At 45.3% G+C, this 57,671-nt stretch carries 59 protein-coding genes (2 of these 59 running past the window's edge); 19 read left to right on the top strand and 40 right to left on the bottom strand.

All coding sequences use genetic code 11. The features are described from left to right. The 5 genes from ICN47_RS05500 to ICN47_RS05480 form a co-directional block, all read right to left on the bottom strand. Positions 1–211 carry the 5' portion of an integrase family protein gene (locus tag ICN47_RS05500; protein ID WP_216218879.1) on the bottom strand. It extends 1,238 nt beyond the left edge of the window, so the window shows 211 of its 1,449 coding nt (coding positions 1–211); the start codon lies at positions 209–211; its stop codon lies off the left edge, out of view. Between the two features lie 227 nt (positions 212–438). Next, a complete protein-coding gene (locus ICN47_RS05495; protein ID WP_216218878.1) occupies positions 439–2,952 on the bottom strand; it encodes a DNA internalization-related competence protein ComEC/Rec2 in 2,514 nt (837 codons plus the stop codon). A gap of 4 nt (positions 2,953–2,956) precedes the next feature. Beyond that, complete coding sequence (locus ICN47_RS05490; RefSeq protein WP_216218896.1) at positions 2,957–3,793, bottom strand: TatD family hydrolase; 837 nt, start codon at positions 3,791–3,793, stop codon at positions 2,957–2,959. Between the two features lie 19 nt (positions 3,794–3,812). Continuing rightward, positions 3,813–4,502: an ABC transporter ATP-binding protein gene (locus ICN47_RS05485; protein ID WP_216218877.1), complete on the bottom strand. Its 690-nt coding sequence runs from the start codon at positions 4,500–4,502 to the stop codon at positions 3,813–3,815. Next, entirely contained in the window at positions 4,495–5,757 is a 1,263-nt protein-coding gene (locus tag ICN47_RS05480; RefSeq protein ID WP_216218876.1) for a lipoprotein-releasing ABC transporter permease subunit, read from the bottom strand. The genes ICN47_RS05485 and ICN47_RS05480 overlap by 8 nt, the downstream gene beginning before the upstream one ends. Positions 5,758–5,824: 67 nt before the next feature. On the opposite strand from ICN47_RS05480, the gene ICN47_RS05475 reads away from it, so the two are divergent. The 4 genes from ICN47_RS05475 (at position 5,825) to lysS (ending at position 11,285) form a co-directional block, all read left to right on the top strand. Then, positions 5,825–6,790: a hypothetical protein gene (locus ICN47_RS05475; protein WP_255538931.1), complete on the top strand. Its 966-nt coding sequence runs from the start codon at positions 5,825–5,827 to the stop codon at positions 6,788–6,790. 8 nt (positions 6,791–6,798) lie between these two features. Further along, the gene (gene recJ, locus ICN47_RS05470; RefSeq protein WP_216218874.1) at positions 6,799–8,553 is read left to right on the top strand and encodes a single-stranded-DNA-specific exonuclease RecJ; all 1,755 of its coding nucleotides are present in this window, start codon (positions 6,799–6,801) and stop codon (positions 8,551–8,553) included. A 35-nt stretch (positions 8,554–8,588) separates the two neighbouring features. Further along, a protein-coding gene (gene prfB / locus ICN47_RS05465) for a peptide chain release factor 2 (RefSeq protein ID WP_216218873.1) occupies positions 8,589–9,693 on the top strand; the annotation gives its coding sequence in 2 pieces (ribosomal slippage) (positions 8,589–8,660 and positions 8,662–9,693; 1,104 coding nt in all). Between the two features lie 41 nt (positions 9,694–9,734). Continuing rightward, positions 9,735–11,285 carry a lysine--tRNA ligase gene (gene lysS / locus ICN47_RS05460; RefSeq protein WP_216218872.1) on the top strand — a complete coding sequence of 517 codons (1,551 nt, stop codon included), beginning with the start codon at positions 9,735–9,737 and terminating at the stop codon, positions 11,283–11,285. A 68-nt stretch (positions 11,286–11,353) separates the two neighbouring features. Here lysS and ICN47_RS05455 read toward each other — a convergent pair whose 3' ends face one another. Together ICN47_RS05455 and ICN47_RS05450 are read right to left on the bottom strand one after the other, a co-directional pair. Beyond that, positions 11,354–11,614, bottom strand: coding sequence for a hypothetical protein (locus tag ICN47_RS05455; RefSeq protein ID WP_216218871.1), 261 nt, complete (start codon positions 11,612–11,614; stop codon positions 11,354–11,356). A 117-nt stretch (positions 11,615–11,731) separates the two neighbouring features. Beyond that, entirely contained in the window at positions 11,732–12,232 is a 501-nt protein-coding gene (locus tag ICN47_RS05450) for a disulfide bond formation protein B (RefSeq protein ID WP_255538930.1), read from the bottom strand. A gap of 143 nt (positions 12,233–12,375) precedes the next feature. On the opposite strand from ICN47_RS05450, the gene ICN47_RS05445 reads away from it, so the two are divergent. From ICN47_RS05445 to ICN47_RS05395, 11 genes are all read left to right on the top strand, one after another. Continuing rightward, positions 12,376–13,152 carry a ferredoxin--NADP reductase gene (locus tag ICN47_RS05445; RefSeq protein ID WP_216218870.1) on the top strand — a complete coding sequence of 259 codons (777 nt, stop codon included), beginning with the start codon at positions 12,376–12,378 and terminating at the stop codon, positions 13,150–13,152. Between the two features lie 9 nt (positions 13,153–13,161). After that, positions 13,162–13,956, top strand: coding sequence for a sulfite exporter TauE/SafE family protein (locus ICN47_RS05440; RefSeq protein ID WP_216218869.1), 795 nt, complete (start codon positions 13,162–13,164; stop codon positions 13,954–13,956). A 108-nt stretch (positions 13,957–14,064) separates the two neighbouring features. Beyond that, positions 14,065–14,229 carry a hypothetical protein gene (locus tag ICN47_RS05435; RefSeq protein ID WP_216122241.1) on the top strand — a complete coding sequence of 55 codons (165 nt, stop codon included), beginning with the start codon at positions 14,065–14,067 and terminating at the stop codon, positions 14,227–14,229. 151 nt (positions 14,230–14,380) lie between these two features. Beyond that, positions 14,381–15,385 (top strand): sulfate ABC transporter substrate-binding protein, encoded by a 1,005-nt coding sequence (locus ICN47_RS05430; protein ID WP_216218868.1) that lies wholly within the window; start codon positions 14,381–14,383, stop codon positions 15,383–15,385. Positions 15,386–15,539: 154 nt separating this feature from the next. Continuing rightward, positions 15,540–16,376, top strand: coding sequence for a sulfate ABC transporter permease subunit CysT (cysT, locus tag ICN47_RS05425; protein ID WP_216218867.1), 837 nt, complete (start codon positions 15,540–15,542; stop codon positions 16,374–16,376). Then, on the top strand, positions 16,376–17,248 hold the full coding sequence (gene cysW / locus ICN47_RS05420) for a sulfate ABC transporter permease subunit CysW (protein WP_216218866.1): 873 nt from the start codon (positions 16,376–16,378) through the stop codon (positions 17,246–17,248). Before cysT ends, cysW begins: the two co-directional genes overlap by 1 nt. Then, the gene (locus tag ICN47_RS05415; RefSeq protein ID WP_216218865.1) at positions 17,245–18,330 is read left to right on the top strand and encodes a sulfate/molybdate ABC transporter ATP-binding protein; all 1,086 of its coding nucleotides are present in this window, start codon (positions 17,245–17,247) and stop codon (positions 18,328–18,330) included. The genes cysW and ICN47_RS05415 overlap by 4 nt, the downstream gene beginning before the upstream one ends. A gap of 40 nt (positions 18,331–18,370) precedes the next feature. Then, positions 18,371–19,312 carry a CysB family HTH-type transcriptional regulator gene (locus tag ICN47_RS05410; RefSeq protein ID WP_216218864.1) on the top strand — a complete coding sequence of 314 codons (942 nt, stop codon included), beginning with the start codon at positions 18,371–18,373 and terminating at the stop codon, positions 19,310–19,312. 159 nt (positions 19,313–19,471) lie between these two features. Then, positions 19,472–20,227 (top strand): phosphoadenylyl-sulfate reductase, encoded by a 756-nt coding sequence (locus ICN47_RS05405; RefSeq protein ID WP_216218863.1) that lies wholly within the window; start codon positions 19,472–19,474, stop codon positions 20,225–20,227. A 41-nt stretch (positions 20,228–20,268) separates the two neighbouring features. Next, positions 20,269–21,192, top strand: coding sequence for a sulfate adenylyltransferase subunit CysD (gene cysD / locus ICN47_RS05400; RefSeq protein WP_216218862.1), 924 nt, complete (start codon positions 20,269–20,271; stop codon positions 21,190–21,192). Further along, positions 21,192–22,532, top strand: coding sequence for a sulfate adenylyltransferase subunit 1 (locus tag ICN47_RS05395; RefSeq protein WP_216218861.1), 1,341 nt, complete (start codon positions 21,192–21,194; stop codon positions 22,530–22,532). The genes cysD and ICN47_RS05395 overlap by 1 nt, the downstream gene beginning before the upstream one ends. Before the next feature lie 536 nt (positions 22,533–23,068). On the opposite strand, the gene ICN47_RS05390 is transcribed toward ICN47_RS05395, so the two are convergent. Together ICN47_RS05390 and ICN47_RS05385 are read right to left on the bottom strand one after the other, a co-directional pair. Continuing rightward, positions 23,069–23,539, bottom strand: coding sequence for a chemotaxis protein CheW (locus tag ICN47_RS05390; RefSeq protein ID WP_216218860.1), 471 nt, complete (start codon positions 23,537–23,539; stop codon positions 23,069–23,071). A 2-nt stretch (positions 23,540–23,541) separates the two neighbouring features. Next, complete coding sequence (locus tag ICN47_RS05385; RefSeq protein ID WP_216218859.1) at positions 23,542–25,749, bottom strand: chemotaxis protein CheA; 2,208 nt, start codon at positions 25,747–25,749, stop codon at positions 23,542–23,544. Positions 25,750–25,878: 129 nt separating this feature from the next. On the opposite strand from ICN47_RS05385, the gene ICN47_RS05380 reads away from it, so the two are divergent. Further along, a complete protein-coding gene (locus tag ICN47_RS05380; protein ID WP_216218858.1) occupies positions 25,879–27,507 on the top strand; it encodes a methyl-accepting chemotaxis protein in 1,629 nt (542 codons plus the stop codon). On the opposite strand, the gene ICN47_RS05375 is transcribed toward ICN47_RS05380, so the two are convergent. Genes ICN47_RS05375 through ICN47_RS05350 form a run of 6 tightly spaced genes read right to left on the bottom strand, consistent with a single transcriptional unit; the run spans position 27,504 to position 32,696 of the window. Further along, on the bottom strand, positions 27,504–28,493 hold the full coding sequence (locus tag ICN47_RS05375) for a YeiH family protein (protein ID WP_255538929.1): 990 nt from the start codon (positions 28,491–28,493) through the stop codon (positions 27,504–27,506). The genes ICN47_RS05380 and ICN47_RS05375 overlap by 4 nt on opposite strands. A gap of 5 nt (positions 28,494–28,498) precedes the next feature. Further along, a complete protein-coding gene (locus ICN47_RS05370) occupies positions 28,499–29,218 on the bottom strand; it encodes a GntR family transcriptional regulator (RefSeq protein WP_216218857.1) in 720 nt (239 codons plus the stop codon). Between the two features lie 10 nt (positions 29,219–29,228). Beyond that, positions 29,229–30,401: a UxaA family hydrolase gene (locus tag ICN47_RS05365; protein WP_216862614.1), complete on the bottom strand. Its 1,173-nt coding sequence runs from the start codon at positions 30,399–30,401 to the stop codon at positions 29,229–29,231. A gap of 41 nt (positions 30,402–30,442) precedes the next feature. Then, the gene (locus ICN47_RS05360) at positions 30,443–30,724 is read right to left on the bottom strand and encodes a flagellar biosynthesis protein FlgA (RefSeq protein ID WP_216218856.1); all 282 of its coding nucleotides are present in this window, start codon (positions 30,722–30,724) and stop codon (positions 30,443–30,445) included. Positions 30,725–30,751: 27 nt separating this feature from the next. After that, complete coding sequence (locus ICN47_RS05355) at positions 30,752–31,765, bottom strand: Ldh family oxidoreductase (protein ID WP_370626264.1); 1,014 nt, start codon at positions 31,763–31,765, stop codon at positions 30,752–30,754. A 1-nt stretch (position 31,766) separates the two neighbouring features. Next, the gene (locus tag ICN47_RS05350) at positions 31,767–32,696 is read right to left on the bottom strand and encodes a hydroxyacid dehydrogenase (RefSeq protein ID WP_216218855.1); all 930 of its coding nucleotides are present in this window, start codon (positions 32,694–32,696) and stop codon (positions 31,767–31,769) included. Between the two features lie 203 nt (positions 32,697–32,899). Between ICN47_RS05350 and ICN47_RS05345 the strand changes: the two genes are divergently transcribed. Then, the gene (locus tag ICN47_RS05345) at positions 32,900–33,886 is read left to right on the top strand and encodes a tripartite tricarboxylate transporter substrate binding protein (protein ID WP_216218854.1); all 987 of its coding nucleotides are present in this window, start codon (positions 32,900–32,902) and stop codon (positions 33,884–33,886) included. Positions 33,887–33,935: 49 nt separating this feature from the next. Here ICN47_RS05345 and ICN47_RS05340 read toward each other — a convergent pair whose 3' ends face one another. From ICN47_RS05340 to soxC, 9 genes are all read right to left on the bottom strand, one after another. Further along, entirely contained in the window at positions 33,936–34,676 is a 741-nt protein-coding gene (locus tag ICN47_RS05340) for a sulfite exporter TauE/SafE family protein (protein WP_216218853.1), read from the bottom strand. Between the two features lie 11 nt (positions 34,677–34,687). Further along, complete coding sequence (locus ICN47_RS05335; RefSeq protein ID WP_216218852.1) at positions 34,688–36,409, bottom strand: L-aspartate oxidase; 1,722 nt, start codon at positions 36,407–36,409, stop codon at positions 34,688–34,690. After that, positions 36,406–37,017: a fumarate hydratase C-terminal domain-containing protein gene (locus ICN47_RS05330; RefSeq protein WP_216218851.1), complete on the bottom strand. Its 612-nt coding sequence runs from the start codon at positions 37,015–37,017 to the stop codon at positions 36,406–36,408. Before ICN47_RS05330 ends, ICN47_RS05335 begins: the two co-directional genes overlap by 4 nt. Positions 37,018–37,027: 10 nt before the next feature. Further along, the gene (locus ICN47_RS05325; protein WP_216218850.1) at positions 37,028–37,903 is read right to left on the bottom strand and encodes a fumarate hydratase; all 876 of its coding nucleotides are present in this window, start codon (positions 37,901–37,903) and stop codon (positions 37,028–37,030) included. 11 nt (positions 37,904–37,914) lie between these two features. Further along, positions 37,915–38,274 carry a succinate dehydrogenase, cytochrome b556 subunit gene (gene sdhC / locus ICN47_RS05320; RefSeq protein WP_255538928.1) on the bottom strand — a complete coding sequence of 120 codons (360 nt, stop codon included), beginning with the start codon at positions 38,272–38,274 and terminating at the stop codon, positions 37,915–37,917. After that, on the bottom strand, positions 38,271–38,621 hold the full coding sequence (locus ICN47_RS05315) for a succinate dehydrogenase (RefSeq protein WP_216218849.1): 351 nt from the start codon (positions 38,619–38,621) through the stop codon (positions 38,271–38,273). Before ICN47_RS05315 ends, sdhC begins: the two co-directional genes overlap by 4 nt. Next, positions 38,618–39,349: a succinate dehydrogenase/fumarate reductase iron-sulfur subunit gene (locus ICN47_RS05310; protein ID WP_216218848.1), complete on the bottom strand. Its 732-nt coding sequence runs from the start codon at positions 39,347–39,349 to the stop codon at positions 38,618–38,620. The genes ICN47_RS05315 and ICN47_RS05310 overlap by 4 nt, the downstream gene beginning before the upstream one ends. 108 nt (positions 39,350–39,457) lie before the next feature. Continuing rightward, on the bottom strand, positions 39,458–39,997 hold the full coding sequence (locus ICN47_RS05305; RefSeq protein ID WP_255538927.1) for a c-type cytochrome: 540 nt from the start codon (positions 39,995–39,997) through the stop codon (positions 39,458–39,460). Then, a complete protein-coding gene (gene soxC / locus ICN47_RS05300; protein ID WP_216218847.1) occupies positions 39,987–41,246 on the bottom strand; it encodes a sulfite dehydrogenase in 1,260 nt (419 codons plus the stop codon). The genes ICN47_RS05305 and soxC overlap by 11 nt, the downstream gene beginning before the upstream one ends. A gap of 145 nt (positions 41,247–41,391) precedes the next feature. Here soxC and ICN47_RS05295 point away from each other — a divergent pair, with 145 nt between their 5' ends. Continuing rightward, positions 41,392–42,264: a LysR family transcriptional regulator gene (locus ICN47_RS05295; protein WP_216218846.1), complete on the top strand. Its 873-nt coding sequence runs from the start codon at positions 41,392–41,394 to the stop codon at positions 42,262–42,264. Here ICN47_RS05295 and ICN47_RS05290 read toward each other — a convergent pair. The 8 genes from ICN47_RS05290 to ICN47_RS05255 form a co-directional block, all read right to left on the bottom strand. Beyond that, on the bottom strand, positions 42,259–43,407 hold the full coding sequence (locus ICN47_RS05290; RefSeq protein ID WP_216218845.1) for an iron-containing alcohol dehydrogenase: 1,149 nt from the start codon (positions 43,405–43,407) through the stop codon (positions 42,259–42,261). The two genes, ICN47_RS05295 and ICN47_RS05290, sit on opposite strands and share 6 nt — an antisense overlap. Positions 43,408–43,427: 20 nt before the next feature. Further along, positions 43,428–44,432 carry a galactitol-1-phosphate 5-dehydrogenase gene (locus tag ICN47_RS05285; RefSeq protein WP_216218844.1) on the bottom strand — a complete coding sequence of 335 codons (1,005 nt, stop codon included), beginning with the start codon at positions 44,430–44,432 and terminating at the stop codon, positions 43,428–43,430. An 11-nt stretch (positions 44,433–44,443) separates the two neighbouring features. Continuing rightward, positions 44,444–45,217, bottom strand: a complete 774-nt coding sequence (locus ICN47_RS05280; protein WP_216218843.1) for an SDR family NAD(P)-dependent oxidoreductase — start codon at positions 45,215–45,217, stop codon at positions 44,444–44,446. Continuing rightward, a complete protein-coding gene (gene hisD, locus ICN47_RS05275; RefSeq protein WP_216218842.1) occupies positions 45,214–46,527 on the bottom strand; it encodes a histidinol dehydrogenase in 1,314 nt (437 codons plus the stop codon). Before hisD ends, ICN47_RS05280 begins: the two co-directional genes overlap by 4 nt. A gap of 82 nt (positions 46,528–46,609) precedes the next feature. Next, the gene (locus tag ICN47_RS05270; RefSeq protein WP_216218841.1) at positions 46,610–47,674 is read right to left on the bottom strand and encodes an ABC transporter substrate-binding protein; all 1,065 of its coding nucleotides are present in this window, start codon (positions 47,672–47,674) and stop codon (positions 46,610–46,612) included. Positions 47,675–47,705: 31 nt separating this feature from the next. After that, a complete protein-coding gene (locus tag ICN47_RS05265) occupies positions 47,706–48,503 on the bottom strand; it encodes an ABC transporter ATP-binding protein (RefSeq protein WP_216218840.1) in 798 nt (265 codons plus the stop codon). A gap of 3 nt (positions 48,504–48,506) precedes the next feature. After that, complete coding sequence (locus ICN47_RS05260; protein WP_216218839.1) at positions 48,507–49,292, bottom strand: ABC transporter permease; 786 nt, start codon at positions 49,290–49,292, stop codon at positions 48,507–48,509. After that, positions 49,292–50,059, bottom strand: coding sequence for an ABC transporter permease (locus tag ICN47_RS05255; RefSeq protein ID WP_255538926.1), 768 nt, complete (start codon positions 50,057–50,059; stop codon positions 49,292–49,294). The genes ICN47_RS05260 and ICN47_RS05255 overlap by 1 nt, the downstream gene beginning before the upstream one ends. Positions 50,060–50,165: 106 nt before the next feature. Between ICN47_RS05255 and ICN47_RS05250 the strand changes: the two genes are divergently transcribed. Continuing rightward, positions 50,166–51,194 (top strand): LacI family DNA-binding transcriptional regulator, encoded by a 1,029-nt coding sequence (locus ICN47_RS05250; protein ID WP_216218837.1) that lies wholly within the window; start codon positions 50,166–50,168, stop codon positions 51,192–51,194. A gap of 18 nt (positions 51,195–51,212) precedes the next feature. Here ICN47_RS05250 and fdx read toward each other — a convergent pair whose 3' ends face one another. From fdx to uvrB, 8 genes are all read right to left on the bottom strand, one after another. Then, a complete protein-coding gene (gene fdx, locus ICN47_RS05245; protein ID WP_216218836.1) occupies positions 51,213–51,551 on the bottom strand; it encodes an ISC system 2Fe-2S type ferredoxin in 339 nt (112 codons plus the stop codon). Positions 51,552–51,584: 33 nt separating this feature from the next. Further along, a complete protein-coding gene (gene hscA / locus ICN47_RS05240) occupies positions 51,585–53,450 on the bottom strand; it encodes a Fe-S protein assembly chaperone HscA (protein ID WP_216218835.1) in 1,866 nt (621 codons plus the stop codon). 18 nt (positions 53,451–53,468) lie between these two features. Further along, on the bottom strand, positions 53,469–54,008 hold the full coding sequence (hscB, locus tag ICN47_RS05235) for a Fe-S protein assembly co-chaperone HscB (protein WP_216218834.1): 540 nt from the start codon (positions 54,006–54,008) through the stop codon (positions 53,469–53,471). Then, complete coding sequence (gene iscA, locus ICN47_RS05230) at positions 53,974–54,297, bottom strand: iron-sulfur cluster assembly protein IscA (RefSeq protein ID WP_216218833.1); 324 nt, start codon at positions 54,295–54,297, stop codon at positions 53,974–53,976. The genes hscB and iscA overlap by 35 nt, the downstream gene beginning before the upstream one ends. A gap of 18 nt (positions 54,298–54,315) precedes the next feature. Then, the gene (iscU, locus tag ICN47_RS05225; RefSeq protein ID WP_072583083.1) at positions 54,316–54,702 is read right to left on the bottom strand and encodes a Fe-S cluster assembly scaffold IscU; all 387 of its coding nucleotides are present in this window, start codon (positions 54,700–54,702) and stop codon (positions 54,316–54,318) included. 28 nt (positions 54,703–54,730) lie between these two features. Continuing rightward, on the bottom strand, positions 54,731–55,990 hold the full coding sequence (locus tag ICN47_RS05220; protein ID WP_370626263.1) for an IscS subfamily cysteine desulfurase: 1,260 nt from the start codon (positions 55,988–55,990) through the stop codon (positions 54,731–54,733). Positions 55,991–56,019: 29 nt separating this feature from the next. Then, on the bottom strand, positions 56,020–56,589 hold the full coding sequence (locus ICN47_RS05215; protein ID WP_216218832.1) for a Fe-S cluster assembly transcription factor: 570 nt from the start codon (positions 56,587–56,589) through the stop codon (positions 56,020–56,022). Positions 56,590–56,725: 136 nt separating this feature from the next. Then, a protein-coding gene (gene uvrB, locus ICN47_RS05210; protein WP_255538925.1) for an excinuclease ABC subunit UvrB crosses the window boundary here: on the bottom strand, positions 56,726–57,671 show its end. Its footprint extends 1,214 nt past the window's final position; only the last 946 of its 2,160 coding nucleotides appear in the window; its start codon lies beyond the right edge, outside the window — the gene reads right to left on this strand; its stop codon occupies positions 56,726–56,728.

Genomic DNA, 57,671 nt, shown 5'->3' with positions numbered 1-57,671 from the left:
TACCGATCGGCCAGACTCGAACATCCCCAATAGTTATGCGGATAGTTCTGCCTGAAACTTTGGTTTGAAAGATGAATGACTTCCGACCCGAGGCATAAACCTTCACTCCCAGTGATGGAACCTTCCCATCCCAATAAAAACAATCAGCCCTCCCTTCAGGGCAGGCAAAGGCTGCTACTCGTCCTGCAGTGAAATTTTCCCAATTAGCCATGCTAAACTCCAAAAAGTAACCCTATAGTAACCTTATATTGGAGTAACTTAGGAATTGATGGGAATACAAATATTCCAGTTATTTCAAAAATAATCAAATAAATCATTTATTTATGGAATTACAGAGTTGATTTCTATTGATTTGAATTTCATTTATAACAGGTCTCATAACCCGAAGGTCGTAGGTTCAAATCCTGCCCCCGCAACCAAAATTTACGCTCTAAGCCCTTAATTGTTAAGGGCTTTTTGCTTTTTTGACCCAATCGAGTCCCTATGCCATAGGCGCCGCTGCCCTAATCTCCAACTCTCAAGGGTCGCCTTACCGATCCCATTAAAGCGCCAAACCTGGGCTCCAGTTTCTGGGGTTTGACTAAATGGGATAGCCAAAGACCCATAACGCACTACAACGGTTGGATGGGGATGCCCATAACGATTACGGTAACCATTTTGGGCAAAAGCCTGGTCTGGTTGAAGTCGCTTCAATAAATCTTCTGATGAGGAGGTTTTGCTTCCATGATGTGGGGCCATGAAGATCAATTCACGGTCGCCCAATTCTTTCAGCATCTCATCATCTAAGCGCTCAACAATTTCAGCCTCGCCTTGTCTCTCGACATCCCCTGTTAGCCAAAAGGAGGTGTGTTTGTTGCGCACCTCCAATACACAACTCATTTCATTGGGTTTGCTTGAGTATTGCATTTGGAAATTTGTATCCTCGCGAGGATGCCAAATAAAAAATTCCACCTCATCCCAAATCCAATGCTGACCAAAACGACAAGGAATGCTGGGGATATTTTTAGATTGAAGATTTTTAAGTAGTGGATTGCTTGATGGCAAGGAGCCCATCATGGCCTGAAATTCAATATGCTTTAACAGTGTGGCTGCTCCACCAACATGATCGCTATCACTGTGACTGATCACTAGACGATCGATCTGATCAATTCCCCTGCCTCGAAAATAGGGGAGCAGTATTCGTTGCCCAGCATCATCACTCTTACCCTGAATAGGTCCTGTGTCATAGAGCAATGTTTTGTTTGCAGTCTCGATAAATACTGCAGTGCCCTGGCCAATATCAAAAACAGTTGCCTTAAATTCTCCGGCAGAGATTAATGGTCTATAAGCAACATCACTGAATGGGGTCAGTAGTGCGATAGAGGTGCTTAAGACAAACGCCCTTGAACACCAACTGTCGCAAACAAAGCCCGGCCTGATGACATAGACAATGCCAGCACTAGAGAGCAAGAGAATCCACCACTCTGGCTGGCGTGACAAGACTACTGACCACTTCCACCCTGCCATCCAATGGAGTAATTGCGCAAGGTAGTCCATTGATGCATGGGCTGGCAGTAAAAGCCAAGACCCTATAGATTCAGGCAATAAAGCTCCTGCAATAGCTAAGGGAGTAACCACATAACTTACCAAGGGAATTGCAAGCGCATTTGCCAGTGGTGATACCACTGATGCTTGATAGAACCAATACAAAGTGAGCGGTAGTAAAGCGAGCGTCACTATTGCTTGAACACGACATGCTTCACGCAGAGCCTCTGCTAGCCTCTGCACCCAATGCACTTCTAATTCCTTACCTGTTGGTATTCCCAATAAACCTGCTGAATTTCCCATGCCATACAAGATGGCAGCTACAGCACCAAAGGATAACCAGAAACCAGGCGTATAGGGCGCCATCGGATCAATCACCAACACAATGAATAGTGCCCACCACCAAATATCAAAAGACCTTGGATTTCTGCCCGTCCATAACGCGAAGGCAACCACACCAACCATATACATAGTTCGTTGCGCTGGTATCTGGAAACCGGCTAACCAGGCGTAGAAAAATGCCGTTAGAAATCCTGAGATGGCCGCAAGCTTACCCACTGGAATAAATAAAGGCAGAGAACGTCTACGCCAAATCCAGGCGGCAAGCGTGGCACCTACACCGGCCAGCATAGTGACGTGTAAACCTGATATTGAGATGAGATGGCCAATTCCAGTGGCATTAAAGACGCGCCAATCATCCTGATCAATAGCATTTTGATCACCCATGACTAAAGCAATCAGCACCCCAGAATATGGAGCATCTCCTGGGAGCATTCTCAGAATCTTCTGACGTAAGCCCCAGCGAGCTAACTCCATACGCAACTCAAACTCTGTAAGTCCAATATCAGTGGTAAGTAATAATTGCCCACTCTTTACTGAACCACTAGCGCCAAAGTCTTGATGAAATGACCAGCGCTCAAAATCAAAGGTATAGGGATTCAGAGATCCATAGGGACGCTTGAGTTTGACCTTAAAACGCCACCGCTGTCCTGGAATAATTTCTGGAATCTCATCTGGGTTTCTCCAGGCAGGCTGCCAACTAAGATAAATTTTTTGAGGAAATCGCTCTAAGTCTTCCTGCCCTATGAATGCCTTATCTACAGTAAAGGCAAACTTCGCCCCATCTGACTTACTTTGTGGCAAGGCAGCTACCCTGCCCTCTACCACCAGGTCCCTAGCCTCAAGCTCTTCGGCAAGAATATTGTCCAGACGATTTTCTGCATAGCGCGCATTCCAAGCAAAACCCAAAGTAAATGCTAAAACAATCATTGCTGCTTGAAAAAATCTTGCGCTTCTCTGTGTTACGAATAAGACGGTGATGACAACAATAGCGACGCCTACGAAAATAGGAAACCAATAGAGAGGTACTTGCGGCAAAAAGAGAAGGAGCGATCCCCCGGCAATAAATGCCGTAATAGCCAAGCGCATGTTGTTAAGAGGCTATCTGAAGAGTGGGATGATTTGCACAGAGTGCTGACAAGCGTGGCAAAACTTGCATGGCGTTACGCCATACTGCATTAGCAAATTCCACTTCCCTTATGCCACGAATATGAGCCAACTCTTGAGCAATGCGTGGCAGAAATGCTGGTTCATTAAATGCAATTCCTTCGGCCTTTAGCCATGCCGGCGGAATATCTGGTGAATCTGTTTCCGTAACAATACTTTCTAAAGGGAGTTCTTTTAAAAGCCTACGAATTTGTAATGCACGCTCATACGTCGCCGCTCCTCCAAAGCCCAATTTAAATCCAAGACCAATAAATTGTTCGGCCTGTTGCAGGCTGCCGTTAAATGCATGGGCAATCCCGCCAGGAATATTGCGGCGTCGTAAGGCCTTTAGAATGGCATCTTGAGAGCGACGCACATGCAAGATGACTGGAAGTTGATATTTTTCTGCAAGATCTAATTGAGCATTAAAAAAGAAATCTTGCCGATGAGGATCCAAGCTCTCTACAAAATAATCAAGGCCTATCTCACCCACCCCAATAAAACGCGGGTCTGATAAGGATTGGATGATGTGTTGTTCAACAATATTTACATCACTCTCTTTAGCTTGATTGATGTAGATCGGATGAATACCCAAGGTATAAACCAAGCCCGGCATCTGCGAGCTAAATTGATTTACCAGCGCTTTTACTAGGGGGCAATCTGCCGCTTTTACAGCCGGCACTAGTACTGCTTGAACATTCTTAGCAATTGCAGCATCAATGACTGTAGATAATTTGCCAGCAAACTCAGGGGCATCGAGATGGCAATGGGTATCAATCCAAATGGGCTGCATCTTCAATGACTCATTGAGAAAATGTTTTCAATACTCCACGCTCTAAATGCAAAATACGATCACAACGTTTGGCGCGTAAAGAATCGTGCGTCACGATAACAAATGCAGTACCTTGCTCTCGCGCAATATCGAGCATTAAGTCAAATACGCCATCTGCAGTCTCAGTATCTAAATTGCCGGTAGGTTCATCGGCCAATACGCATGCCGGATTACCTACCAAAGCTCTTGCGACGGCAACACGTTGACGCTCACCACCTGAAAGCTCACCTGGAGTATGCAACTCACGAGCAGCTAAACCAACTGCTTTGAGCATCTTGCTTGCACGTTCCATTGACTCGTCATTACTTAAGCCACGAATACGTAAAGGTAAGGCTACATTTTCAGCAGCACTAAATTCATCCAAGAGATGGTGGAACTGGTAAATAAACCCCAAGCTGTGATTGCGTAGTTGATCTAATTTATTTACCGCTAAATGATTTAAATTAGATCCGTCTAAAGTCACTGAGCCAGAGCTTGGGCTATCTAAGCCACCCAATAAATGCAACAAGGTACTTTTGCCGGAGCCAGAAGATCCGACAATGGCCACCTTTTCAGAAGGCATCACCTGTAGGTCAATCGATTTAAGAACCTCTACGGCAGTTGGGCCTTGACCGTAGGTCTTCGCCAAATCCTTAGCTATTAATATGGCTTGATTACTCATAACGAAGCGCCTCCGCTGGTTGTACCTTCGCAGCACGACGACTCGGATAGAGTGTTGCTAATACAGAGAGGCCGAAGGCCATCAATCCAACCGTGAGTACATCCGAAAATCTAACATCCGATGGCAGCTCACTAATGAAATACACCTCACGCGGTAAAAAGCGTACTCGGAAGATCGCCTCAATCGCAGGAACAATGACATCAATATTTAAGGCAATCAATAAACCCAAACCGACGCCAGCAAGCGAACCGAGCAAACCAATAGCCAAGCCCTGAATTAAAAAGATTCTCTGAATGAGTCCTGGGCTGGCGCCCATGGTTCGCAAGATGGCAATATCCGCCTGTTTCTCATTTACCGTCATCACCAGCGTTGATACTAAGTTAAAGGCCGCCACCGCAATAATCAAAGTCAAAATGATGAACATCATTTTCTTTTCAGTTTGAACTGCGGCAAACCAGTTACGATTAGAACGTGACCAGTCGGTGATCCACAATGCCTGGGGCACTACAGTGGCTAATTGTGCAGCCACTTCAGGCGCCCGCTGCATATCGTCAACCTTAATCCGGAGACCTGATGGGTCATGCAGTCTCAACAGTGCTGCCGCATCTTTCCAATGCATGATGGCCAAGGAGCTGTCATATTCATAATGACCGCTATCGACAATCCCCAATACCGTGAGAGTACGCATCCTGGGCATCGCACCTGCTGGAGTTAAATCACTTTCAGGAACAATTAAATTAATGCGATCTCCAACTCGAGCTCCAATGATAGATGCTAGTTGCGCGCCTAAGGCTACGCCAAAACTACCAGGCCTGAGATCATTAATATTGCCTGCAACAAATTGTTTTGGTAAATCCGAGACCTTGCCTTCGTCAGCAGGCGATATGCCGCGTATTGCTACGCCCCGCATCATATTGTCTCGAGTAATTAGGCCCTGTGAACTAACCATCGGTGCAACACCTAATACATGAGGCTGACCAGCAACCTTAAGCGCCAATGGCTCCCAATCTGCCAATCCGTCAGGCGCGGTAATTTCGACATGAGAAAGAACAGAAAGCATGCGATCTCGCACTTCCTTCTGAAAACCATTCATTACCGAGAGCACCACAATTAAGGCTGCAACCCCTAAAGCGATACCGGCGGTGGATATTCCCGAGATAAAGGACAGAAAGCCATCGCGCTTACCAACCGTCTTACGACGCTTAGATCGGGTATAGCGCAGGCCAATTTCTAGCTCAATAGGAAGTCTTAACATAGCTACAGTTTAGACAATTAGACGGGCAAACTGATGGAATACTCAAATGCCACCTAAAATCAGGGGAATGGTCACCAATTTAAGCTCCTCTCCAAATCACAGCAAGCGCTTCACTCTGATGCTTTCAGGGGAAGATGCTTTGGATTTAGATGGCGCAGAGGCCTTAAGTGGACCCCCGCGGGGCCTTCCTCATGAGCAATTTCTTTTGGGCAATTTAGTGCCGATTGCCCCCGTACTCCTATTAGGACAATCCAATCAACCGGTAAATTCACAGGAAATCATTGCCTGCTTACAACCGGTTCACCTGCATGCGACCCGAGACCATCTCATCTTGATGGGACAAAATCAGATCGATCTGACAGCCGATGAATCTACGAGCTTGCTGAAAACTGCAACGCCCTTTATTGAGGAAGACTTTAAGTCTGCCATTCTGTATCAAGGTCAGCATTACTGGTTTATTCCTGCAGGTCCATTTGCCAGCCTAATTAGTCATAGCGTAGACCAAGCGCATGGCAGAAATATTGATTGGTGGATGCCACGGGATTCGCATGAAGTAGGTATTGCCAAACGCTGGAGAAAACTACAAAACGAAATTCAAATGCTGTGGCATATTGATCCCATCAATGAAGCACGTGAGATGCGCGGTCTACCCAGCATTAATTCGCTTTGGATCAGCGGCATTGGCAAGCTCGCAGACCTAGATGCACCCGATGTCATCAAAACATCACGAATCCTATATGGCTCGCATCCACTTCTAGCTGGTCTAGCAAAGCATTACAAGCTCACTCATAGCATTCAGATTGATTTCCAAGATTTAGCAAATACATTTGCTTGGCTAGAAAACCCAGCAGAAGTTTGGCCGCTATTGAGCAAAGCGCTTCTTGAAAATCAGTTACAAGAAATTCTCATCATTGATTTTCCTAAAGGTAAAAAACGGGAGCGCATTTTTACTGTAAAAGATTTACACCCAAAATCTTGGGCCTTCTGGAAAAAATCAGAACCCCTCTCTTGGAAAGTAATTGCTCAGCAATAATGACCTTCATGAGCCTTTTCTCTCAACGCCCCTTCTCTGATCGCACTGCTCACTGGTTGCAGCAAAGCGGCTTACATCCTTTGTTAGCCAGACTCTATGCCGCACGAGGCCTGGAGTCCCCTGAAGAGCTCTCATTAGATTTAAAGCAACTACTCTCGCCCACAGAGCTAAAGAACTGCTTAAGTACCGCTAGCTTACTTGCCGACATCCTTGAAAAAAATGAGCCCATGCTAATCGTGGCGGACTACGACTGTGATGGCGCCACCGCTTGCGCAGTAGGTTTGCGCGGATTGCGTATGCTGGGGGGTCCTCAAACCCCAGTGCAATTCTTAGTACCCAACCGCTTTACGATGGGATACGGCTTAACGCCTGAAGTTGTTGACTTAGCTGCACAACAAATACCAAAGCCGAAATATTTGATCACTGTCGATAACGGCATCGCGAGTGAAGCTGGCGTAGATCGCGCCCGTGAACTGGGAATGGAAGTGATCGTTACCGACCATCATCTTCCCGGCGACCATCTTCCCAAGGCGCTGGCGATCATCAATCCAAACCAGCCTGGCTGTAACTTTCCAAGTAAGGCACTTGCTGGCGTTGGCGTGATGTTTTACCTGCTGGTTGCCTTGCGCGCGGAGCTTCGTAAGCGAGGAAAATTTACTAACGAGACTCAACCCAAAATTGAAAATCTTTTAGATCTCGTGGCCTTAGGTACAGTCGCTGACGTTGCTCAGCTCGATCGCAATAATCGCGTCTTGGTCTCCAATGGCCTTAAACGAATTCGGGCAGGAGTATCACAACCTGGTATTCAAGCCCTGTTTCAAGTGGCTATCCGAGACCCCCGCAAGGCCAATACTTTTGACCTTGGCTTTGCTATCGGCCCCAGACTCAATGCTGCTGGGCGCTTAGCAGACATGAGCTTAGGAATACGCTTATTACTGTCTGATAGCAGCGATGAAGCGCTCGGCCTCGCTCAAGAACTTGATCGCATTAATCGTGAACGACGCGTTATTGAAACTGGCATGCAGGAAGCTGCCCTCGCCCATCTTGCTGAAGATCAGTTAGCAGGGACTATGGCTGGCCGTAACAGTATTTGTCTTTGGAATCCAGAATGGCATCAAGGTGTAGTGGGCATTGTGGCCTCACGCCTTAAAGAGCGCTTTAACCGCCCTGCCATTGTTTTTGCTCCAGCGGACGGCAGCACTGGTGAAGAGTTACGCGGCTCAGGACGCTCAATTACCGGCTTTCATTTAAGAGACGCGCTGGATCTTGTCTCTAAACGCGAGCCAGGACTCATTCTCAAATTTGGCGGGCATGCCATGGCGGCAGGACTAACCATACGCAAAGGTGATTTTAAAAAGTTTGATCTCTGCTTTCAGCAAGTTGCCAGTGAGTTACTCACAGATGAGCTTCTAGAAAGACGTCATGTTCACGATGGCGCACTCGAGCTTTCTGAATTTACCGCTGAAACAGGTGATCTTCTCGCAGAAGAAATCTGGGGACAAGGTTTTCCCCAGCCCATTTTTTATGGGGAATTTGAGATTACGCAGCAAAGCCTCATGAAGGAAAAGCATTTACGTTTAATGCTTCGTCCCCTAGGCTCCGGGGTAGTTGCCAGTAAGCCGTTTACAGCCGTTTGGTTTAACCGCACGCAAAGTTTGCCAAGCAAGGCGAAATTGGCCTATCGCCTAGTGACCGATCGCTACCAAGGCCAGGCAAGGGTTCAGCTCATGATTGAGGCGCACGACGAGAGTTCTGAAGCCTAGCAGGCTGGTCTCAATAACCCCCTTATAATTAGGGGATGGAAGCCGAACAATTAAATACTATTTCAAATACCTTGTCTGATCTGCTCACCCGTGAGCAAGCGCTTCGGGGGTATCTTTGACTTCGAAGTAAAGTCACGTCGCCTTACTGAAGTTAATTCTATTCTTGAAGATCCCACCATCTGGGACGATCAAAAAAAAGCACAAGCCCTCGGCAAAGAAAAGAAGTTACTTGATGGTGTTGTCGCCACCCTCACCGATCTCAATACCAATATCACTAGCGCTCTTGAGCTCTTTGATATGGCCAAAGAAGAAAGCGATTTTGAAACGATTGGCGCTATTGAGCAAGATGTAGAAAGCTATAGCAAGATTATTGGCGATCTCGAGTTCCGCCGCATGTTCCACAATGAGATGGACTCCTGCAATTGTTTTATTGATATTCAAGCGGGCGCTGGCGGCACGGAAGCCTGTGACTGGGCTAGCATGCTCTATCGTCAATATCTAAAATATTGCGAACGCAAAGGCTACAAAACTGAAATCCTAGAAGAGTCTGATGGCGATGTCGCTGGCATTAAAAGCGCCACCATTAAAGTCGATGGCGAATATGCTTATGGTCATCTTCGCTCTGAAACCGGTGTTCACCGTTTAGTTCGTAAGTCACCATTTGATTCCTCAAACGGACGCCATACCTCTTTCGCATCCATTTATGTTTATCCCGAAATTGATGACTCTATTGAAATTGAAGTAAATCCTGCGGATATCCGCACGGATACCTACCGCGCCTCAGGTGCAGGTGGTCAGCACATTAATAAAACGGATTCTGCCGTACGCCTTACTCACCTTCCGACCGGTATCGTCGTTCAGTGCCAAAACGATCGTAGCCAACACCGTAATCGCGCTGAAGCCATGACGATGCTGAAGTCACGCCTCTATGAACATGAAATGCAAAAACGTCGCGCAGAGCAAGATAAATTAGAAGCTAGCAAAACCGATGTCGGCTGGGGTCACCAGATCCGCTCTTATGTCTTAGATCAAAGCCGCATTAAGGATTTACGTACTAACGTCGAAATCTCTAATACCCAAAAGGTATTGGATGGAGATCTTGATGCATTTATTGAAGCCAGCCTTAAACAAGGTGTGTAATCAAAATTAACCGTATTTATTAATAGCAATTCCATTCCGATATGAACGATAAAGCCAACCTTACTCCTGCTCCAGCTACTGAGGCTGTTGATGAAAACCACATCATTGCAGAGCGTCGCGAAAAATTAGCCAAACTACGTGAGGGTGGGATTGCTTTTCCAAATGACTTTGTGCCTACCCATTTGGCTGTAGACCTACATACTCACTATGACAGCCTGAGCAAAGAAGATCTAGCTGCTAAAAAAGTACACGTTAAGGTCGCTGGTCGCATGGTACTTAAACGTGTGATGGGTAAAGCCAGCTTTGCCACCATTCAAGATCGCAGCGGTCAAATCCAGTTCTATATTAGTGATGAACTTTCTGGTGCGGATACACATGGTGCCTTTAAGCACTGGGATATGGGTGACTTCATCTCTGCCGAAGGCAATCTCTTTAAGACCAATAAGGGTGAGCTTTCCGTGGAGTGCAGCAATTTGCGTTTACTCAGCAAATCACTACGTCCACTGCCTGATAAATTTCATGGTCTATCAGATCTTGAGACCAAATATCGCCAACGCTATGTAGATTTGATCGTTAATCCTGATAGTCGTAATACCTTTAAGGCACGTAGCAATGCTATCGCCTCATTACGTCGCCACATGCTCGATGCCGACTTCATGGAAGTCGAGACTCCGATGCTGCATCCAATCCCTGGTGGCGCGGCAGCTAAGCCTTTCATCACGCATCACAATGCATTGGATATGCAGATGTTCTTGCGTATCGCACCTGAGCTATACCTTAAGCGTTTAGTGGTTGGTGGTTTTGAACGTGTTTTTGAAATCAACCGCAACTTCCGCAACGAAGGTGTGAGCCCGCGTCACAATCCTGAATTCACCATGATGGAGTTTTATGCGGCTTATACCGATTACCGCTGGCTCATGGATTTCACAGAAGGATTGATTCGTGCAGCAGCAATGGATGCGCAAGGCACTGCCGTACTAACGCATCAAGGTCGCGAACTCGATTTAAGCAAGCCATTCCAACGCTTGACTATTACTGAAGCAATTCTGAAGTACTGTGGCCAATCCGGTAAGAGCTATCAAGCAAGTCAACTCGAAGATATTGACTTTATTCGTACGGAATTGAAAAAAGGTGGTGACAATCCCGATGCGCCAACCCTAAAGAATGCCGGTATTGGCGCACTCCAATTGGCTTTATTTGAGCTGGTTGCTGAAGAGCATCTTTGGGAGCCAACTTACATCATCGACTATCCAATTGAAGTCAGTCCGCTCGCACGAGAGTCCGATACTCGCCCAGGCATCACTGAGCGTTTTGAATTGTTTATCACCGGCCGTGAGATTGCAAATGGTTTTTCAGAGCTGAATGACGCTGAAGATCAAGCAAACCGCTTTCGCAAGCAAGTTGAGCAAAAAGAAGCGGGCGATGAAGAGGCGATGTACTTCGATCATGACTTTATCCGCGCTCTGGAATACGGTATGCCTCCCACGGGCGGTTGCGGAATTGGTATCGACCGCTTAGTTATGCTCTTGACAGATGCACCCAATATTCGAGACGTCATCCTCTTCCCTCACTTACGTCGTGAAGAAGAATAAGTAGTTTGGATGCAAAACAAAAGGCACCCTAGGGTGCCTTTTTTATTTATCGCAATAGCGTTATTGCATCAGTAAGGTGAGAGCTCATCAAACCCATGAGACTCATGCGTGAGTACATATTGGGCGATCAAAAAAATCCCTGAGAAGAAGCTGAGGCAAACCAATAATGCAAACGCATGATATTGATTTAGCCCGCTTTGATTGAGCACCTCGAGATAAGCATTGCTCTCTAATGCCAGGTGGGTAGAAAGGGCCAACAAGGCCAAACCTAATCCCAGCTGTAGAGCGGTAAGGATCAGGGACTTTTCTAGGGATTGTTTCTTAGGCATAGGACTTCCTTTAGTTTCTTAGTAAAGAATCTTACGGAAGGGTTAGTACTTTGTAAAAGACTACCTTTTCATACCTACACTACTTTTAGATATAAAGACTATCGCCCTAAAACCAGCTTATTTCTTGCGAAAAGTAGCCAATAAGAGGATAAAAAAGGTGCTAAACCAGAGTAAAGACCACTCAGGCACCTGCAAGCCCAGGATAGCTGGGAGCTTGGCTGAACAAAGGCCATCAGCCTTAAAGAGCCAAGGTAACCCTTGCACTATTTGGAATTGATTAATCCAAGTCTCCAGGGGATCAATCCCACAGGAAGATTCTGGATGAGAGATCAGCCAAACCTGCTTGCCTGCAAGCACTAAGCCAAATCCGGCAGCCAGGATCGCCAGGCCATGACACCACCTTCTGAATTGCGGAAAACAGGCGACCAATAAGCAAAAGAAGGCAATCCCAATATAGCCAATTCTTTGCAAAATACATAAGGGGCATGGCAAGAAACTCACCCCTTGATACCCAAGCTGCTGCAGGATGAGGGCAAAAACAAGTAAGCCAAGAGAGAAAAGGGAGAGCTGTAGGTAACGTGATCTAGTCATACACTCATCATAGCCTGCGATTTCCATGCTGGAAGTGCGCCCTTATTACCAAAAATTGGATTCATATCACTACTCAGTCCTATTTATCGATCTTCTTGTCGGATTTTAAGGACTAGGGGGTGGGATAATTAATCCTTCGTTAAAACCCGCTTTACCTATTTTTTGCATTTATGGCCGCCTACAACACAGAAACCGTTTTGACCGTTCACCATTGGAACGACACCCTATTTAGCTTCACTACTACCCGCAATAAGGGCCTGCGCTTTCGCAGCGGTCACTTTTTGATGATTGGTCTTGAGGTTGAAGGAAAGCCGCTAGTCCGAGCTTATAGCGTTGCAAGCCCAAATTATGCAGAGCATCTCGAGTTCTTGAGCATCAAAGTGCAAGATGGTCCCCTTACCTCACGCTTACAAAAAATCCAAGTTGGCGACCCTATTTTGGTTAGTGAAAAATCTGTTGGCACCTTGGTGCTAGATGATTTGAATCCTGGAAAGCATTTGTATCTATTTAGTACCGGCACTGGGCTCGCACCCTTCATGAGCATCATTCGCGATCCCGAAACCTATGACAAATTTGAGAAGGTAGTTCTGATTCATGGCGTCCGCTTAGTCAGCGAATTGGCTTATGCCGATTACATTCGCGACGAGTTATCACAAGATGAATTCTTAGGAGAGCTTATCCGTGAAAAGTTGATTTACTACCCAACCGTTACACGCGAAGCCTTTAAACATACCGGTCGCTTAACTACTGCAATTGAATCCGGTCAGCTCTTTAAAGACATTGGCTTACCGCCACTAGATCCAGCTGTTGATAGGGCCATGATTTGCGGAAGCCCTTCTATGCTCAAAGAAACTGCTGAGATGCTCGATGCAAAAGGCTTTAAGGTCTCTCCTAGTCTTGGTCAAATGGGCGACTACGTCTTTGAACGCGCATTCGTAGAAAAGTGATTTAGGCTAATGCTCGAGTTTTTGCAGGGCTCCCTACACTATATTTTTTCCGGCGCTTTGGTCGGATTGTTGGTGGGCCTTACTGGCGTTGGTGGCGGCTCACTCATGACGCCAATTCTGACATTAATTTTTGGTGTTACACCGACAACCGCCGTAGGAACTGACCTCGCATTTGCCGCCCTCACTAAAGGCGTAGGTACAGCTGCTCATCGCCTTCACGGGAATGTAAGGTGGGATATTGTTGGCCTTCTTTGCGCCGGCAGTCTCACGACGGCAATGGCTTCAATTTTCACGTTGAAGCAACTAGGTCCGATTTCTAAAGATTGGGTGCACCTCATTACATTCTCCATTGGGGTATCCGTTCTTCTAACTGCCCTCTCATTAACAGTAAGAACCAGGATTCTAGAGTGGGTAAAGCAAAATCCTGAAAAGATGCCTCATGGAGATAGATTAAAGATTACAACAGTACTGATTGGTGGCGCAATCGGCATACTAGTCACAATATCTTCTATTGGTGCTGGTGCAATTGGAGCAACACTAATTCTGATCCTCTACCCACACCTCAGGACTGCTGAAGTGGCGGGGACTGACATTGCATATGCCGTGCCCTTAACTGCCCTTGCAGGACTTGGTCACTGGTGGTTGGGTATTGTGGATATCAGTCTCTTATTTGGCCTCTTGCTAGGCTCCGTACCTGCAATCTGGCTAGGCGCTAAGCTATCGAGCACACTCCCTGAAAAGTTTACTAGAACTGCGCTAACGATTACTTTGCTCTTGGTTGGGATCAAACTTGTTACAGCCTGATTGTTGTGTATATGCTATTTTGATATATACATATCAATAAAGATTCTTTGCCCGATGCACTAAACAGTTGTACATTGAACCTAAATAACCTTTTAGGAACATCAAATCATGTCACCCGTAAGAGAGCTCTACAACCCAGCAATTACTAAATTACTGCGTGAGCATGATCAATTGCCGCATGACAAACTAGAAGAGCGAAAAAGTTTCCAGCGCCGTATTCTATTTCTCATGAACGCCATTAAATACGCAGAGTTTGAAGACTCGTTTGCTTGAAATTAGCAAACCAATACTAGAACCACCGCAAGGTGGTTTTTTTTGATCTAAATCCTGATCATTCCATTTTTTAATAAGCAATCCACAATTTCTTGCTTCACAGCTTAGATATTTACCTCTAAATTCCTTTCATCTACTGAAAGGAATTGCAATGAACCATTCTGGCTTATCAAAAATACTAGGAGGCCTACTTTTAAGTCTTGGCATAATCTCTACTAGCTTTGCACAACAAAGCATCTTGAATGTGTCATATGACCCTACTCGCGAGCTCTACCAAGATTACGATAAAGTCTTTGTTGCCGACTGGAAAAAATCATCTGGTCAAGACATCTCCATTAAACAGTCCCATGGTGGATCAGGCAAACAGGCGCGCGCCGTGCTGGACGGCTTAGATGCTGACGTAGTCACACTCGCACTGGCTTATGACATTGATATCCTTGCGGAAAAAGGTTTGGTAGCCAAGGATTGGCAAAAGAAATTCAAAGATAACTCTTCTCCTTACACATCAACTATCGTATTCCTCGTTCGCAAAGGTAATCCAAAGGGCATTAAGGACTGGAATGACCTTGCCAAACCAGGTATAGAGGTAATCACCCCAAATCCGAAAACTTCTGGTGGCGCACGCTGGAACTATCTTGCGGCTTGGGCGTATGCACTCAAACAGCCTGGCGGCAATGATGTGAAGGCAAAAGAGTTTGTGAAAAAACTCTATGCCAATGTCAAGGTTTTGGACTCTGGCGCACGTGGATCAACCACAACCTTTACTGAACGCGGTATTGGTGATGTGCTGATTGCTTGGGAAAATGAAGCTTACTTAGCCGTTAAAGAGTTAGGTCCAGATAAATATGAGATCGTCACACCGTCTATTTCAATCCTGGCCGAACCACCAGTTGCTGTAGTAGATAAAGTAGTAGACAAAAAGGGTACCCGCAAGGTAGCGACTGCGTATTTGCAAAATCTCTACACGCCAGAAGGACAAGAGATCGCCGCAAAGAACTACTATCGCCCCCGCGATCCTAAGGTGGCGGCTAAATATGCCAGTCAGTTCGCCAAAGTGAAGTTAGTCACGATTGACCAAGTATTTGGCGGGTGGCAGAAGGCTCAAAAGACCCACTTTAATGATGGGGGTGTTTTTGACGAGATTATTGTTAAATAATTCCTCAAGCCTTTCATTATCAGAAACCTTTAACAGCCCAGACATTATGCTCTGGGCTGTTTTGACATCCGCACCGAGCTTATATTCATTTTGCATATAAGTTAATGACCTTTTCTTGTTTCCCTTTTGACGGTGCGGGCCCTAGACTCTGAGGATGTCTCCAGTAAAGAAAAATAGCATCTTCCCTGGTTTTGGTTTATCCCTTGGTTACACCATCATTTACCTTTCTTTGATTGTTTTAATTCCGCTTTCTGCGGTCGTTTTTAAAACAACGAGCTTGACCTTTCCTGCATTTATCGACGCAGTGACTTCACCAAGAGTAATGGCCTCGTATCGACTCAGTTTTGGCATGGCCTTATTTGCAGGTTTAATTAATACTTTCTTTGGTTTATTGCTTGCCTGGGCTTTAGTTCGATATACCTTTATTGGCAAAAATCTTGTAGATGCATTGGTAGATCTTCCTTTTGCGCTACCTACCGCAGTAACAGGTATTGCCCTAGCTGCTCTCTACTCCAAAAATGGCTGGATTGGTAAATACCTTGAACCCTTGGGCATCAAGATTGCCTTCACACCCTGGGGTGTCCTAGTGGCACTCATCTTTATTGGCTTGCCCTTTGTCGTGCGGACGGTTCAACCCATTCTGGAAGAGATTGAATTGGAGCTTGAAGAGGCGGCCGCGAGCTTGGGCGCAAGTCGTTGGCAAACCTTTAGGACTGTGGTGCTGCCAATTTTGCTACCGGCACTGCTCACTGGCTTTGCCCTTGCCTTTGCGCGAGCTGTCGGCGAATACGGCTCAGTGATTTTTATTGCCGGTAATATTCCGATGGTTTCAGAAATCACCCCTTTAATAATTATTACTAAGCTTGAACAATATGACTATGCAGGTGCAACAGCGATTGCATGCGTGATGCTGCTGATCTCGTTAGTCTTGTTGCTGGCCATTAATGGCCTACAAGCCTGGACTGCCAAGCGTACTGGGAGGGTTCGTTAATGAATGCAACTCGGTTTGAGCGTAGCGCTGCTACACGCGACTCTTTTATTGTTAAAGCCTTAGTTTTATTTTTATCACTCAGCTTTTTTAGTGTCTTCTTGTTGCTACCCCTCCTATCTGTATTTACAGAAGCCCTTCATAAAGGCTGGGTCTACTACCTTAACGCGATTATTGAACCGGATACTTGGTCTGCTATTCAGCTGACACTTCTTGCTGCAGGAATTGCTGTACCCCTCAACTTAATATTTGGTGTGGCGGCATCTTGGGCAATTGCTAAGTTTGATTTCAGGGGCAAACATCTTCTTATCACACTGATTGACCTACCATTTTCCGTCTCACCAGTGATTGCTGGCTTAATCTTTGTACTGGTATTTGGTGCCCAAGGTTGGTTTGGCGGCTGGCTCTCAGAGCATGACATCAAGATCATCTTTGCTGTACCGGGCATCATTCTGGCCACCATCTTTGTCACCTTTCCATTTGTAGCTCGTGAACTAATCCCGCTCATGGAGGCCCAAGGCCGTGAAGAAGAGGAGGCGGCTACCGTATTGGGTGCGACTGGTTGGCAAACATTCTGGTACGTAACCCTACCGAACATTAAATGGGGACTTCTGTACGGAGTCATTCTTTGTAATGCAAGAGCAATGGGTGAGTTTGGCGCGGTATCCGTTGTATCAGGCCATATTCGTGGCTATACCAACACCATCCCGCTCCAAGTAGAGATTCTTTATAACGAATATAACTATGTTGCTGCCTTTGCAGTAGCATCTTTGCTCGCCTTATTGGCGCTACTGACATTGGCCGCTAAAACTTATGTCGAATGGCGACTTAAATCAGAAACAAATGCAGCACCTGCAATCGAAGGACCACTATGAGTATTACCGTTAAGAACGTTTCAAAAAAATTCGGTGACTTCGTTGCCTTAAATAATGTTTCTCTAGACTTTCCCTCTGGTGAGCTAGTCGCACTCCTTGGCCCATCCGGCTGCGGAAAGACGACACTATTGCGTATCATTGCCGGTCTCGAAACTCCTGATAGCGGGAATATCATTCTGGATGGCATTGACACTTCAGCAACTCCAGTGCGTGATCGGCAGGTTGGATTTGTATTTCAACACTATGCGCTTTTTAAGCATATGACCGTTTTTGACAATGTTGCCTTTGGTTTGAATGTAAAGAATCGCAAAGAACGTCCAAGCAAGGGGGAGATTGCCCATAAGGTGCATGAACTTCTTAAGCTTGTGCAATTAGATTGGCTGCATGATCGATTTCCTGCACAGTTATCCGGCGGTCAACGCCAACGCATTGCATTGGCTCGAGCCCTCGCAGTTGAACCGAAAGTACTATTACTGGATGAGCCTTTTGGCGCATTAGATGCCAAAGTTCGCAAAGAACTACGTCGTTGGTTACGTAAGCTACATGATGAATTGCATATCACCTCGATCTTTGTTACACATGATCAGGAGGAAGCATTAGAGGTAGCGGACCGTATTGTTCTCATGAACCAGGGCAATGTTGAGCAAATTGGTAGCCCAGATGAAGTTTATGACTACCCTGCTACCCCATTTGTATATGGCTTCTTGGGCAATGTGAACTTATTCCATGGCCGTGTAGAGGGCGAAGGAATTCAGGTGGGCAAACACAATCTAAAACATGATCAATCTGATTCCATAGCGCAGGGAGCATCAGTACTAGCATTTGCCCGCCCACACGAATTAGATATTGTTGGAGAAAATGAGAGTAATGATGGTGTTGTGGCGGTTATTGACCGTATTCTCTCTTTTGGATTGAACTCCAGAATCGAGCTTTCAGCTATTGCCAGTTCAGATACAAAATCAGCGCCTCACTTTTACGAAGTGGAGCTACCAAGATCTGAAGTTACCAAACGAGGTCTGGCTGAGGGGCAACAAGTGCGTATTGTGCCCTCTCAATTACGGGTTTTTGAAAATACCAAGTAATCAGATTGCATAAAAATAACCAAAAGACTGATAATTAAGCATGAACTTTCAACAACTCCGCATCATTCGCGAAACCGTCCGTCGCAACTTCAACTTAACCGAAGTGGGAAATGCTCTAGCTACTTCGCAATCAGGTGTTAGTAAGCATATTCTAGACTTGGAGGATGAGTTAGGGGTTGAGTTATTTGTTCGCAAAGGTAAGCGCCTGTTAGGCCTTACGGAGCCTGGCAAAGAGCTACTAACGATCGTAGAGCGTATCTTGCTTGATACTAAAAATATTAAGCAACTCGGAGCTCAATTTAGTCAAGCAGACAAAGGTCAGCTCACCATTGCTACTACTCATACACAAGCGCGTTATGCATTGCCAAATGTAGTTAGTCAATTTAAGAAAAAATTTCCAAATGTACATTTAGCCCTCCATCAAGGCAGTCCCCAAGAAATCGTCGAGCTCTTGCTAGAAGGTCACGCAGATATTGGTATTGCGACCGAGGCACTGGAAGGCATACCTGAGTTAGTTACTTTCCCGTACTACACTTGGCACCATACCGTGGTTGTTCCAAAGGGCCATCCACTCGAAGGCAAGAAGAATTTAACTCTAGAGGAAATTGCCGAATATCCCATTGTGACCTATCACGAAGGATTTACCGGTAGAAAATCGGTTGATGAAACATTTGCGAAAGCAGCCATTACTCCAGATATCGTGATGTCTGCACTAGATGCGGACGTTATCAAAACATATGTAGAGCTTGGTCTAGGAATTGGCATCATTGCCTCAATGGCATACCAAGAAGAGCGTGATAGCAAACTTTCCCTTCTAGATGTTGGTAACTTATTCGAAGACAACACGACCCGAATCGCATTACGTAAAGGCTACTTCTTGCGTGGATTTGCCTATGAATTTATTGAACTATGCTCACCCAAGCTTGATGAGGCCAAAGTCAAGGCAGCGCTAAAGCCCGAAACTGATATAGACCTTGATTAAAGGTCAAATTCACCCTATTTACTCGACTTAGAGGCTTTTAAATCATTACTTTTAGGTATAAATCGATGACTTATATATATTTGTAAGTTATAAGAATAGCCAATAAACTGCTGAGTCAGAGTCAAAAAGGCCTATATGCCTTTCGCTCGGAGTATCTAAATGACCCAGCAAAATCAACAATCTACCCTCGAAAAACCCGTATTTTGGTCAATTCCACCAAGCGCCCTCACTTTTGAGGAGCTTGCTGATAAGTCTGCCGTTTTAAAACAGCGCTTGGCCGATATTTCCAAGCGCTTTTCTGACGTTCGATTTGCAACTAGCTTAGCAGCAGAAGACATGGTGATTACCGACGCTATCGCCAAGGCTAGTGCAAAGATTAAGTTATTCACCTTAGCGACTGGACGCCTGCATCAAGAAACCGTAGATATGGTCAAAATTACTGAAGACCATTACGGCGTTGTGATTGAAAAAGTGTATCCCCATGAATCCGATGTACAAGCATTCATCGAACAATATGGTATGAATGGTTTTTACGATGGTGAGGAGTCTAAGAAAGCTTGCTGTGGAGCGCGTAAGATTAAGCCACTCAATGCCGCACTTCTTGGCGCCGATGCCTGGATTACCGGCCAGCGACGCGAGCAATCCACCACTCGTACTGAGCTTAATTTAGAAGAGCTCGATGATGCACGGGGCATCTCAAAGTTCAATCCTTTATTTGATTGGAGTGAAGCGGATATCTGGACTTACATCAAACAAGAGAAGACTCCAATTCACCCTTTACATCTGAAGGGTTACCCTAGTATTGGCTGCGAACCCTGCACCCGTCAGGTTAAGAAGGATGAAGACATACGTGCTGGTCGCTGGTGGTGGCTGCAAAGTGATAGCAAAGAATGTGGCTTGCACGTTAATAAATAATTCAAATTAAACATTAAAACTTAGTAGAAATAATTTACAGAATGTCAGAACAAAAATTACTGGATGATCACTTAGATTGGCTTGAAGCGGAATCGATCTACATCATCCGTGAAGTGGTAGCGCAGTGCTCCAACCCAGCCATGCTTTTCTCGGGCGGTAAAGACTCTATTGTGATGTTCCACTTAGCGCGTAAGGCATTCCAGTTTGGCGATCGTCCAGTGAAATTACCTTTTCCTATTTTGCATATTGATACAGGACATAACTACCCAGAAGTGATCGCCTTTCGTGATGCTATAGTACAAAAGACGGGTGTAAAGCTGATTGTGGGTCATGTTGAAGACTCCATCAAAAAAGGTACTGTGCGCTTGCGCAAGGAAACCGATTCCCGCAATGCCGCCCAAGCAGTAACTTTGCTAGAAGCTATCGCAGAACACGAATTTGACGCTCTCATGGGAGGCGCCCGTCGTGATGAAGAAAAAGCTCGCGCTAAGGAGCGTATATTCTCCTTCCGTGATGAATTCGGCCAATGGGATCCCAAAGCACAACGTCCCGAGCTCTGGAACCTCTACAACGCACGTATCGCTAAAGGTGAAAATATGCGTGTTTTCCCAATCTCAAATTGGACTGAACTCGATATTTGGCAATACATTGCTCGCGAGAAACTAGAACTCCCTAGCATCTATTACACACACCAGCGTGAAGTAGTTAAGAAAAATAATTTATTGCTACCAGTAACTAACGTTACACCAAAAGCAGTAGATGCTATTAGTGAGGTCCTGAGCGTGCGTTTTCGCACTGTGGGTGATATCAGCTGTACCTGTCCAGTTCTAAGCACTGCATCAACTCCACTGGAGATTATTGCTGAAACCGCCATTTCTGAAATCACAGAGCGTGGCGCCACTCGCATGGACGATCAAACCAACGAGGCCTCTATGGAGCGCCGCAAAAAAGAAGGCTACTTCTGATGACTAGCACTCAAAATCAGCACGAAAACGTAGTTCGCTTCATTACCGCAGGTAGCGTTGATGATGGTAAGAGCACTTTAATTGGGCGCCTACTCTATGACACCAAGTCTATTTTGGTCGATCAATTGGAGTCACTCTCAAAGACCAAGCATGCTCGCGTTACCTCATCCGATGCAGGAGTTGACTTAGCTCTTTTAACAGACGGCTTAGAGGCAGAGCGTGAGCAAGGTATCACGATTGATGTAGCCTATCGCTACTTCTCTACCCCAAGGCGTAAGTTTATTGTTGCTGATGCCCCGGGCCATGAGCAATACACTCGTAACTTGGTTACCGGCGCCTCTCAATCCGATGTGGCAGTAATCTTGGTTGATGCAACCCGTGTGGATCTCAACACCACTCCCGCAACTTTACTAGCGCAAACGAAACGTCACGCTGCCATTGTGCATTTATTAGGCTTGCGTCATGTTGTATTTGCCATTAATAAGATGGACCTATATGCGTTTGACGAGAAAGTATTTGATACCATCAAGACTGCTATTGAGGATCTCACCCAGAAGATTGGCCTAGCTAAGCCAACTTTGATTCCAATCTCTGCACTGCTTGGCGCCAACGTGGTTACTGCCAGTAAAAATACCCCCTGGTACAAAGGTCCTACCCTGCTTGAGTGGCTAGAGAGTTTAGATACTAGCCCTGAGTCTGAAAAACTGTCACTACGCTTTCCTGTTCAATATGTAGCCCGCCAGGATGGCAGTGCTTCTGATGACTTCCGTGGCTACCTTGGAGAAATTGAGTCCGGCAGCATCCGTAAGGGCCAAAAGATTAAAGTGCTACCAAGCGGGTCTGAAGCAACTGTTACCGAGATCTATCTAGGCAATCGCTCAAGCAGCAAACAAACCAATGGCAATAATGCTGTGGATTCAGCTGAAACAGGTCAAGCAGTAGCTATTCAATTATCTGAAGATATTGATGTATCACGCGGCTCTTTATTTATTAGCGCTGAAGATAGTCATCCACCAGTACTAAGTAAACAATTTTCCGCTGATTTATGCTGGTTAGATAGCGAACCACTCTCCTTGAGTCGTAAATACGCTTTACGACACACCACCAATACTGTTGGCGCTAAAGTGAAGAACATTCAACAGGTATTGGATGTACAGACACTTTCTCAAGCAAGCGACGTACACGCGCTGTCTACCAATGAAATTGGTCGCGTTGACTTTATCTTGCAAAAGCCAATTGTTACTGACTTATTTAATCAATCTCAACGTACTGGGGCTTTTATTCTGATTGATGAGGCAACAAACCACACCGTTGCTGCAGGAATGATTCGGGAAGCATAAGTACGCTTATTTACAGAAATAAAATAAGCGTAAACATTAGCGCTATGATTTTGCAATACCAGCACGGATTTCTTAATCAATAAGATTGGAGACGTTTGCACCTTCCTGAAATCCGACTACACACTTTTTAAAGCGGCGCCGCCCTGGCAAACGTACCCTGAATCTAATGCAAGCTCCTTCAAGAAAGTAGTCATACTTTTTGCATAGACGCCTGCACCTGAGATTCCTGGATTAATAGTCAAAATTAACTGCTCTATCCGTAGACAATTGCCTTTTGGATTAAAAAAAGAATCTGCTTCATAGGAAAATTGACTACCAGAAAGACTAACTGTCAATATACCAAGGAATTCAGATGTCACCGGTCAAAGAGTATTACAACCCCATCATCACCAGCCTGCTGAAAGAGTATGATCGTTTGCCACATGATCAAGTAGAGGCGCGCAAAAGCTTTCAACGGCGCATTCTCTTTTAGATGACTACCATCAAGATGGAAGAATTTTTAGAGTCTTTTGCTTAAATATCGAAACAACTAATATCTAGGTAGATAAAGGAAGAGATTGAAGATCACCTAGACTGGAGCCTTGAGGATTTTGAGCATTACGAGAGATCGCAGTTGTATCTAAAACTATCAGAAGGCCTTCTGATAACCTAAATGCCCCCCGTATCGCCTCTTGGAACTGACCTGACAGATGGGTTGGCGGTAGCACTAACTCTTCATCATTAAAAGTCACAATGTCGCCAATGGCATCTACCATCAAAGCAATATTATTTTCATGCACCTTCAAGATAATGCTAAATGACTCACACTTAGAGTCAGCAATTTCTAAATAGGCGCCCATATCTACTGCTGGCATCAGCAATCCCCGTAAATTTAATATGCCTCTAATCATTTTGGGGCTGCCAGGAACTTGAGTGTATCTCAAATTTCGATTTACTTCAATTAACTCTTCGGCAGGAACTCCTAGTACATAAGTGCCAACATTAAAAACTAAAAATGAGTGTTCCATATTCAATTAGGTAGATACACGTCAATTACTGTGGGATATTCACCAGACTCTTCTTGGATGTTGTGCATAACAAGCACCTCCTCTAAGTCCAACACGTTAATAACTTGGTCATTGTAGATAATGCAGCCATTCAAACCCTTTTGAGGACTGGAAAGCTCATGCAACTTAGCTGGCACTTCAATAATGTCAGTCACCTGTTTAACGACAAGACCATATAAACGATCACGATAGCGACAAGTTAAGACTGGGGCGCGCGCAGCTGGGAGAGCACCTTTATCCCCACCGCTAACATAACGGTCAAGTCGAACCAAATCCATTAGCTGCTCGTTGAAATAAACTACCTCACGATTACCGTTTTGCTGAATTTGAGAAGGGTCTAACTTAATAATGTGATCAATAGAGTCTAATGGCAATGCGATCTTGTTGAGTCCAGGTATCTCAAAGAGCAAAACAGAAATCATCTCCTCAACAGGCGGCACATAGAGCTCCTCCTGACGAATTGGATTCGCTTGCAAGCGCTCAACCAAGCCAGATTGACGGGCGATGCCATCGATATCCAAAATAAGTGCTACATCGCCATTACCCATAATCGTGGCACCAGCAAAATGAGACATATCCCTTAATAGCTCACCCAAAGGCTTAATCACAATATCTTGAATATTCAAAACTTCTTCCACGACCAAACCAAAAAGAGTTCCATTGAAGTTCAGCACAGCAATAAAGAGTTTCTGCTTTAGCTTTAGTGGACTTGCCACTAGGTTCAGTTGCTCGTTTAAGAACAATAAAGGGATTAATTTATCCCTTAAGCGGAATGTTGGCGTGCCATAAAAATCCTCAATACCATTATTGGGCTGGTTTGGCGCAAAACGAACTAATTCCAGGATACGATTTTGAGGAATTAAGAAGATCTCTTCGGCGCACCTGACAAATAGCGTTGGCAAGATAGCTAGGGTAAGTGGGATCTTTAGCCTAACGTGCGTTCCTTCATTAGGAACGCTGGTAATTTCAATACTGCCGCCAATATTTTCAATATTATTTTTGACGACATCCATACCCACACCTCTACCAGAGAGGTTGGTAATGGTATCGCGCGTTGAGAAGCCTGGCAGAAAGATTAAATCAATCAGTTCTTTGTGATTGAGGGAATGGGCTTTTTCTAGGCTGATCAAGCCACGAGAAATTGCCCGCTGTCTCACTCGCTCATAATCCACCCCTGCACCATCGTCAATCACTTCAACAATGACGGTACCATTTTGATGCGCAGCGCGCAGCACTAAATAGGCGATCTCTGACTTGCCTTTTTCTAAACGCACTTCAGGCGTTTCAATGCTGTGATCAATGCTGTTACGAATGAGGTGTATTAGTGGATCTCTTATGCTATCGAGTAATATGCGATCCAATTCAGTTTCAGAACCTTCTTGTAAAAGGCGCACCTTCTTACCGCAATCAACAGAGACATCTCTGACCAAGCGAGGAAATTTATCCCAAATATGAAATATGGGCTGCATACGCATTTTCATCATGCGCTCTTGCAGCTCAAGGGTCAGCAGGTCAATACTACGTACTGCACTAGTAAACAACTTATCACTGGATTGTTGCGAAAATGGCAGCAAACGATTGCGTGCCAATACCATCTCGCTAGCAATATTCATTAGCTTATCAAGCACTTCAGGATTCACTTTGACCGGGACAACAAGCTCTTGTCCAGGCGCATTAGTTGTCACTGATTCTGAAGGCTCCGCATAATCCATCTGAATTTCTGAGGGCACCTGGGGAGTTTCAAGCTCTACACGATGAAAGATAGCTTCTTCGGCCTGCGTTGTGGGTGTCAAACTTGAGCCAAGCAATATTGCAATCAATTCTTGATCATCACCTGAGGGCTCTACATGATTAGCCTCTACCCCCTCAATAATGCTTCTGAGAATGTCATTCATCTCTAACAAACGAGTGGATTTCCCAAAATCTAATTCAGCCTGACCAGCACGAATTTTTCCCAATAAACTCTCACCAGCGTGGGAAAGCTTCTCTAAACGCTTGAGAGAAAAAAAGCCGCTACTACCTTTCAGGGTATGCAAGCCCCTAAAGATATTTCCCACCAAAGCTTGATCCCCAGGATTCTCTTCCAGGCGGACAAAATCGCCATCGAGTCGATCGATGATTTCCCGGGCTTCCAGGATAAATTCAGCGAGGATTTCGTCGTGATTTTCCATGTTAGCTAATAGTAATAGACATTTAATTGGGCGGGCGGATAGAATGGGGGCTAACGTGATATTAGCCTATATTAAGCCTCACCCAACAGCCTCCCTTACGCATGAACCTCCTACAGGAAGCCTTACCGAATGTTTAGTAACTTATTAGATAAATTCAACAGACAATCTACCGTCAAAACCAAGCTTGTAGTCAGCTTTGGTCTGATCCTTTGTTTTACGGTAATCGTCGGCGGTATTTCGATATACGGTTACCAGGTAATGGGTCAAAGTGCGAACTGGTTATATGAACAAGGCGCCAAAGGAATTGAAGATTCAAAGCAGCTACAAATTGAAGCCGCTTCCTTAGATATTGAACTGAATCATTTACTGATTGCCTCGACTCTTCCAAATAAAAATGAAGCTCAAGCATTACGTGAGCAATCATTAGCAAAACTTGAGAAGTTGAAAAATGAATTACAAGAAACCCTCAAGCGGGTAGATGCCAATATCACTCGTTCTAAAGTTCGCGCTGAATTTAATGAGCTCGTTAAGGACTTTGATATTTATCTCACCACTATCGAGCAAATTTCCTTACTTGAAAAAAGTTCGCCATCTGCAGCGACTGCAATGTATTTTGGAGAAAAATTTCAAGGCTTCAAACCCCGTATCACCAAAAACCTTCAGGATTTTGTAGACGCTAAATTAGAAAGTGCCAAGCTTTATCATGAAGAGGTGGTGGCGGCAAAGCATTATGCAATCCTCTCTACAATTGCGACCATCATCATCTCAATCTTACTGAGTATTCTGATTGGGATTCGCTTTAGACATTCCATTATTGATCCTCTTCACAAAACTAAAGAGGCCCTGAATGCATTAGCTGATTCACGTTTGAATACCACTATTGAAGGCTCAGATTATTCTGGCGTCGTAGGTCAAATTGCACAGTCAGCTCAAACATTACAAAATAATCTTCGTAGCGCTATTCAGGAAATTAGTAGCAATGCATTAATGATTAGCGCATCCTCTGAAGAGCTTGCCGTGGTAAGCGCCCAATTAAATGCCAATGCAGAAGAAACCTCTTCTCAGGCCAATGAAGTTGCGCAATCATCCGATATCGTCAGCCAAAATACTCAGTCAGTAGCCACCTCTACAGAAGAATTTAGCACTAGCATTCGTGAGATTTCAATTAACGCCATGGAAGCTTCTCGTGTAGCTCATCAGGCCGTCAATATTGCGAACAGTACTAATCAGCAGATGTCCAAACTCAGCAATAGCAGCATTCAAATCGGCGAGGTAGTTGCGGTTATTGCTGATATTGCCGAACAAACCAATCTCTTGGCTCTCAATGCGACCATTGAGGCCGCTCGCGCTGGCGAGCTAGGCAAAGGCTTTGCCGTAGTGGCGAATGAGGTGAAGGAATTAGCCCGCTCTACTGCAAAAGCTACCAATGAAATCGGGCAGTCTATCGATGCCATCCAGGCTGATGCCAAGGGAGCCATTGAATCTATTGCAGAAATTACTCAGATCATTAACAAGATCGATGACATCTCCAGCATCATTGCTACGGCAGTAGAGGAGCAAGCGGCGACTGTTAGTGAAATCTCACGCAATATATCGACCTCTGCAGGTAGCTCTGCCAGAATTACTGAGACGGTAGAAGCGGTTGCTATAGCCTCACGAGGCATTTCATCAGGCTCTTCCGAGATTCAAAACTCTTCTGCTGAATTGGCAAGAGTTGCAGCAAAGCTCAAGGACTTGGTATCTAAATTTGAGTGTTAAGCGTTGTAAATAAATACAAAGCCAATAGTCGCAATGAAAACGGTTTCGACTATTAGCATCAATACCGGCTGCCAACCTAACTTTGCCAATTCCTGAAAGTTGGTTTTCAAGCCTGCTGCTCCAATGGCAATCACCAACATCCAGCGAGATAAACCGCCAATTTGCTGAGTGACTACCCCAGGCAATATCTGCATAGATGCCACTATGGAGAGCGCCACAAAGCCCAATAAAAAGGTTGGAATCAATCGTAAGCTACCCCATCCCAACTTAGCAGTTGATTTTTGTGCGCCAAAAAAGATGGAGATGAAGAGCACTACTGGCAATAAGAGAGCCACTCTAAATAGCTTCACTACCGTAGCCACATCCCCTGCCTCTGGGCCAAATAACATACCAGCAGCAACTACTTGAGCAACATCATGGATGGTGGCACCTAAAAATATTCCAGCAGATAGTGCGCCTATATCCATCATCTGCAATAAAAATGGATAAGTGACCATCGCAATAGTGGAAAGCACGGTTACCCCAACTACCACCAATAAGGTAAATTGCTCGTTCTCTTTAGTCTTAGGTAACACTGAGGCAACCGCTAGCGCCGCCGATGCACCGCAGATTCCGACTGAACCGCCTGCAATGAGGCCGAAGTCAGGTGAAAGCTTTAAAAATTTTGCCAAAATAAAGCCGAGAGCAACAGTGGAAGCTACTGCCAGCATCACCATCAGCCCGGTACTGAGACCAATCGCTCCAATATCGGCAAACGTAATCCGAATTCCCAAAAATGCAACGCCCAAGCGCAACACTGTCTTCGCAGAAAAATCAATGCCCGGCTTAACCGTTTCATTGAGATACAAAAAATGGAGGGATAAGCCAATGAGCAAGGCATAGAGCAGTTGCGGCCCCCCGTAATTTTCCGATAAGAAGCTGGTCGACATTGCAATGACCAAACATACCATCAAGCCTGGAAGAATTTTTTGAACGGTTCTAAACATACATACTAAACAACCAGCTCACTAAAATATTCATGCTGATTGGTATTTAAAGTAGAGACTCGCCACTCCAACGGTTCATCCTGTATACCCGATGCTACCCTTCTGATAATGAGTACAGGAGAGTCAGGCTTTAAGCCCAGCCACTCAGCATGCTGTTTTCCAGCCATGCCTGCGCGTAGACGTTCACTACTGCGCACAACTGTTTGCCCATACTTCATTTGATACAACTGATAGATACTGCCCTCACGATTAATAAATTCAGCACGCGTAAGGTTCTTGAAGCGTTTTTTATCTAGGCTGATTTGATCAATCATGACGCACTGATTATCCAGATAGAGACAGTTCACTAAACGCCACACCGGGGCACTCTCTTTAATTTGTAACTTGCTGGCCTCTTCCTTGCTTGCAGTAGCTGTAGTTAAAGAAACTAGCTCGACACGTGGATTTGCTTTTTTATCAGCATCATGTTTTACAACATGGAAAAAATAATAGAGGAGTCTTTTTAAATCGTGCTCCGCTACATAGGTTCCCCTGCCTTGGCGACGGACAACAATGCCTTCTGCCACCAACTCATCTACCGCTTTACGCAGGGTTCCTATTGAAACATCTAACTCTTTCGACAGATCCTTTTCGGCAGGCAAGGCCTGCCCCATAGGATAACGTCCCCTGACCAGATCCTCGGTGATCTTTTGCTTTACTTCTTGATAAGCGGTCAGGGATTTCATACTTTAAAACTTACGCAGACTCGTATAAACGGGTTAATACGAATTCACGATGGCCGAGAATTTCTGAGGCAGTTAATTCACCGTCAGCAGTGCGCAAGAGGCACTCTAACAATTTATCGCCTGCTTGATCCATATTTTCTTCGCGACGCAAAATGCCTGATACGTCAACGTCGATATGCTCACCCATAGTACGTACTGTCTTTGGATTTGCGCAGATCTTAATCACTGGAAGGATGGCATTGCCGATGACGTTACCTTGGCCTGTTGGGAAGAAGTGAGCAGCAAAACCAGCAGCAGCACACAAAGTCACCATCTCAGCAGCCGCTGATGAGGAGTCCATAAAGTGCAAACCAGGAATAGTTGGCTCTTCGCCCTTATCCAAAACGCTATCAACGATACATCTCTTACCAATCTTCTGAATATTGCCCAAGGCTTTTTCTTCAATGGTAGTTAAACCACCAGCAATATTTCCTTTAGTAGGCTGTGAATCAGAAAGGTCGCTCGTTTTGTGACGTTCAATCACGTCTTGGTAGCGATCAAACATTTCACGAAATTTCTTTTTCACTTCCGGAGTACGGCAACGCGCTTCAACCAAATGCTCGCCACCAGTTAACTCGGTAGTTTCACCAAATACCAAGGTAGAACCAATATCGTACAGCTTGTCGAAAGCATCACCTACTGTTGGGTTGGCACCGCAACCAGAAGTGGTGTCAGATTCGCCGCATTTTGTGGATACCCACAACTCAGATAAAGGAGCCTTAACGCGTTTTTGTTTAGAGGCATGCTTCATCATCTGGTAGGCAGCTTTACTAGCAGAGGCGATAGTGGCTGTATCGCCATTACCTTCAATCCAGAAACCTTCTACCGGCTTACCGGAAGCTTTGATGCCATCAACCACGATTTTGGTCCATTGTGGCTCGATGCCGATCACCACTACCGCAGCCACGTTTGGATTACTTCCAGTTCCAATCAAGGTGCGGAAATGTAGCTCTAAGTCAGCACCAAACTGTAAACGACCATATGAGTGAGGAATAGCCTGAGTACCTTTGATGTTATTTGCCACAGCTTCGCAAGCTGCATTAGACAAGTCATCTAAAGGCAAAATTAATACGTGATTGCGAATGCCCATGCGGCCATTTTCACGGCGGTAACCCATGAAGCTCGCGTCTTTCAAATTAATCATCTTGTTTTCTTTCTAAATGAATGGGTAAATAAGAGCCTGGATTACCAGCGCTTAGTTTTTACGTTTTGGACATGGAGGTGCTCGCCTTTTTTGATAGGAGCTACTACCTTGCCGATATCGACGCCATACTTCATCACCGTATCGCCTGGCTTAAATTCATTTAATGAAATTTTATGGCCAATTGGAATATCACTCTCAGACTTCATATTGAGAGTGATATCTCCGTCCATTACCCAACCAATCAAATCATCCCCAGCTTTAACGCCTTCAACGACCACTACACCTACGCCATCTCCTGGCTCATGCACGACAAAATGGATCATTACCTTCTCCTCTTTAATCTTGTTGAACTACAAAACACCCCATGACTGGCGAATACCAGCCTGAATTTCTTCTACAACCACTTCAGAAACATTTACGCCCTCTTTAAAACCAGCTGCACGTTGCTTAAAACGACGCTGACCAGGCAAGCGTGTTCCCGCATCAGCTGCCAAAGTCTTCAGAAAATCATGCATTTTTCTGGCAAATACCTGGCTTCCCGCTAGGCCTGGATCAATCGTTAAGAGCAACTGCCCGATGCGAGGGCGATTACCTTTGGCATCAAAGAATGAGTCAGCCTCATATGAGAATCTACTGCCTGATAGACCTACAACCAAAAGCTCAATAATCAGCGCTAGTAATGCACCCTTATCTCCGCCCAAGGGAACCATTAAGCCCTTCAGACCTTCTTGCGGATCGGTAGTCTGTTTTCCATCAGCCGTTAATGCCCATCCCTCGGGAATGGACTCGCCTTTTTTAGCGGCTACAAGTAATTTGCCGCGTGCAACTGCTGACAATGACATATCAATGACCAATGGATCACGATTAGCAATAGGAAATGCTGCTGCCAGAGGATTAGTACCAAAAATCGCCTTGCTACCACCTACCATCGGCATAGCAGCTGGCGTATTACCAAATAAGAGGGAGATATAACCTGCTCGCGCCGCAGCTTCTGCAAAATGGCCGGCCACTCCGAAGTGATGGCTATTAGTAACGGCTACCAAACCAACTCCCGTTTTAGAAGCTAAATTAACAGAGAGGTCAGTAGCAAAGCGAAGTGCCGGAAACGCCAGGCCATCACATGCATCCACTAATGCTGCCGAGGTCTTAAACGGTCGTACTTTAATTTTTGGGGAAAGTTCAACACGGCCATTTTTTGCATGGCCGGCATATTGCGCGACTCGAGCAAGACCATGTGATGCTAAGCCATCTAATTCAGCGAGCGCTAAAAATTGTGCAGTCTCCAAGGCAGCCTTCTCACCAATGCCAGCCGCCATCAGGCCAGCAGAAGCCAACTCAACCATCTTTTGATAAGACAAATTCACTTTAAGCTCCTAAGAACCGATTTACTTCATCGGCGATCATTTGACTAACACGCCCATTGCTTTCGTGAGTAACGCCGGCAATATGAGGGGTCATAATAAGATTTTCAATTCCAGCAAAGTGGCTTAGGTCTTTTGCAGGCTCGGATGTGAACACATCCATAGCTGCGCCACCAATAACGCCAGATCGGAGGCGTTCCACAAGGGCATTCTCGTCAACGATTCCGCCGCGAGCAGTGTTAATGAGACATGCACCCTTTTTCATTTGATCCAAAGTAGCTGCATTAAATAGGTTCTTAGTCTCAGGTAAAAATGGGAGGTGTAATGTAACTGCATCACTCTTTGCAAGTAGGTCGCCCAAAGAGAGCAAGGGCACTGAAAAGCCTTCAAGATCTACGGAACCACCAGAGAGCATTGGGTCATAAGCCAGGCATTGCAAACCAAAAGCATGGGCTTTTTTAGCCACTACCCTACCAATGCTGCCAAAACCAACAATTCCGATGGTCTTGCCTAAAAACTCATGGTAACTAGAGAAACGTGGACGTGGCCACTCACCTTTCAGCGTTGCAATCGTCGCCGGAATAAAACCTCTAGTTAATGCGACTGCCGCCCCAACAACATATTCAGCTACTGAATCCGCATTAGCGCCCGTAGCCGGAATTACTTTGATATTGCGTTTAGCGCAAGCAGGCAGCTCGATATTCTCAAGACCAACACCTAGACGCCCTACAACCTTCAGATTTGGAGCGCCTACCAATATTTCTTCATTTACTTGAGTAAGGTTACGAACAATCAAACCCTCAATATTTTGCATCGCAGCAATTAAAGCTGGGCGATCTTTATATAACTCCGGCTCATAGGCAACTTCATGCTGAGAACGCAGGGTTTCTAGGGCTTGACTTGTGATGAATTCGGAGATCAAAATAGATGACATATCTAGATCATATAGATGATTTAGATATCTTGCAACACCCCCATTATTGTGCGACGCAATTACGAATGAGATTGCGTAAAACAAGAGCTGGAGGAGACACTAGTAATACATAAGCTTATAACTAATAAATAGAGATCGTAGGAATTTTTAGATGCAAATGCAGATAAGATATTTAGATCGAATTACCATCGGAGAAAGTAAGCATGTTTAAGCAACAGATCAGTAAGCTAGGTAAAAAAATTGCATTGATTGCGGGCGCATTTGCCCTTCTTGCATCACCTTTAGCTATGGCACAAAACTGGCCAACAAAACCCATCAAACTCATTATTCCTTTTGCTGCAGGTGGCACCACCGATATTCTGGGGCGCCTACTCGCTCAACAACTCACAAAAGATCTTGGACAAAATGTGATTGTGGAAAATAAACCGGGTGCTGGAGGAAACATTGCAGCAGAGTACGTAGCGCAGTCACCCGCCGATGGCTACACCATCATGCTTGCCTCAGGTAGCATGCTTACAGTAAATCCGTTCCTCTATAAGAAATTACCCGTCAACTATGCCAAGGACTTTGTATACATCACCAATGTAGCCAGTGGTCCGATGCTGGTATCCGTGAGTACAAAACTACCCATAAAGAATCTTGCCGAGTTCATTGCCTACGCAAAAACTAAGGATCTCAATTTTGGTTCTGCTGGCATCGGCAGCCAAGTTCATATGGCCGCTGAGAGTCTGACTTATTCCGCCAATATTCCAGCAACCCATGTACCTTATAAAGGTGAGTCTGCTGCGATCAATGATTTAGTAGCAGGACAAATTGACTTTATGGTTGGTAACTTAACAGCGGCAACAGGGTTTGCTAAGGCAGGTCAAATTAAGCCTCTTGCTGTAACCAGCTTAAAACGCTCTAAACAATTGCCCGATGTGCCTACAGTTGCCGAAGCAGGCATTCCTGGATTTGAATCTACTGGCTGGTTTGGATTAATCGCTCCAGCAGGCACGCCCAAGGCGATTACCGAAAAGATTTATGCTGCCACCGTTAAAGCCGTTAGCTCTGATGCATTAAAAGCCAGTCTAGATTTGAATGGTTTGACAGCAGTAGTTAACAACCAGAAAGAATTTGAGTCACAAGTCAAAGCTGAGTCAGTAATTTGGGATAAAGTAATTAAGGGTCGCAATATTAGCGCTCAGTAGGATGCCGCTACCCCACAAAGGCGAAGATATTTTCTTCGCCTTTTTCTTTTTAGAGCTGACGAATCAATAACATCGTTCCTGAAAAAATCAAAATAGATCCATAGGCAACCCGCATCGCTGCATTACTGAGTTTGCTATGGACATGTGTTCCCAGCCAAATCCCAAGGAAGGTTGCGGGCATTAGGCAAATAGCTAGCCCGATAACAGGCCAGCTCAAAATTAATCCCGTTACTAACATAAGACTAAGGCGTAAAAAGGTCAGCATAAAAATAGCAAAGGCCATTGTGGCTCTCAATGCTTTTGGGTCATTGATTCTTAGGCCCAAGTAGGAAACATAGATCGGGCCACCCGTAGCAAACAAGGCCGTAAAAGTTCCCCCAAAAAATCCAAAGGGAGCAGCCCACCATTTATTGATGGGCGCAGGTGCTTCATTGTTTCTTTGCCATAAGACCCGTACTCCATTAGCCGCAGCAAAACAGCCTAGAGTCAATAATAAAGGTTCGCTTGGCGCCTGAATTAACAAGACTATTCCCAGCACCATCCCAACCAAGCTAAAGGGAAATAGCCACTTGAGCTCCTTGAAGTTTGCATCCGCAGAAGATTTTCTGCCTAGATACAGCGAAGCACAGATATCAATAATGACCATCATGGGGACCACTGCTTTAAGGGGATACATCTGCACCAAAAGGGGTACAGCAACAATCGAGGAGCCAAATCCAGAGACGCCAAAAATAAAATAGGCGCCAAAGATAATCAGGGTTGCCAAACCAAATTGATATGGCTCAATCAAATCAAAAATAATTAGCTCTCAACCAGAATCGTTTCGCCTGGCTTAACCATAGTGAAATTCACCGGTCTATTTTCTATCAGCAAGTTTTGATTTAGCATTTTGACTGCCGTGAAATACGAGCCCTCTAAAGAACCTGGCTCGGGCAAATCATCACGGTAATGAGCTCCTCTTGAATTCTCGCGGGCAATCGCTGCTTCAGTCACGGCTTTGCTAACCAAGATTAAGTTTTGCAAATTCATCCAATCTTGCCATGTGACACTATATTCACGTTGAAGATTGCCCACACCCATTTGCTCCAATGAAGCACCTAACTGCTCTAAGGTATTACGAGCACGCAGCAAACTCTCTTTTGTCCTTGAAATACCAACGTCATCCCACATACACTCAGCAAGCGCATCGCGTATCGCTTCAATATCCCCAGCAGGTTTTTGCAGTGGCTCTTCATGGGCTTTGATACTGGCATACACTTCATCCATGTTGCACTCACGTAAGGATTGCCCGCTCACCCAAGCAGCCATTGCCTCACCAGCGATACCACCAAATACTGTTGAATTTGCAACCCCATTGCCACCAAGGCGATTAGCGCCATGCACGCCACCAGTATCTTCACCGGCTGCAAACAGTCCAGGCAAATCAGTGCTGCAATCTTTCTTAAAAACAAGGCCCCCCATCATGTAGTGCGCCGTTGGCACCACCTCAACTAAGTCGCCAGCCAAATCAAATCCGCTATCAGCGCAACGCTCTACCATGCCCTTAAATTGCTTACGAACATTCTCAGGTCCAAGGTGACTCATCTGAATGTAGACTCCGCCATTGGGCGTAGCGCGTCCTGCACGAATCTCTGAATTAATCGATCTTGAGACAATGTCTCGAGTAGCGCGCTCATTACGGGGATCATAATTACCCATAAAGCGCTCATGATTACGATTGAGTAAGTATCCGCCTGCGCCCCGGAGCCCTTCTTCTAGCACTGTTCCCGTCATTCGTGTGCCTGGTCCGGCTAAAAGGCCTGTTGGATGAAACTGCACCATCTCCATATCACGCAATGTCAGACCTGCACGTAAGGCCATCGCCAATCCATCGCAGCTCTTATCACCCGATGGCGTATGGTACTTATACATAGTAGGCCCGCCGCCAGTGGCTAACAAAACGGCCTTAGAACGCACCAATGTAAATTGTCCTGTCTGCATATTAAGCATCAAGACACCCGCTAAAGACTTTCCATCCTTGCTATGAATCAGCTCAATCGCGCGATGCTCTTCAAGGCGATGAATTCCTCTTGACCAAACCTGCTCTGCCAAGCGATTAATAATTTCAATTCCCGTTAAGTCACCCTTGTGAACTGTGCGGTCAAAAGTTTGCCCAGCAAAAGCTTTTTGATGAACAGTGCCATCAGGGTTGCGATCAAAAAAGCATCCGAGTTCATTCTCGAGTTCATGAATACGTTCTACAGCTTTACTGACTAGCGTCCATGCGAGATCTTGATCTGATAGCCACTTACCGCCTTCAATCGTATCCATAAAATGGCGCTCAACAGAGTCGCCTTCCGCGAGAGCAACGTTGTAACCCCCCTGCACCATCCGTGTACAACCACATTTACCCAATAACCCTTTAACAGCAATCGTGATGTGTAAATTTGGATTTGCCTGGTGTGCATGCAATGCGGCAAAGAGGCCAGCACCACCAGAGCCCAGAATTAATATATCTGTATCAATGGTAGGTATCGCGCTCATGATGTAATTCCAAGACTCTTTAATACTGCCTCTTTCTTGCGCGCAACATCGCCTCGCACTTCTTGATAAATACTGCCGCCATGACTATCCATAGCCACTAAGAGAGGGCCAAAATCTTTGATCTTGAAACGCCAGAGCGACTCTGGGTTGAGATCGTCCATATCCACATCTTCGATTTGCTCAATCCAAGTGGTCTCCAAAGCCGCAGTACCACCAATAATGGCCAAATAAACTCCGCCGAGTTCTTTAAAGGCCTCCGCAGAACCTTCTCGCATGCCACCTTTACCCACAATCATGCGAACACCTTTTTGCGTCATCAAAGGACGGGTGAAACGCTCCATGCGATCGGAAGTTGTCGTGCCAATGCAAATAGCTTGATAGCCAGCAGGGAACTCATCACTTACTGGCACCTTACGCACATTGGGTGCAGTGTGAATTACAGCATGACCATTGAGATCAAAACGTGTTTTACGATCATGATCAAAGATATGTATTTGCGTGGCATCACGAATACCAAATAATGTATTTTGCAAGGTTACAGTGTCATTAATACGAAGCTTACGAATATCATCTTCGTTTACTGGAGTTTGGAGAACATAGTGCGCCATCGATATCCCCTTAGAATCCGTAACTTACGCCCGCAGGCGTAAAGGTTGCACGCGCTCTCCGAGCAGAGTGACATTGCATATTGACTGCAACCGGATTTAGCGTGATATGGGTATGCGCAAGCTCAACATGAACAGCAAATGCGGTGCCATCACCACCAAGACCCTGTGGCCCAATGCCAAGCTGATTTACCGCGCTACTCAACTCCTTTTCAAGCTTTGCGCCCTCTTCATCTGAACAGGAGCTTCCTAGAGGACGAACTGCTGCTCTCTTTGCCATCGCAACACACTGATCAGATGTTCCACCCACACCAACCCCTACGATTGTTGGAGGGCAGGTTTTACCTCCAGCAGAAACAACGCTCTCAATCACAAATGCTTTAACGCCATTAATCCCATCAGCTGGAATTGCCATTTTAAGAAAAGAATTGTTTTCCGATCCACTTCCCTTAGGAACCATTTCAATCTCAACCGTTTCTGATGCATCAGAAAAATCGATATGGATTGCAGGCATATCAATGCCACATGAAGTGTGATTATTTTTGCGGGTAATGGGATGTACTACGGATGATCTCAAGGGGTACTCTTTTGTAGCGCGCTCACAACCCTTGCGAATAGCTGCCATTAACGCCATGCCATCATATTGAACATTACTGCCAATCTTGACGTTATAAATGGGCAGACCGGTATCTTGGCAAAGTAAGTTATCTTCTCGCTCAGCTACTGCAATATTAGTAATCATGGTTTTCAAAACGACCTGGGCACGGCCATCAGTCTCAGCGCGATCTAGTCGATCAATTCCCGCCTTAATATCATCTGGCAGCACCTTGAGGGCGCGAATATAAAGCTCTTTACAAGCCTCTTCCACCAAATTCATTGATAACTGCATAAGTAACCTAACTAATTAGCAAAATATAGAAATAAAAGTCCGCAAATCATTGCAAACAAAATAGAAGCCTGAATCCAGCCCTTACGTAAGCCGCGCCAAGGACCAAACTCGATCATGAGTAGGCGCACTCCCCCCGCTAAATGAATAGCCAGCAGTATGACCAATGTCCACTCACCAAACTTGAAGACCCATATATCTGTTAAACCAAGCGCTAACTCAAAACCAGCAGCACCACGCAAAGACTGGGAGAGCATCAAGAAATGCAAAGGTAGGAAGCAGGCTAAAAGCAAGCCAGAAAAACGATGGCAGGCATAAGCAAAATACGATAAGTGACTCTTTGCTCTGTAATCCATCTTTGGTCTTGAGCTCAAAGCGCACCTCCGCTATAAACGCCGATTACAGCAGTAGTTCCTAGAGTCAAAATTAATATAGCTAACAACCAAGAAGCAGGTTTTGCAATTCCACTTTTAGGTAAAGTCTCCTGCAGAATATTGGCCACCCCAATTGGAGCGTGCACAAAACACGCTAAAACAAAGATCTCATAAAAAAGCGCGAAAGCCAAATTACCCTGAGTGCGCCCCAGTATTTCTTGGGCACTTAAACCACCCCTGATGGCATAAAAAATAATGACTAGATGAATAGCCACACAGATTCCGAGAATCATGGCACTAATTCTTTGGGCATACCAAAGTTTTGCTTGCATTACTGCTGCACTCATAGCTTGCCCCACTTACTGCCCTTTACTGCAGCTCTAGCAACTAATTTTTTTAGGCCAGCAATACTTGCGGTTGGTTCAATCCCCTTGGGACAGCGCTCCGTACAAGACCCCTGCGTATGGCAGGCATGACATCCAGCATCACCCGCTACCGCATGAAGGCGATCGAGTTGCTGAATATCTCTAATGTCATTGGTTAATGTCCATGCCCGATTTAACGCTGCGGGGCCAAGATAATTTGGTCGTGCTTCGACCACTTCACAAGACGCATAACAAACCCCACAACCAATACATTCAATACCTGCATTCGCCAATTGACGCTCTTCAGACTGCGGCTCTACTTTGGCAAAATCATTATGACGGGTTTGATTGCCCTTAAAGAAGCCAACAGCGCCTTTCCATTTATTAAAAAACTCACGCATATCAGTGGCAAGGTCTTTAATGACTGGTAAATTATTTAATGGAGCTATCTCGAGAGAGTCACCCTCTAAGATCTGCGACACATGGGTGCGACAAGTCCAACGCGCTACCCCATTCACCGTCATTGCGCATGATCCACACATACCCACACGACAGGCAAAGCGGTAACTCAGCGTAGGATCTAGTTTTCGCTGGATGTAGGTCACAACATCCAGAACCGTTTGATTGGAGTTGCGTGGTACCAAGTACTCGACGAACTCGCCCTGCTCAGCTCCGCGCCAGACTTTTACTTTGAGATCCATATTTGACATGGATTCATTATATCGATAGATAGTAAAAAATAAATCGAATATATTTTTCTTTGAGATAAAGTATTAATTTATCTCAAAGAGGTATTTAAAGTGACAAGAAGATGGGGCTTAACGTTCGATAGGGATAAATCCATCCCTATTGGGCATTTGCACCAAGGGTAAAGACTTGGCATCCATAACCGTATCTTTAGCAATAATCTTATTTAAAAATAGAATATAGGCGGTTGCCGCATACAACTGATCATTACTTAAAGATTGAGGTGCGTTATGGGGCATTGCCCTTCTCGTGTAATCAAATATGGTGGTTGGGTATGGCCAAAAACTGCCAACCGTTTTGACTGGTGTATTTGTATTTAACCCGCCTCCGCCAGCTAGTCGATTGGCTATTCCTCCTTGACCCTTATCACCATGACAGGAGGCGCACTGCTGCTGATAGAGAGTCTCCCCAACAACTGCAGTACCAGAACCTTCAGGCAATCCATCCCCTTTTGGATTGATGTCAATATTCCATAGTCGTATTTGATTTTCAGTAATAGGCTTGCCAAGACCAATGGGCCCGGAAGATTGATAGCTACTAGCACAAGCAGCAATCATTCCAAGCACAACTCCACCAATTAGGACCCTGACTATGCTTCGACTAGCGACCATTGGTAATCTCCCCATTCGCTGCCACACGCCATGGTTGAATAGCGTTATTGTGATAAAAAATGTTGGGGCCCTTGGCTTTAAGCAAAGCCTCCATCGTAGGTTGTATATCCCCGCTAGAATCGATTGCCCTGCTCATCAGCATGGCTGGAGTCCCATCCCACATCCATGGAAAACGGAAGCGAACCAAGGACTTATCCATCACAGGTTCTTGTAAAACCGCCTGCGCCCAAGATGCCCCGCCATTCAGAGACACTTCAACACGCTTTATTCCGCCATTTCCAGACCAAGCAAACCCAGAGATTTCATAAAAGCCCTTTGACTTCAATCTCATCATTCCCGAGGGCTGGGTGATCACCGACTTAACATCCATGGCAAAGGTAAATTGCTCAGCCTTACCATTAGGAAGTAAATCAGTATATGCAGACGTTTCTTCGCGCGTTTGCCAAGGCTCAGTACCTAACTTAATTCGCCGTAACCACTTAATACTCATATTACCCTCGTATCCAGGCAAAAAGAGGCGCAACGGGTATCCCTGTTCGGCTCGCAACATTTCACCGTTTTGTGCGTATACCAATAGCGCATCATCCATCATCTTGCTCATTGGGATGCTACGGGTCATAGCAGCACCATCAGCCCCTTCTGCTAGCGCCCATTTTGCAGTTGGCTGAACGCCACACTCTTGCAAAATTGTTGACAGGCGAACACCTGTCCATTCGCAGCAAGAAAGCAGTCCATGGATTTCCTGTGCGGTTTTCCCACTTGCCTTCTTTAATTCAGCAGCACTATTACCAGAGCACTCTAAAAAATATACTCGCGACTCTGATGGGAAGCGAACTATATCTTCCATCGTGAATATCATAGGCCTATCAACAAGACCATGAATTACTAAGCGATGCTGGTCAGGATTAATATCAGGAATGCCGGCATGATGCCGCTCAAATACCAAGCCATTTGGAGTAATAATTCCATGCAAATTTTGCAGGGGTGTTCTTGAGCCAGTCAAAAAAGTTGGTGGCGGCAATGGAAGAACCCTAACTACATTTTTTTCGTACTTTGAGGGCAATCCATATGGAGGATTAATAAAGGTAGAACCTTGAACCTTTGTCCATGGGTCGATTGCTAAAAAGGTTGAACTATTTGATTGGGCAGCAACACTTTTGGAAGCAATCAATCCACCAATACTGGATCCGACCGTCAATGATTTTTTCAAAAATGTGCGCCGCTGTGACTTACTCTTGATATCCGACATTTTTACATTGCCTCCGTAGTCTACATCTTAATTATGCAAGTTCTTTTTTACACCATAACATCGAAATAAAAAATGGGGAATGCGGAATAAAGAATAATTCAGAATTGTTTTCTTTGAGATAAAGAATATATTTATAATAGAAAGCATGTCCAGCATCAAAGTCCTCAAAAATTTCCTTGCCATTACTCGGCATAAGAGTGTGGCGGCTGCAGCGAGAGAAATTGGCCTGACTGCTGCTGCTGCGGGGCAACAATTACAACAACTAGAGCAAGAAATTGGTATTGAGTTGTTTGATAGGACCAAACGATCCCTTACGCTAAATAGCCATGGCCGATCTTTAATAGAGCCAATTCAAGAAATCATTGCACGCTACGAAGCTCTGGGAGCAAATCTCAAGACTGATCTAAGCGGGACTATTGTTTTAGGTGCGCTGGTCTCAACACTCATGGGTGCTTTTGGCAAAACACTCAATGAGTTAAAGCAACACTATCCAGAGCTTGAGATTAAATTAATTGCAGGCTTATCTAGCAACTTCTTAGACCAAGTGATTGAGGGCAGTCTTGATGCTGCGATTGTGACAGAGTCTCCTTTTGCCCTACCGCAAAACGTCCAATGGACCGAACTCTATAAAGAACCCATGATCTTGATTTATCCAAGCGCCCCCAAACCAAAGAAAGGCTCTATCGGCACTGATAAGCCACTGCCCTTTATTCGCTTTGAGAGAAATACTTGGACAGGACATCTTGTAGATCAAACGATTCGAGCTAATAAACTCAAGATTCAAGATGGCATGGAGCTCAACTCAGTAGAAGCCATTATTGAGCTAGTAAGACAAGGTCTTGGATACTCCATTGTTCCAAAGCTAGCTAATATTGCTTGGTCAAGCGACCGCCAACTCAAGATTCAAGAATTACCAGGAAAAGCAATCTATCGTAAGGTTGGATTGCTCGAGCGTAAAAAGCATGGTCGACAAAACATTACTTTAGCCATCAAGCAACATTTTTTATCAACTCTATAGCGCTTCTCGATATAGAGCAGCAGCATCACTGAGCGTGATCTCACGTGGACTGTTGCTTAGAAGGCGGGTTTGCAACATGGCATCCTTGGCTAACTGGTCAATATCACTCTCAGCAATGCCGACCTCGACTAAATGCTGTGGTAAACCGAGCTCACCAGCAAGTCCGCCTAAATACTCAGCCAATCCATTTGCCTGCTCGATAGTTGTACCCTTAAGTCCTGGTTTAATGATCTGCCCGAGCTCTGCATACATGGAATGTGCCACTTCAATATTGAAGCGAATTACCGGGGCCAACATTAAGGAATTGGACAAGCCATGAGGCACATGAAATCTTGCGCCAATCGGATATGCCAATGCATGAACTCCTGCTACTGGCGCATTAGTAAATGCCATACCTCCAAGACAAGCACCGAGTAACATGTTTTCACGCGCAACAATATCGCTTCCAGAGTTAACGGCTTGATGAAGATTTCCTGCCAATAAACGTAGAGCCTCTTTGGCTACGCAATCGGACATCGGGTTTTTAAGATGCTTGGTTGTATATGCCTCAATAGCATGGACCATCGCATCTATTCCTGTAGCGGCTGTTACGTGGGCCGGCAAGCCAAGCGTTAACTCTGCATCCAATATTGCTAAATCTGGCAATAGATGGGGTGAGAGAACACCCTTCTTTTCACTTTCACTGACAGTTACTACAGAGCTTTGCGTTACCTCAGAACCTGTACCAGCAGTTGTAGGCACCAGGATCAAAGGTAATCTTGGTCCTTTGGCCATTCCAATGCCGTATATGTCGGCAAGATTTTCAGTGCCAGGACTTAACAAAGCAACAAGCTTAGCTACATCCATCGAGCTACCGCCACCAAAGCCCACAATGAAATCCGCTTTATAGTCCTGCGCTACCTTCACCGCCTGATTAATTACGGGGACTGGAGGGTCAGCCTCAACATCGGAAAAAATCTGAAATGGGAGCTTTAACTCTTTAAATGGGGGAAGCGCTTTATCTAGCAAGCCCGCAGAAAGAACGCCGGGGTCCGTAACAATTAAGACAGATTTGCCGCCTCGTTCCAGAATTTTTTTTGCAAGGCTGGCCGAGCCCCCTCTTTCTACAAATATAGAGGGCGTGGAATGAAAGACAAATTGCATACTGAGTAACCCGCGATTATTTAAAACGGTTTTAGGAGAACTTTTGCAGCAGCTGTCTTTCCAGCATGTAAGTCACTAAAGGCCTGAGGCCCATCATCTAAAGACCGCTTTTCTACCCAAGACAAGTCGCCAAAGGCATTGCGAGCGAGCAAATTAACGGTGGCTTGAAGATCAACCGTGGAGTAGGTGTAGGTTCCAAGCAGCGTGATTTCAGCAAGCGTAAGCTTTCTCATGTCAATTTCGCTAGCCCAATCCTGAAGGCCTACATGCATCATCACACCGCCCGGCTTTACGGCAGCCAGTGCTGTGTTGCGAGTAACTACAGCACCGACGCAATCCATCACAAATTCAACTGAATTTTCAGTTATTTTTTCATCAATAGGATTGAGCGTCTTGCAGCCAACATGTTGCACAATAGCTTTTCTGCGCAATGGGTTTACTTCGGCAACCGTTAAATCATCAACCCCGTAATGCTTCAAGAGCAACGCAGAAAGCATTCCTATAGCGCCACCACCCAATATCAAAACACGACATTCTTGAATAGGTCTTTGAAGGGCTCGCATTGATAAGTTAATTGCATGAACAGCAGTGGCTGCTGGCTCAGTCAATGCAGCAGCATCCAGACTAAGGCCTTCGGGTATGACAATCAATGAGCTCGCAGGAATACTCATATATTCAGCAAAAGCTCCCGGTCTTGTCATTCCCACCATAGTGCGATTCGCGCACAAATTATTTCTTCCCTGCAGACAATATTCGCAGTGGCCACAAGTAATCAATGGATTGCCTGTAACTCTCTGCCCTTTGGTAAAAAGCGAAGATCTGGTTTCAGCAATGGTTCCAGCAAATTCATGCCCTAAAACTAAGCCCGGCTTTCTTCTAGGGTCATGACCATGAAAAGCGTGCATATCACTTCCGCAAATACCCACCGACTCAATCTTGAGTACCACCTCCTCAGTATCCAGCGAAGGATAAGAACGATCTAAGATCTGCATTTCATTTGGCTGTGTATAGACCAAGGCTTTCATAATTACGATCCTTATATTGCGGTGTAACCGCCATCGAGCATGATGGTTTGTCCAGTAATGTAGGCAGAGGCATCGCTAGATAAGAAGATGGCTAAACCATGGATATCCGTCATCTCACCATTGCGACCTATCGCTGTTTTTTCTGCATGCATTTTGACTAAATCAGGATTATTAAAGACTGGCGCTGTTAATGCCGTAGGAAAGAACCCAGGACCAATAGCATTACAAGTAATGCCAAACTTTGACCACTCCTGCGCTATAGCTCGCGTTAACTGGACAACCCCACCCTTTGCTGCACCATAGGGTGCACTATTAGCAAAAGCGCGATAGCTCTGTAGAGATGCAATATTAATGATGCGACCCCATCTACGCGACTGCATTTGTGGTGCCAGCGCTTGAGTCATAAAAAATGGGGCAGCTAACTGTACATTTAATTGCTCTTGCCAACTCTGTGGAGATACTTGTCCATAGGGCTCTCTCAAGTTAACACCTGCAGCATTAACCAAGATGTCGACTTTTCTGAGCTGACTTAAGACGCGCTTGGACAAGCCCTCTGCTTGCTCCAAGTCGCTTAAGTTTGCAGTAAATGAGGAGGTCTTAATACCCTGAGCATTAAGACGCTCTGTAGCTTCTTCCAATGGAGCTTCTCTACGGGCAGCAATAGCGACTTCAGCACCAGCCAAACCTAAAGCGAGGGCAATGCCCTCGCCTAAGCCACTACTACCACCGGTAATGAGAGCTGTTTTACCCTGCAAATCAAATAGTTGATGGATGATTTGACTCATACCTCTACGGGACTTCCAAGATCAAACTTCTCATTAGGAAAGTACTTTTCCAAACGATCATCTGCAGTACGTGCATGCGCTTCCATTCCTTCTAGACGACTAATTCGAGCTGTTACTAGCGCCATTTCTTTGCTTCCCTCACGAGTCATCTTCTGCCAAGTCAGTGTTTTCATGAACTTATGAACAGATAAACCACCTGAATATCTTGCTGCACCCTTCGTAGGCAACACATGGTTTGGTCCACTGGTCTTATCTCCAAAGGCAACGGTAGTTTCTTCACCCAAAAATAAAGATCCGTAGCAGGTGAGATTACTTAACCACCAATCCAATTCTTTTGCATGGACTTCAAGATGTTCACTTGCATATTGGTCAGAAACTTTGGCAACCTCTTCGCGAGTGCTACATACGATAACCTCGCCATAATCACGCCATGCGCAGGCCGCAGCATCCTTTGCTGTTGGCGGTAAGAGATCAATCATCTGAGGAACCAATATCATCACTTCATTAGCCAATTTGGCTGAGGTAGTAAATAACCATGCGGGAGATTCGTGGCCATGTTCAGCCTGACCAACTAAGTCACTCGCTACAATTTTTGGATCAGCCGTTTCATCTGCAATCACCGCAATTTCAGATGGTCCAGCAAATACATCAATTCCAACTTTTCCAAACAGGGAACGCTTTGCTTCAGCAACAAACTTATTACCTGGCCCCACGACTACGTCAGCAGGTTTGCCGGTAAATAATCCATACGCCATCGAAGCAATCGCCTGAACACCACCCAAAGTCATAATGACATCAGCACCAGCTGCTTTAAAGGCATAAAGCACATAGGGATGAATGCCTCCACCTCTAAATGGGCTTGAGCATGCAATGATATTTTTAACACCCGCCGCTTTTGCTGTAGCTACCGTCATATAAGCAGATGCAATGTGAGCATATCTACCCGAAGGTGCGTAACAACCCACTACATTTACTGGCAACACCTTTTGTCCGGCAGTAACCCCAGTATGTAGGGTGGTAGAGAAATCCTGAATGCTATTTTTCTGAGCGATAGCAAAGTCATAGACTTGCTTCACAGCAAAATCAATATCTCGCTTCACTGAGGCTGGCACATCAGCCAAGATAGCATTCATTGCCTGCTCTGACATGACAATATCGCCTGACCATTTATCCAGCTTTAATGCGTAATCCTTAACAGCCGATTCACCATTCTTCTCAATATTGGCAAGCATTTCAGTCACCACCTGCTGAGCTGTAGATGTCTCAGTCTCTGGCGTTTTGGCTGCCTTCTTTAAATAATCTATGGACATATTTCTAACCTTAGTTTTGTAAGCGCTTACAAGCTCTATCTAAAAAATGAGGTTGCCCCCATTTTTTAGATTGCTTTATCGACTACTTAGAGTTGTTTGCAAAATCACGCAGTTTTTTATCTGCATTCACCATCTTCATGAATTCATCAGTGATGTATTCATTTGCTGGCGGTACAGTTTGGATGGCGCCAGTTGATTGCATAAAGGCGGCAATAGAATTAAACCAGCCGTCTACTTGTGATGGGCCCTTAGAGTTATCCATAATCTTCAACTCAGTTGCCAAGTCATAGTTAGGGCGGGTATCAAACTCTTTCTTCATTGAAGCCTCAGAAATTGTGACACCACCCTGCTCATAGAACTTTTTCATCATGGCAATCGCTTGTGGCTTATTAGCATTCATCCACTTCCAGGCACGTAAATACACAGCGAGGAACTTAGCTACATTCTGTGGATTTTCTTTTGCATAATCAGCACGTACGATCAAAGCGCCAGGAACAAAAGCGCCACCATCCTTACCGCTACAGATGACCTTAGCTCCAGCCTTCTCTTCGAGCGTATAAATATTTGGTGCCCACAAGCCACCAAAGTCAGCGTTACCCGAGGACATGGCAGAAATAATTTCGCCCTGACCCATATTCTTGATAACAACATCAGTCTTAGCTAAACCATATTTCTTAAGACAAGATTGAACTGCATAATCTCCAGTGGAGTTACCAGTCAATACAATGGTCTGCCCTTTTAATGATTGAGGGTTGGCTGTAAATGCCTCTGCAGCTTTACTAGTAGCAAGCAGCGCATTGCCTGCTGATTCATCATTACTCAATCCGATAGTCTTAATACCAAAGCGGACATAACCCAATACAGCAGGAACAGATCCAGTGCCACCTACATCCCATGACTTAGAGGCAGATGCTGCAATTTGCGGAACGCCAGCGGGGAAAGTACTAAATTCTGGCTTAAGACCTAATTCACCCCACCAGTTTTTTTCCGTTGCTACAAAAAATGGAAGTGCCCAATACAAAGCAGGCTGATAACTCACTTTAATCTCGGTTAAAGCAGGCTTTGTTTGCGCATAGACATTACCAACACTTGCTGCTGCCAGTACCGTTGCCCCCAAAATACTTGCTAATGATTTTTTAAATTGCATTTTTATCTCCTTCAGACATTACAAAAGTGAATCAATGATCAACACCTAGGTTTTGCTCGCGTAACAACTTCCAAATCTGACTACGTAACTGCACAAAAGAACTCAAATCCATGACATCCTCAATACGAGTATGTGTATCCCAACCTTCTTTTTCACGAATAGGCTTAATCTCGATCACATCCCGAATCAGACCAGGCCTTCTGGACATCACCACGACACGATCAGCGAGATACACCGCCTCTTCAACAGCGTGGGTGATAAATAAGACAGTTTTAGGATTCTTACGGGCAAGCCTTACAAGCTCTTCCTGCATCACTACACGTGTTTGTGCATCTAAGGCGCCGAATGGCTCATCCATCAAAAGCACTTCTGGCTCTAGGACATAGGCACGCGCAATAGCCACTCGTTGCTGCATACCGCCAGACAATTGATGAGGATAGGCCTGCTCATATCCCTCTAAACCCATCAGCGAAATTAAACGGGCAGTTTTATCTCGCTTTTCAGTCGCACTCATACCCATGGATTTCAGGCCAAACTCAATATTCTCTTGAACTGTTTTCCATGGAAATAAAGCGAATTGCTGGAATACCACTGCACGGTCTGGTCCAGGCCCTTTTACCTCTTTGCCGCCAACAAGTACCCGCCCTTTGCTAGGCATTTCAAGGCCAGCTACCATGCGTAAACAAGTAGTCTTTCCGCAACCAGATGGGCCGACAATCGCAACAAACTCTTTGTCTTTAACAGTTAAGTTAACACCGCCTACAGCCAAAAACTCTTTGCCGCCCTGTTTAAAGCTGCGCTCTACTGAATCGAAAACAATATCTGCCATAAATCAAATTTCTCTATAGTGAACAGCGAACTTTTCAGCCTGCCTTAAAAGCACATCAATCAATAAACCAATGAGACCAATTGCAATCATGCCGCTCATCACAATATCGGTCTGAATACTTGCCTGGCCTTTAACCATCATGTAACCAACGCCACTAGATGCAACAATGAGTTCAGCACCAACTAGGGATTGCCAACCTAAGCCCGCAGATATCCGCAGGCCAGCAATGATGGATGGGATGGCCGCTGGAAATAAGACTTCAGTCATCAAGCGCAACTTACCTGCCCCAAGCATTCTGGCTGCTTCAAGGTATTTTTTATCTACGTGAATTGCTCCGCGATAAGTATTAATTAAGACCGGAGGAAATGCCCCCATAAAGATCACCAATACCGGACCACCGATACCAGTTCCAAACCAGAGTGCTGCGAATGGAACCCAAGCAATTGGAGCAACAAAGCGAATACTCTCAAAAAATGGTGTGATCAGTTGATTTGCATATTTGGATAAGGCCATCAATAAACCGAGCGGCACACCAATAACGACAGCCACCAGGAAGCCATACAAAAAGCGTTGAAAACTCGAAGCGATGTGCGCCAATAAGGTGTAGCCAGAAAATGGCTCGTTAAGCAAATGAATAAACTTAAGAACTACCTCATGTGGAGGCGGTAAAAATTGCTTTGGCACCACCCCTAAAAGGACAAAGAGATACCAAAAACCAACAAAGCTAGCAATACCGAGCCCTGTCCACAATACAAACTCACCTTGATTTAAGCGTTCTTGACGTGCCATTACGCTCTCCAAGGCATCGCATAGCGCTCAGCCTTAGCCAATATCTGAGTCATTATCCAACCAGAAATCGCTACGCTAATCATGCCCACCATAATCATGGCCGGATTAATGTCTTGAGCCGCTTGATTTAGGATCGATCCCAAACCTAAAGTCGCACCGACTAATTCTGCCGCAACTAAAGTAGTCCAGGAGGCCTGAAGTGATAGGCGTAAGCCAGTAAAAATAAGGGGCAACGCACCAGGAATTAACACTTCGCGATAGTAAGCAAAACGGCTAATACCCAACATAGCAGCGGCTTCTCGCTGGGGTACCTCTATTGATCTAACGCCAGTAAAACTATTAATCACTGCCGGCACAAAGGCTGCTACATAAATCACCATTACCTTAGCGGAGTTACCAAGCCCCAACCAAACAATAGCCAAAGGAATCCATGCTAATGGGGGTATTGGCCTCAAGGTTAAAAATATTGGATTGACGAAGGCTTCAATTTTTTTATTGGCACCCATCAGAATCCCAAGCAATATTCCTAATGAGGAAGAAACCAAAAATCCGGAGGTAACTAAGATCACACTTTGCAAGACATGCTGATGAAGCTTGCCGTTGCCATAACCCTGCAAGGCAATAATTTTGAAAGAATTCCAAGTTTCTATGGGAGATGGAAATCTAGCGCTCGAGATTGTGCCCGTCCACTCTGTCAGCCCAAACCAAGCGAGCAGCAGAATCGCACAGAACAAAAAGAAGGATAAAAGCTTGCTAAAAATTTCCAATTCCTTATAGAATGAACTAAATGTAAGCGCTTTCATTCTAACCACAATTCGTTAGCAAAATTACCCAGAACGGCTAAATTAGACTAGGACTTTCCCTTAGGCACTGATGAAAAAAAATACCGGATCAATCACCATTGATCATGTTGCAGCTGCAGCAAAAGTTTCTACGGCAACAGTGTCACGCGCTCTCAACCGACCTGAGACAGTCAGCCCTGCCCTTAAAGAAAAGATACATGCAGTTATTAAGAGGCTTGGCTACATTCCCAACGCTGGAGCCCGCTCATTGATGCTAAAACGCTCGGGCACTATTGGCGCAATTGTTCCAACCTTAGATAACGCTATCTTTGCCCAAGGTCTATCTGAATTCCAAAGACAGCTCAACCAATCAGGCCATCAACTCTTGGTGGCTAGCAGCAACTATGACCCTAATATCGAAGCCACACAAATAACCAATTTACTCACCAGAGGTGTAGAGGGAATAGTCCTTTTTGGTATCAGTCAACAAAGGGAAGCATTGAAGCTGATGAGGACACGCAATATTCCCTATATCCATGTAGGATCCTTGGCTGCCCCTCTGAATGGCTATACCTCTGGATTTGATAACGCTGAAGCCATCAAGCTGGGCGTCAAACACCTGCTGGATCAAGGTCACAAGCATTTTGGGATGTTGAGCGGAATTACCGCCAACAATGATCGAGCAAAGGACCGTGTTGCCGGAACACTTGCCTTACTGGCTGAAAAGAAGATTTACCTCAAGCCTGAAATGATTGTGGAATGCCGCTATGAACTACAAGAGGCAAGACTTGGTCTAAAGAAGCTATTACTGAATAACCCAAAAATTACTGCCATTATTTGCGGCCAAGACGTACTCGCATTGGGCGCATTATTGGAAGCTCAAAAACAGGGGATTAAAGTTCCTAAGGATCTGTCCATTGTGGGATTTGATGATCTAGAGATCTCTAGGCATCTACTTCCAAGCCTGACAACAATCCACATAGATGCAATAGGTATGTGGGCACAGGCTGCCAATCACTTAATTTGTCAAATCAATGGGGTAGATAACCTGCCCAAAAAAATTAAAGCTAATGTTAATTTAGTTATTCGAGAATCAACTGCTACAGCACCAAAACGTTAAGACTCAACTTAATCTTGGTTAATGACTTTCTTTGGCGTGATTAATGGAGTACTTTGGTATTTCGATCACAAGCGCTTCACGAGCAACAATCGCTTGGCAGGATAGGCGAGACTGCGGATTTAAGCCCCAAGCACGATCAAGCATGTCCTCCTCATTTTCATCCGGAGGATTTAGGCTCTGGTATCCCTCTTTCACAATCACGTGACAAGTTGTGCAAGCACAAACCATATCGCAAGCATGCTCAATAGGAATGTCATTCTCTAGTAAGGCCTCGCAAATGGAGGTTCCAGGAGCCACCTCAACAACCGCGCCTTCAGGACAGTACTCACTATGGGGTAGAACAACAATTTGCGTCATGGTATTTTCTGCTTCTTTATGAGTTTTTTGTGTTTAGATCTCGGCAACATTCTTGCCTGATAAGGCCTTTTGAATGCTGGCATTCATACGCATTTGCGCAAAATCATCTGTTGCTTTAGCAGCGTGATCAACAGCCTTACGCACTACGGCGCTATCTGTTTCTTCATTCAAAATCTTTTGTAGAACAGCCATCTCATGATCAATGGAGGATTGATCTTCCTTTGAGAGCAAGCTTCTGTCACTTGCTAGCGCAGTTTGTACAGCATCTAGTAATCTTTGGGCATTCACTTGCTCTTCGCGCAAAGACCTTGCCAACAAATCTTCTTTTGCTGAGGAAAAACCATCTTGCAACATTCTGGTGATTTCTGCATCGGTCAAACCATAGGAAGGCTTGATATCGATAGATGCCTTTACACCTGAGCCCTGCTCTACTGCACTTACTGATAACAAACCATCAGCATCAACCTGAAAGGTCACCCGTATTCGTGCTGCACCAGCTGCCATAGCAGGAATGCCACGCAATTCAAACTTACCTAAGGAACGGCAATCCTGAGCAAGCTCACGCTCACCTTGTACTACTTGAATTGCCAGCGCTGTTTGACCATCTTTAAATGTCGTGAAGTCTTGTGCTCTTGCAACAGGTATTGGGGTATTTCGAGGAATAATTTTTTCTACTAAGCCACCCATAGTTTCAATACCGAGGGAAAGTGGAATCACATCCAACAACAACCACTCATCATCTTTACTTTGATTACCGGCTAACAAGTCAGCTTGCATTGCAGCACCGAGCGCTACTACTTGATCGGGATTTAAATTATTTAAGGGTTGCGTACCGAATAACTCTCCTACAGCACGCTGAACATTTGGCATGCGCGTTGACCCACCCACCATTACTACGCCCTTGATATCTTCAGCCTTTAAGCCAGAATCCCGCAAAGCTTTTTTACAAGCAAGCAAAGTCTTGCTCACTAAATTTTGGGTAATCTCAAAAAACTGGGCCTGACTGACGCCTACATTTACTACAGTGCCATCAGATAAAGTCTCATGGACTCGCGCCAAAGGGTTATGACTGAGCAACTCTTTGGCGTGTTTACACGCTTGCAATAAAGTACGGTGATCGTGAATGGATAGCGGCGGGAGTTTTGCCTGCTCAATCACCCAACAATACAAACGATGATCAAAGTCATCTCCACCTAAGGCTGAATCCCCTCCGGTGGAGAGCACCTCAAAAACACCCTTACTCATCCGCAGAATAGAAATATCAAAGGTGCCGCCACCGAGGTCATAGACGGCATACACACCTTCAGAAGTGTTATCTAAGCCATAGGCAATTGCTGCTGCAGTAGGTTCATTTAATAATCGCAACACCTCAATGCCAGCTAACTTAGCAGCATCTTTAGTAGCTTGACGTTGTGCATCGTCAAAATAGGCTGGCACAGTGATCACCGCACCCACTATTTCATCAGAGACTGAATCTTCAGCTAACTGACGCAAACGTGCGAGGATTTCCGCAGAAACTTCGATGGGGCTCTTATCACCCGCAACCGTTCTGAGCTTAAGCATGCCAGGCTGATCAACAAACTCGTAGGGAGCACTTTCAATATGCTCGATATCGTTTAGTCCGCGCCCCATATAGCGCTTCACCGAAACAATGGTGTTCTTTGGATCTGACACTACACTCTCAAGCGCTTCGAAGCCGGCCTGGGTTCTTCCATTAGGGAGGTAGCGCACCACGGAGGGTAGCAATTCACGCCCTTGAGAATCTGGCAACACTTTGGGCAAGGCATCGCGCACAATTGCAACCAAAGAATTCGTAGTGCCCAAATCAATACCAACCGCAATGCGCCGTTGATGAGGGGCAAGCGACTTACCGGGTTCTGAGATTTGTAATAAGGCCATAAGTGATAGAGTTTAAAGCTATACCAATGCGGCGATAGCATCATCAAGCTCAAGAGCGAACTTGTCGATAAAGAGCAAACCACGCAAGAGCTCGGCAGCACGCTCATAGTTCTTGGCATGATCAATTGCTTGAGTAATCTCCAATAGAGTATCTTGTTTGGAGGCCTCAACCTCTTCCATCAACACCTCTAGGGCCGGCAAGTCCTCTGCCCGCTCATCCAAACTTTCACGCCATTCCATCTGCCGCATTAAAAAAGCTGCTGGCATGGCTGTATTCGTTTCCAATTTCGCATCAACCCCATGAAGCTGGCAAAGGTAAAGGCCGCGCTGCACGGGATTTTTCAGTATTTGAAATGCAGTGTTGGCTAAGGTAGCCATTTGCATTGCTAAGCGTTGCTCAGTTTCGCTGCCACGCGCGTGGCGATCGGGATGGACTTCTTTCTGAATTGCAAGATAAGCCTGATCTAAAGCAAGCAAGTCGATTTTGAATTGCTGATTTAAACCAAAGAAACGGAAATAATCGTCAGACGCGGAAGGATTCGCCACAACCACACTCATCTTTTACGTTTGGATTTTGAAACTTAAATCCCTCATTCAAACCCTCGCGCACGAAATCCAATTCCGTTCCATCCAGATAAGCCAAACTCTTGGGGTCAACAAATACCTTAATGCCATTGGATTCAAACATCGTATCCTCAGGTGCAGCTTCGTCCACATACTCCAATTGGTAGGCCAAGCCTGAGCAACCCGTAGTACGGACACCCAAACGCAATCCACACCCTTTGCCGCGCTTTTCTAAATTGCGGTTAACGTGTGCAGCTGCTTTTTCAGTTAAGGTAATTGCCATAGTTTTGTCTTTACTTCTTTATTTTGCTGGATGCTTTTCTTTGTAATCAGCAACCGCTGCTTTAATGGCATCCTCAGCCAAAATAGAGCAGTGAATTTTTACCGGTGGAAGCGCTAACTCTTCAGCAATCAAAGAGTTCTTGATCTCAAGCGCTTGATCTAAGGTTTTTCCTTTGACCCACTCTGTTACCAATGAAGAAGAAGCAATGGCAGAACCGCAACCATAGGTCTTGAACTTGGCATCTTCGATAACGCCTTGATCGTTTACGCGAATTTGTAATTTCATCACGTCGCCGCAAGCCGGGGCGCCAACCATTCCAGTACCAACACTTTCATCGCCTTTTTCAAAAGAACCCACGTTACGTGGATTTTCGTAATGGTCGATTACTTTTTCGCTATATGCCATGATATTTCCTCTTTAATTCTTCAATTGTTTAGTGTGCTGCCCATTGAATCGTGCTCAAGTCGATTCCATCTTTATACATTTCCCACAGCGGTGATAGCTCACGCAACTTGGCAATCTTTTCCTTTACCAACTTAATCGTGAAATCAACTTCCTCTTCAGTGGTAAAGCGTCCCAATGTAAAACGAATCGAGCTATGTGCCAATTCATCATTACGCCCAAGCGCGCGCAATACATAAGAAGGCTCCAGTGAAGCGGAGGTGCAGGCAGATCCAGAGGAGATCGCTAAATCTTTGAGCGCCATCAACATGGACTCGCCTTCAACATAGTTAAAGCTGATGTTGAGGTTGTGCGGCACACGATCATCCATGTCGCCATTGACATAAACCTCTTCAATATCTTTGAGGCCCGCCAATAAGCGATCGCGCAAAGCACGAATACGCGTATTTTCTTCAGCCATTTCAATACGAGCAATGCGGAATGCTTCGCCCATGCCAACGATTTGATGAACCGCCAAGGTGCCCGAACGCATTCCTCGCTCATGACCACCACCATGAATCTGAGCCTCAATACGAATACGAGGTTTACGACGAACAAACAGAGCGCCGATTCCCTTAGGGCCGTAAGTTTTATGCGCTGAGAAACTCATTAGATCGACTTTGATTTTTTCTAAATCAATTTCAACCTTGCCAGTTGCCTGAGCGGCATCCACATGAAAAATTACGCCACGTGAACGGCATAAATCACCAATCTTAGGAATATCTTGAACCACACCAATTTCATTGTTGACATACATTACTGATGCCAAAATGGTTCCCGGCTTCATCGCCGCCTCAAGCTGAGCGTAATCTATTAAACCGTTAGGTAATACATCTAAATAAGTAACTTCATAGCCTTCGCGTTCAAGTTCACGGCAAGTATCTAAAGTTGCCTTATGTTCTGTTTTCACAGTAATGATGTGATTGCCACGATCTTTGTAAAAGTGCGCAGCTCCTTTGAGCGCTAAGTTAATGCTCTCAGTGGCACCACTGGTAAAGACGATCTCCCTTGGATCCGCATGAACCAATTGTGCAACTTCTGAACGCGCCCACTCAACCGCCTCTTCAGCAGCCCAACCATAAGCATGGCTTCGTGAAGCCGCATTACCAAATTGCTCACGCAAATAGGGCAGCATTTTGTCCACCACTCGTGGATCGATCGGCGTAGTAGCTGAGTAATCCATATACACCGGAAAATGTTTAGGGCTAAACATCGGAACCGGTTGCTTTGGAAGGTCTTGTGGTGCGTTCATGATTGACTTATAGATTGATGGTGCGGGTATTAACTTTGCCGCGCCAGGTTAAAAACAGAATTCACTAAAGGTGCCTTAGGGGCGACCTCTTTTTTAGCTGAGAGTGCTGTGGCTGGTTTCTCAGCTTTCACACTTTCAACTTTCATTTTCTTTTGTCGCATATCTTGGATGACAATGCCGCGTCCTTCTTGCTGTTGTACGAGATCACGCAAACTGACGGAGCTCAGGTACTCAACCATTTTGGAATTGAGATTGCTCCAAAGATCATGCGTCATGCAGCGGCCATGGCTGTCTTCTTCACTATGACAATTGCCTTTGCCACCACATTGCGTAGCATCCAATGGTTCATCCACAGCAACAATAATGTCCGCAACGCTAATCTCGTTGGATCCGCGTGCCAGCGTATATCCACCGCCTGGGCCACGAGTACTTTCCACGATATTGAAACGGCGTAATTTGCCGAACAATTGCTCGAGGTAAGAGAGGGAAATTTTTTGTCTTTGGCTAATTCCAGCCAAAGTTACAGGACCATGCGTTTCACGCAGGGCTAAATCGATCATTGCGGTTACTGCAAAACGGCCTTTAGTTGTAAGTCTCATATGTCACCTTGGTAATGGATTGTTATGGACAGCTCACAGTCGGGCGGGTAATACCCGACCATTCCGCTCAACTTTACCATATACCCCACCAATCCGCTCGGGAATTATCCCAAACCCTGAAGGGGAATCCTTTAATTTAGCCAGGGAAGTCTCGTGACCTAGCCCCAAATGCCATTTCTTTGACCTTTGTAAGGCGATCTCGGGTGCTGGCAGCCTTTTCAAACTCCAAATTCTTGGCTTCGGCGTTCATTTGCTTCTCAAGGCGCTTGATTTCGCCAGCCAGATCCTTTTCACCCATATCCTCATAGCGAGCCCGCTCCTGCTCGACCTGCATCTCTTGGCGCTTCTCTTTAACGTCATAGACACCATCAATAATGTCCTTAATGCGCTTTTGGACCCCCTTAGGCTCAATCCCATGAAGCTTATTGAAGGCAATTTGCTTGGTACGGCGCCTTTCGGTCTCCCCCATTGCACGCTTCATAGAGTCGGTGATGCGATCGGCATACAAAATGGCTTTGCCGCGGACGTTTCGTGCGGCGCGTCCAATGGTCTGGATCAAGCTACGTTCCGAACGCAAGAAACCTTCTTTGTCTGCATCCAGGATAGCCACCAGTGACACCTCGGGGATATCTAAACCTTCGCGCAACAAGTTAATACCCACCAAGACATCGAAGACACCCAAACGTAAGTCGCGCAAAATTTCAACGCGCTCAACGGTATCGATATCCGAATGCACATAACGAACTTTGACGCCGTTATCAGATAGGTAATCAGTTAATTGCTCAGCCATGCGTTTGGTTAAAACGGTTACCAATACCCGTTCATGCACTTTGACGCGTTCATGAATTTGATCGAGCAAATCATCGACTTGAGTGCTAGCTGGTAATACTTCAATTTCTGGATCGACCAAACCGGTTGGTCTTGCCACTTGCTCAACCACTTGACCTTGATGTGTCTTTTCATAATCAGCTGGTGTGGCTGAAACAAAAATTGTTTGACGCATTTTAGTTTCAAACTCAGTAAATTTAAGGGGACGATTGTCCATCGCTGAAGGCAAGCGAAATCCAAACTCAACCAAGGTA

This window comes from Polynucleobacter sp. AP-Latsch-80-C2, from assembly GCF_018882185.1.
Taxonomy (GTDB): Bacteria; Pseudomonadota; Gammaproteobacteria; order Burkholderiales; family Burkholderiaceae; genus Polynucleobacter.
The sequence above is the reverse complement of the archived record's forward strand: the minus strand, read 5'-3'. Positions and strand labels throughout refer to the sequence as shown.

Coding starts and splice junctions, on each gene's coding strand:
- ICN47_RS05495 (WP_216218878.1), bottom strand. CDS start 2,952: ATGCGCTTGGCTATTACGGCATTTATTGCCGGGGGATCGCTCCTTCTC.
- ICN47_RS05485 (WP_216218877.1), bottom strand. CDS start 4,502: ATGAGTAATCAAGCCATATTAATAGCTAAGGATTTGGCGAAGACCTAC.
- ICN47_RS05480 (WP_216218876.1), bottom strand. CDS start 5,757: ATGTTAAGACTTCCTATTGAGCTAGAAATTGGCCTGCGCTATACCCGA.
- ICN47_RS05475 (WP_255538931.1), top strand. CDS start 5,825: ATGGTCACCAATTTAAGCTCCTCTCCAAATCACAGCAAGCGCTTCACT.
- recJ (WP_216218874.1), top strand. CDS start 6,799: ATGAGCCTTTTCTCTCAACGCCCCTTCTCTGATCGCACTGCTCACTGG.
- lysS (WP_216218872.1), top strand. CDS start 9,735: ATGAACGATAAAGCCAACCTTACTCCTGCTCCAGCTACTGAGGCTGTT.
- ICN47_RS05455 (WP_216218871.1), bottom strand. CDS start 11,614: ATGCCTAAGAAACAATCCCTAGAAAAGTCCCTGATCCTTACCGCTCTA.
- ICN47_RS05450 (WP_255538930.1), bottom strand. CDS start 12,232: ATGGAAATCGCAGGCTATGATGAGTGTATGACTAGATCACGTTACCTA.
- ICN47_RS05445 (WP_216218870.1), top strand. CDS start 12,376: ATGGCCGCCTACAACACAGAAACCGTTTTGACCGTTCACCATTGGAAC.
- ICN47_RS05440 (WP_216218869.1), top strand. CDS start 13,162: ATGCTCGAGTTTTTGCAGGGCTCCCTACACTATATTTTTTCCGGCGCT.
- ICN47_RS05435 (WP_216122241.1), top strand. CDS start 14,065: ATGTCACCCGTAAGAGAGCTCTACAACCCAGCAATTACTAAATTACTG.
- ICN47_RS05430 (WP_216218868.1), top strand. CDS start 14,381: ATGAACCATTCTGGCTTATCAAAAATACTAGGAGGCCTACTTTTAAGT.
- cysT (WP_216218867.1), top strand. CDS start 15,540: ATGTCTCCAGTAAAGAAAAATAGCATCTTCCCTGGTTTTGGTTTATCC.
- cysW (WP_216218866.1), top strand. CDS start 16,376: ATGAATGCAACTCGGTTTGAGCGTAGCGCTGCTACACGCGACTCTTTT.
- ICN47_RS05415 (WP_216218865.1), top strand. CDS start 17,245: ATGAGTATTACCGTTAAGAACGTTTCAAAAAAATTCGGTGACTTCGTT.
- ICN47_RS05410 (WP_216218864.1), top strand. CDS start 18,371: ATGAACTTTCAACAACTCCGCATCATTCGCGAAACCGTCCGTCGCAAC.
- ICN47_RS05405 (WP_216218863.1), top strand. CDS start 19,472: ATGACCCAGCAAAATCAACAATCTACCCTCGAAAAACCCGTATTTTGG.
- cysD (WP_216218862.1), top strand. CDS start 20,269: ATGTCAGAACAAAAATTACTGGATGATCACTTAGATTGGCTTGAAGCG.
- ICN47_RS05395 (WP_216218861.1), top strand. CDS start 21,192: ATGACTAGCACTCAAAATCAGCACGAAAACGTAGTTCGCTTCATTACC.
- ICN47_RS05390 (WP_216218860.1), bottom strand. CDS start 23,539: ATGGAACACTCATTTTTAGTTTTTAATGTTGGCACTTATGTACTAGGA.
- ICN47_RS05385 (WP_216218859.1), bottom strand. CDS start 25,749: ATGGAAAATCACGACGAAATCCTCGCTGAATTTATCCTGGAAGCCCGG.
- ICN47_RS05380 (WP_216218858.1), top strand. CDS start 25,879: ATGTTTAGTAACTTATTAGATAAATTCAACAGACAATCTACCGTCAAA.
- ICN47_RS05375 (WP_255538929.1), bottom strand. CDS start 28,493: ATGTTTAGAACCGTTCAAAAAATTCTTCCAGGCTTGATGGTATGTTTG.
- ICN47_RS05370 (WP_216218857.1), bottom strand. CDS start 29,218: ATGAAATCCCTGACCGCTTATCAAGAAGTAAAGCAAAAGATCACCGAG.
- ICN47_RS05365 (WP_216862614.1), bottom strand. CDS start 30,401: ATGATTAATTTGAAAGACGCGAGCTTCATGGGTTACCGCCGTGAAAAT.
- ICN47_RS05360 (WP_216218856.1), bottom strand. CDS start 30,724: ATGATCCATTTTGTCGTGCATGAGCCAGGAGATGGCGTAGGTGTAGTG.
- ICN47_RS05350 (WP_216218855.1), bottom strand. CDS start 32,696: ATGTCATCTATTTTGATCTCCGAATTCATCACAAGTCAAGCCCTAGAA.
- ICN47_RS05345 (WP_216218854.1), top strand. CDS start 32,900: ATGTTTAAGCAACAGATCAGTAAGCTAGGTAAAAAAATTGCATTGATT.
- ICN47_RS05335 (WP_216218852.1), bottom strand. CDS start 36,409: ATGAGCGCGATACCTACCATTGATACAGATATATTAATTCTGGGCTCT.
- ICN47_RS05330 (WP_216218851.1), bottom strand. CDS start 37,017: ATGGCGCACTATGTTCTCCAAACTCCAGTAAACGAAGATGATATTCGT.
- ICN47_RS05325 (WP_216218850.1), bottom strand. CDS start 37,903: ATGCAGTTATCAATGAATTTGGTGGAAGAGGCTTGTAAAGAGCTTTAT.
- ICN47_RS05315 (WP_216218849.1), bottom strand. CDS start 38,621: ATGAGTGCAGCAGTAATGCAAGCAAAACTTTGGTATGCCCAAAGAATT.
- ICN47_RS05310 (WP_216218848.1), bottom strand. CDS start 39,349: ATGTCAAATATGGATCTCAAAGTAAAAGTCTGGCGCGGAGCTGAGCAG.
- ICN47_RS05305 (WP_255538927.1), bottom strand. CDS start 39,997: ATGGTCGCTAGTCGAAGCATAGTCAGGGTCCTAATTGGTGGAGTTGTG.
- soxC (WP_216218847.1), bottom strand. CDS start 41,246: ATGTCGGATATCAAGAGTAAGTCACAGCGGCGCACATTTTTGAAAAAA.
- ICN47_RS05295 (WP_216218846.1), top strand. CDS start 41,392: ATGTCCAGCATCAAAGTCCTCAAAAATTTCCTTGCCATTACTCGGCAT.
- ICN47_RS05290 (WP_216218845.1), bottom strand. CDS start 43,407: ATGCAATTTGTCTTTCATTCCACGCCCTCTATATTTGTAGAAAGAGGG.
- ICN47_RS05285 (WP_216218844.1), bottom strand. CDS start 44,432: ATGAAAGCCTTGGTCTATACACAGCCAAATGAAATGCAGATCTTAGAT.
- ICN47_RS05280 (WP_216218843.1), bottom strand. CDS start 45,217: ATGAGTCAAATCATCCATCAACTATTTGATTTGCAGGGTAAAACAGCT.
- hisD (WP_216218842.1), bottom strand. CDS start 46,527: ATGTCCATAGATTATTTAAAGAAGGCAGCCAAAACGCCAGAGACTGAG.
- ICN47_RS05270 (WP_216218841.1), bottom strand. CDS start 47,674: ATGCAATTTAAAAAATCATTAGCAAGTATTTTGGGGGCAACGGTACTG.
- ICN47_RS05265 (WP_216218840.1), bottom strand. CDS start 48,503: ATGGCAGATATTGTTTTCGATTCAGTAGAGCGCAGCTTTAAACAGGGC.
- ICN47_RS05260 (WP_216218839.1), bottom strand. CDS start 49,292: ATGGCACGTCAAGAACGCTTAAATCAAGGTGAGTTTGTATTGTGGACA.
- ICN47_RS05250 (WP_216218837.1), top strand. CDS start 50,166: ATGAAAAAAAATACCGGATCAATCACCATTGATCATGTTGCAGCTGCA.
- fdx (WP_216218836.1), bottom strand. CDS start 51,551: ATGACGCAAATTGTTGTTCTACCCCATAGTGAGTACTGTCCTGAAGGC.
- hscA (WP_216218835.1), bottom strand. CDS start 53,450: ATGGCCTTATTACAAATCTCAGAACCCGGTAAGTCGCTTGCCCCTCAT.
- hscB (WP_216218834.1), bottom strand. CDS start 54,008: ATGAGTGTGGTTGTGGCGAATCCTTCCGCGTCTGACGATTATTTCCGT.
- iscA (WP_216218833.1), bottom strand. CDS start 54,297: ATGGCAATTACCTTAACTGAAAAAGCAGCTGCACACGTTAACCGCAAT.
- iscU (WP_072583083.1), bottom strand. CDS start 54,702: ATGGCATATAGCGAAAAAGTAATCGACCATTACGAAAATCCACGTAAC.
- ICN47_RS05220 (WP_370626263.1), bottom strand. CDS start 55,990: ATGAACGCACCACAAGACCTTCCAAAGCAACCGGTTCCGATGTTTAGC.
- ICN47_RS05215 (WP_216218832.1), bottom strand. CDS start 56,589: ATGAGACTTACAACTAAAGGCCGTTTTGCAGTAACCGCAATGATCGAT.